The organism is Wolbachia endosymbiont of Cruorifilaria tuberocauda, assembly GCF_013365475.1.
Classification (GTDB): Bacteria; Pseudomonadota; Alphaproteobacteria; order Rickettsiales; family Anaplasmataceae; genus Wolbachia.
Genome location: NZ_CP046579.1, coordinates 576,715 through 634,385 on the forward strand (window position 1 = coordinate 576,715; position 57,671 = coordinate 634,385).

General features: G+C 32.5%; 48 protein-coding genes, 2 tRNA genes and 1 pseudogene (2 of these 51 only partly in view). 16 read left to right on the top strand and 35 right to left on the bottom strand.

Annotated elements, in window-relative coordinates:
• The 6 genes from rplI to GOY13_RS02280 form a co-directional block, all read right to left on the bottom strand.
• Positions 1–449, bottom strand: the 5' portion of a protein-coding gene (rplI, locus tag GOY13_RS02255; RefSeq protein ID WP_175814201.1) for a 50S ribosomal protein L9. Its footprint begins 112 nt before the window's first position; 449 of the gene's 561 nt are visible here — the first part of the coding sequence; the start codon lies at positions 447–449; the stop codon falls past the left edge of the window.
• Between the two features lie 7 nt (positions 450–456).
• Positions 457–732 carry a 30S ribosomal protein S18 gene (gene rpsR / locus GOY13_RS02260; protein ID WP_175814202.1) on the bottom strand — a complete coding sequence of 92 codons (276 nt, stop codon included), beginning with the start codon at positions 730–732 and terminating at the stop codon, positions 457–459.
• Positions 732–1,082 carry a 30S ribosomal protein S6 gene (gene rpsF, locus GOY13_RS03490; RefSeq protein WP_369800354.1) on the bottom strand — a complete coding sequence of 117 codons (351 nt, stop codon included), beginning with the start codon at positions 1,080–1,082 and terminating at the stop codon, positions 732–734. Before rpsF ends, rpsR begins: the two co-directional genes overlap by 1 nt.
• A gap of 474 nt (positions 1,083–1,556) precedes the next feature.
• Positions 1,557–4,892 (bottom strand): DNA polymerase III subunit alpha, encoded by a 3,336-nt coding sequence (dnaE, locus tag GOY13_RS02270; protein WP_175814204.1) that lies wholly within the window; start codon positions 4,890–4,892, stop codon positions 1,557–1,559.
• A gap of 365 nt (positions 4,893–5,257) precedes the next feature.
• Positions 5,258–6,070: an SDR family oxidoreductase gene (locus tag GOY13_RS02275; protein WP_175814205.1), complete on the bottom strand. Its 813-nt coding sequence runs from the start codon at positions 6,068–6,070 to the stop codon at positions 5,258–5,260.
• 3 nt (positions 6,071–6,073) lie between these two features.
• Positions 6,074–6,718 carry an alpha/beta hydrolase gene (locus tag GOY13_RS02280; RefSeq protein WP_175814432.1) on the bottom strand — a complete coding sequence of 215 codons (645 nt, stop codon included), beginning with the start codon at positions 6,716–6,718 and terminating at the stop codon, positions 6,074–6,076.
• 155 nt (positions 6,719–6,873) lie between these two features.
• On the opposite strand from GOY13_RS02280, the gene GOY13_RS02285 reads away from it, so the two are divergent.
• The 3 genes from GOY13_RS02285 (at position 6,874) to dapF (ending at position 11,745) form a co-directional block, all read left to right on the top strand.
• Positions 6,874–7,191 carry an NADH dehydrogenase ubiquinone Fe-S protein 4 gene (locus GOY13_RS02285; protein WP_175814206.1) on the top strand — a complete coding sequence of 106 codons (318 nt, stop codon included), beginning with the start codon at positions 6,874–6,876 and terminating at the stop codon, positions 7,189–7,191.
• Between the two features lie 2,347 nt (positions 7,192–9,538).
• The gene (locus GOY13_RS02290; RefSeq protein ID WP_175814207.1) at positions 9,539–10,102 is read left to right on the top strand and encodes a nitroreductase family protein; all 564 of its coding nucleotides are present in this window, start codon (positions 9,539–9,541) and stop codon (positions 10,100–10,102) included.
• Positions 10,103–10,947: 845 nt separating this feature from the next.
• Positions 10,948–11,745, top strand: coding sequence for a diaminopimelate epimerase (gene dapF / locus GOY13_RS02295; protein WP_175814208.1), 798 nt, complete (start codon positions 10,948–10,950; stop codon positions 11,743–11,745).
• A 6-nt stretch (positions 11,746–11,751) separates the two neighbouring features.
• On the opposite strand, the gene sucD is transcribed toward dapF, so the two are convergent.
• The 4 genes and pseudogenes from sucD to secB form a co-directional block, all read right to left on the bottom strand.
• The gene (gene sucD, locus GOY13_RS02300) at positions 11,752–12,630 is read right to left on the bottom strand and encodes a succinate--CoA ligase subunit alpha (protein WP_175814209.1); all 879 of its coding nucleotides are present in this window, start codon (positions 12,628–12,630) and stop codon (positions 11,752–11,754) included.
• Positions 12,618–13,793, bottom strand: coding sequence for an ADP-forming succinate--CoA ligase subunit beta (gene sucC, locus GOY13_RS02305; protein ID WP_175814210.1), 1,176 nt, complete (start codon positions 13,791–13,793; stop codon positions 12,618–12,620). Before sucC ends, sucD begins: the two co-directional genes overlap by 13 nt.
• 27 nt (positions 13,794–13,820) lie before the next feature.
• Positions 13,821–14,020, bottom strand: a pseudogene (locus GOY13_RS02310) (30S ribosomal protein S21).
• 195 nt (positions 14,021–14,215) lie between these two features.
• Entirely contained in the window at positions 14,216–14,716 is a 501-nt protein-coding gene (gene secB / locus GOY13_RS02315) for a protein-export chaperone SecB (RefSeq protein WP_175814211.1), read from the bottom strand.
• A gap of 163 nt (positions 14,717–14,879) precedes the next feature.
• Between secB and GOY13_RS02320 the strand changes: the two genes are divergently transcribed.
• From GOY13_RS02320 to GOY13_RS02330, 3 genes are read left to right on the top strand one after another with little or no spacing between them, the layout of a single operon-like run.
• The gene (locus GOY13_RS02320; RefSeq protein WP_175814212.1) at positions 14,880–15,539 is read left to right on the top strand and encodes a Tim44/TimA family putative adaptor protein; all 660 of its coding nucleotides are present in this window, start codon (positions 14,880–14,882) and stop codon (positions 15,537–15,539) included.
• An 18-nt stretch (positions 15,540–15,557) separates the two neighbouring features.
• Complete coding sequence (gene dnaQ, locus GOY13_RS02325; protein ID WP_175814213.1) at positions 15,558–16,265, top strand: DNA polymerase III subunit epsilon; 708 nt, start codon at positions 15,558–15,560, stop codon at positions 16,263–16,265.
• Between the two features lie 35 nt (positions 16,266–16,300).
• Entirely contained in the window at positions 16,301–16,918 is a 618-nt protein-coding gene (locus tag GOY13_RS02330) for an SCO family protein (RefSeq protein ID WP_175814214.1), read from the top strand.
• Here GOY13_RS02330 and GOY13_RS03495 read toward each other — a convergent pair.
• From GOY13_RS03495 to GOY13_RS02385, 12 genes are all read right to left on the bottom strand, one after another.
• Positions 16,867–17,187, bottom strand: a complete 321-nt coding sequence (locus GOY13_RS03495; protein ID WP_369800355.1) for a citrate/2-methylcitrate synthase — start codon at positions 17,185–17,187, stop codon at positions 16,867–16,869. The two genes, GOY13_RS02330 and GOY13_RS03495, sit on opposite strands and share 52 nt — an antisense overlap.
• A gap of 33 nt (positions 17,188–17,220) precedes the next feature.
• Complete coding sequence (locus GOY13_RS03500) at positions 17,221–17,364, bottom strand: hypothetical protein (RefSeq protein WP_246214286.1); 144 nt, start codon at positions 17,362–17,364, stop codon at positions 17,221–17,223.
• A gap of 84 nt (positions 17,365–17,448) precedes the next feature.
• Complete coding sequence (gene rpsT, locus GOY13_RS02340; RefSeq protein WP_175814215.1) at positions 17,449–17,718, bottom strand: 30S ribosomal protein S20; 270 nt, start codon at positions 17,716–17,718, stop codon at positions 17,449–17,451.
• A gap of 47 nt (positions 17,719–17,765) precedes the next feature.
• Positions 17,766–18,491, bottom strand: coding sequence for a lysophospholipid acyltransferase family protein (locus tag GOY13_RS02345; RefSeq protein ID WP_175814216.1), 726 nt, complete (start codon positions 18,489–18,491; stop codon positions 17,766–17,768).
• 54 nt (positions 18,492–18,545) lie between these two features.
• A complete protein-coding gene (locus GOY13_RS02350; protein ID WP_175814217.1) occupies positions 18,546–19,532 on the bottom strand; it encodes a tyrosine-type recombinase/integrase in 987 nt (328 codons plus the stop codon).
• The gene (locus GOY13_RS02355) at positions 19,522–19,686 is read right to left on the bottom strand and encodes a hypothetical protein (RefSeq protein ID WP_175814218.1); all 165 of its coding nucleotides are present in this window, start codon (positions 19,684–19,686) and stop codon (positions 19,522–19,524) included. The genes GOY13_RS02350 and GOY13_RS02355 overlap by 11 nt, the downstream gene beginning before the upstream one ends.
• 162 nt (positions 19,687–19,848) lie before the next feature.
• Positions 19,849–20,490: a DnaA ATPase domain-containing protein gene (locus GOY13_RS02360; protein WP_175814433.1), complete on the bottom strand. Its 642-nt coding sequence runs from the start codon at positions 20,488–20,490 to the stop codon at positions 19,849–19,851.
• 1,178 nt (positions 20,491–21,668) lie between these two features.
• Positions 21,669–24,128 carry an endopeptidase La gene (gene lon / locus GOY13_RS02365; RefSeq protein ID WP_175814219.1) on the bottom strand — a complete coding sequence of 820 codons (2,460 nt, stop codon included), beginning with the start codon at positions 24,126–24,128 and terminating at the stop codon, positions 21,669–21,671.
• A gap of 14 nt (positions 24,129–24,142) precedes the next feature.
• The gene (clpX, locus tag GOY13_RS02370) at positions 24,143–25,417 is read right to left on the bottom strand and encodes an ATP-dependent Clp protease ATP-binding subunit ClpX (protein WP_175814220.1); all 1,275 of its coding nucleotides are present in this window, start codon (positions 25,415–25,417) and stop codon (positions 24,143–24,145) included.
• Between the two features lie 11 nt (positions 25,418–25,428).
• Positions 25,429–26,028 carry an ATP-dependent Clp endopeptidase proteolytic subunit ClpP gene (gene clpP / locus GOY13_RS02375; RefSeq protein ID WP_175814221.1) on the bottom strand — a complete coding sequence of 200 codons (600 nt, stop codon included), beginning with the start codon at positions 26,026–26,028 and terminating at the stop codon, positions 25,429–25,431.
• A 9-nt stretch (positions 26,029–26,037) separates the two neighbouring features.
• Positions 26,038–27,378, bottom strand: coding sequence for a trigger factor (gene tig, locus GOY13_RS02380; RefSeq protein WP_175814222.1), 1,341 nt, complete (start codon positions 27,376–27,378; stop codon positions 26,038–26,040).
• Positions 27,379–27,524: 146 nt separating this feature from the next.
• Positions 27,525–27,608, bottom strand: a tRNA-Leu gene (locus GOY13_RS02385).
• Between the two features lie 247 nt (positions 27,609–27,855).
• Here GOY13_RS02385 and GOY13_RS02390 point away from each other — a divergent pair.
• Both GOY13_RS02390 and gshB read left to right on the top strand, forming a co-directional pair.
• Positions 27,856–28,449, top strand: coding sequence for a BON domain-containing protein (locus GOY13_RS02390; RefSeq protein WP_175814223.1), 594 nt, complete (start codon positions 27,856–27,858; stop codon positions 28,447–28,449).
• Between the two features lie 53 nt (positions 28,450–28,502).
• Positions 28,503–29,426 carry a glutathione synthase gene (gene gshB / locus GOY13_RS02395; RefSeq protein WP_175814224.1) on the top strand — a complete coding sequence of 308 codons (924 nt, stop codon included), beginning with the start codon at positions 28,503–28,505 and terminating at the stop codon, positions 29,424–29,426.
• 11 nt (positions 29,427–29,437) lie between these two features.
• Here the strand turns inward: gshB and GOY13_RS02400 are convergent, their stop codons facing one another.
• The 12 genes from GOY13_RS02400 to rpsD all read right to left on the bottom strand — a co-directional run bounded on the left by GOY13_RS02400 (position 29,438) and on the right by rpsD (position 44,786).
• Positions 29,438–30,463, bottom strand: a complete 1,026-nt coding sequence (locus tag GOY13_RS02400; protein ID WP_175814225.1) for a UDP-N-acetylglucosamine--N-acetylmuramyl-(pentapeptide) pyrophosphoryl-undecaprenol N-acetylglucosamine transferase — start codon at positions 30,461–30,463, stop codon at positions 29,438–29,440.
• A gap of 359 nt (positions 30,464–30,822) precedes the next feature.
• Positions 30,823–32,208 (bottom strand): dihydrolipoyl dehydrogenase, encoded by a 1,386-nt coding sequence (gene lpdA / locus GOY13_RS02405; RefSeq protein ID WP_175814226.1) that lies wholly within the window; start codon positions 32,206–32,208, stop codon positions 30,823–30,825.
• A gap of 355 nt (positions 32,209–32,563) precedes the next feature.
• A complete protein-coding gene (locus tag GOY13_RS02410; protein WP_175814227.1) occupies positions 32,564–33,943 on the bottom strand; it encodes a PleD family two-component system response regulator in 1,380 nt (459 codons plus the stop codon).
• A complete protein-coding gene (gene tatB / locus GOY13_RS02415) occupies positions 33,915–34,223 on the bottom strand; it encodes a Sec-independent protein translocase subunit TatB (protein WP_175814228.1) in 309 nt (102 codons plus the stop codon). The genes GOY13_RS02410 and tatB overlap by 29 nt, the downstream gene beginning before the upstream one ends.
• A gap of 5 nt (positions 34,224–34,228) precedes the next feature.
• A complete protein-coding gene (locus GOY13_RS02420; protein WP_175814229.1) occupies positions 34,229–38,962 on the bottom strand; it encodes an NAD-glutamate dehydrogenase in 4,734 nt (1,577 codons plus the stop codon).
• A 23-nt stretch (positions 38,963–38,985) separates the two neighbouring features.
• On the bottom strand, positions 38,986–41,547 hold the full coding sequence (clpB, locus tag GOY13_RS02425; protein ID WP_175814230.1) for an ATP-dependent chaperone ClpB: 2,562 nt from the start codon (positions 41,545–41,547) through the stop codon (positions 38,986–38,988).
• 207 nt (positions 41,548–41,754) lie between these two features.
• A complete protein-coding gene (gene lipA / locus GOY13_RS02430; protein ID WP_175814231.1) occupies positions 41,755–42,627 on the bottom strand; it encodes a lipoyl synthase in 873 nt (290 codons plus the stop codon).
• Positions 42,620–42,934: a 50S ribosomal protein L28 gene (gene rpmB / locus GOY13_RS02435; RefSeq protein ID WP_175814232.1), complete on the bottom strand. Its 315-nt coding sequence runs from the start codon at positions 42,932–42,934 to the stop codon at positions 42,620–42,622. Before rpmB ends, lipA begins: the two co-directional genes overlap by 8 nt.
• 22 nt (positions 42,935–42,956) lie before the next feature.
• Complete coding sequence (locus GOY13_RS02440; protein ID WP_175814233.1) at positions 42,957–43,313, bottom strand: DciA family protein; 357 nt, start codon at positions 43,311–43,313, stop codon at positions 42,957–42,959.
• 539 nt (positions 43,314–43,852) lie between these two features.
• Positions 43,853–44,047, bottom strand: coding sequence for a Fe-S cluster assembly protein IscX (iscX, locus tag GOY13_RS02445; protein ID WP_175814234.1), 195 nt, complete (start codon positions 44,045–44,047; stop codon positions 43,853–43,855).
• Between the two features lie 28 nt (positions 44,048–44,075).
• A tRNA-Leu gene (locus GOY13_RS02450) sits at positions 44,076–44,162 on the bottom strand.
• 9 nt (positions 44,163–44,171) lie between these two features.
• Positions 44,172–44,786, bottom strand: a complete 615-nt coding sequence (gene rpsD, locus GOY13_RS02455) for a 30S ribosomal protein S4 (protein WP_175814235.1) — start codon at positions 44,784–44,786, stop codon at positions 44,172–44,174.
• Positions 44,787–44,892: 106 nt separating this feature from the next.
• Between rpsD and tkt the strand changes: the two genes are divergently transcribed.
• Complete coding sequence (gene tkt, locus GOY13_RS02460) at positions 44,893–46,917, top strand: transketolase (protein ID WP_175814236.1); 2,025 nt, start codon at positions 44,893–44,895, stop codon at positions 46,915–46,917.
• 336 nt (positions 46,918–47,253) lie between these two features.
• Here tkt and prmC read toward each other — a convergent pair whose 3' ends face one another.
• On the bottom strand, positions 47,254–48,087 hold the full coding sequence (prmC, locus tag GOY13_RS02465) for a peptide chain release factor N(5)-glutamine methyltransferase (protein WP_175814237.1): 834 nt from the start codon (positions 48,085–48,087) through the stop codon (positions 47,254–47,256).
• A gap of 1,555 nt (positions 48,088–49,642) precedes the next feature.
• Between prmC and GOY13_RS02470 the strand changes: the two genes are divergently transcribed.
• The 7 genes from GOY13_RS02470 to GOY13_RS02500 all read left to right on the top strand — a co-directional run.
• Positions 49,643–51,634, top strand: a complete 1,992-nt coding sequence (locus GOY13_RS02470) for a heme lyase CcmF/NrfE family subunit (RefSeq protein WP_175814238.1) — start codon at positions 49,643–49,645, stop codon at positions 51,632–51,634.
• Between the two features lie 1,186 nt (positions 51,635–52,820).
• Entirely contained in the window at positions 52,821–53,708 is an 888-nt protein-coding gene (gene secF, locus GOY13_RS02475) for a protein translocase subunit SecF (protein WP_175814239.1), read from the top strand.
• 600 nt (positions 53,709–54,308) lie between these two features.
• Positions 54,309–56,027: a membrane protein insertase YidC gene (gene yidC / locus GOY13_RS02480; protein WP_175814240.1), complete on the top strand. Its 1,719-nt coding sequence runs from the start codon at positions 54,309–54,311 to the stop codon at positions 56,025–56,027.
• Positions 56,005–56,433 (top strand): 6,7-dimethyl-8-ribityllumazine synthase, encoded by a 429-nt coding sequence (locus GOY13_RS02485; RefSeq protein ID WP_175814241.1) that lies wholly within the window; start codon positions 56,005–56,007, stop codon positions 56,431–56,433. Before yidC ends, GOY13_RS02485 begins: the two co-directional genes overlap by 23 nt.
• Entirely contained in the window at positions 56,433–56,960 is a 528-nt protein-coding gene (gene nusB / locus GOY13_RS02490; RefSeq protein ID WP_175814242.1) for a transcription antitermination factor NusB, read from the top strand. The genes GOY13_RS02485 and nusB overlap by 1 nt, the downstream gene beginning before the upstream one ends.
• Positions 56,961–57,025: 65 nt before the next feature.
• Positions 57,026–57,289, top strand: a complete 264-nt coding sequence (gene infA, locus GOY13_RS02495) for a translation initiation factor IF-1 (RefSeq protein WP_175814243.1) — start codon at positions 57,026–57,028, stop codon at positions 57,287–57,289.
• Positions 57,267–57,671 carry the 5' portion of a Maf family nucleotide pyrophosphatase gene (locus tag GOY13_RS02500; protein ID WP_175814244.1) on the top strand. The gene runs 189 nt beyond the window's last position, so only the first 405 of its 594 coding nucleotides appear in the window; its start codon is at positions 57,267–57,269; the stop codon falls past the right edge of the window. The genes infA and GOY13_RS02500 overlap by 23 nt, the downstream gene beginning before the upstream one ends.

Below are 57,671 nucleotides of genomic sequence, written 5' to 3' on the forward strand. Positions count from 1 at the left end.
TCCATTTCTGACCTAACAACATACACAGTAATTGGTATAACTATCTTGCTATGAAGTTCTATATTAACTTGATATTCACCTAAATTTTTTACTTTTAGCCCATTAAAAGATATCTTGCGATGATCAATTTCATGAACTTTCAACAAAGACTTTGCAATTTCCTTAGTAGTTACAGATCCAAAAATCTTGCCATCTTCAGAAGCTTGCTTCACTAATACTACAAACTCATCTGCAAGAGACGCTGCTAGCTCTTTTGCTAAACTTAACTTTCTCATATTTTCACTTTCTAAAAAGGAACGTTGCTCTTCCAGTTTTGCTATGTTCTCCTTAGTAGCTCTGACTGCCTTCTTTTGTGGAAAAAGAAAATTACGTGCATAACCAGGCTTCACTTTCACAACCTCACCTAACTTACCTAGAGTTCTTATTTCTTCCTTTAAAATCACCAACATAAATCACCTAAATTTTTCTAGTACAATATGGAACAAGGGCTAAAAAACGTGCTCTTATAATTGCTAACCGCAATTTCCTTTGCTTTCTTGCAGACACATTTGTTAGCCTTCTAGGTAATATCCTACCATAGTCAGAGGTAAACTTAGATAACAAATCAGTATTCTTATAATCTATATCTTCATCCTTAGATGCAGCAAGAGGACAAATTTTAGGACGCCTAAACCCAGCTCTATTATTCGCAGGCACATAGGAATCGTTAAAATTATTCCGTTTCTTTACCATTAGAAACTTTGCTCCTCAATTTGCCTATTCATCATATAAGATTTACCTTCAAAAAATTTGTCAACTTGTATAGATAGGTGGCGAATAATATTCTCATTAAGCTTTACTCTACGTACAAATTCTTTCATAATACTTGAAGTAGAACCTATACACATCATACAGTAATGACCACTTTTCATTTTGTTTATTGGATATGCGAAGTCTAGTAACCCCCAATATTCATATTTTACCAACCCAGAAGCTTCAATATTTTCTAAAAGCACTTTCAACGTTTCATTCAACTGATCTAAGTTTACTATTTCATGATCCTTCAAAGTATCTTGAAAAATCTTTGCTAAACTATCTGAGATGTTTTTTTTTAAAACACTTACTACGTTATGAATGAATGAGCTCTTAGAAATTTGCTTATTACCCTCTAAAAGTTTTATAAAACCCTGTGTTGTCCCCAAACCTTTTAATTCACTTTTCAATTCCTTACCAATTCTCAATTTGATTTCTTTTAAATTTGAAAGATCTTCCTTCAGCTCAATCCATAAAATTTTTGAAAAATTTTCCAAGAAATTAGAATAATCAACTAAACTCTCTTGAACAGCTTTAGAGCTTACTTCTAGTTCTTGCTCCGCAAGCTTGTTTTTTTCCAGAAAGCCTTTGACTTTTTGAAAAATAATATCATTCTTAATACTCCTAAATAAGAGAGATAATTCTTGAACCATTTCTTCTACTTCTTGCTGTAATAAACTCTGCTGCACTATAAAAGTAAACTCGTAAAGACTCACTATATCTCCCCTAAGTACGGATTAAATATTTCATTATATAGAACCTTTTCATATAAGCAAGCTATTTGTGTTAATCTCCATGTCTTTAACCCAACTTAAATTAGATATCTCATAAATAACCTGAGGAGTAATTGAATACGTGTTCGGTAACAAAATACTTACCTTACTCTTCTCAAAAGAGAGCTCTAACATTACTTTCGCTATACCACCATCTTTTAATACTGAATTTAATTCTATAGCAACTTTTCGTGAATCTGCACTCCCAGTTAAGACTAACCCTTTAATTATAGAAGTAATTCTTTCTGTGAATTCATATATATCACTTCCCACCAATCTTGTCATATTTTCTGAAATTTCAAGATCAATTATAACAAACGTACCTGGTGAAAATAGATTCCTCTTCTTCTCTATTATTTCATTTTTGTAAAATGCTATTTCAGAAACATTATATGGATCAGAAAGTGTGAGTATGATAAATCTTCCGTGCTCTGAGGTTCTTATACGTACACTTAATACTACACCAGCAGTTTTCATTGCTCTACTCTCTCCAATAAACCCAATGTTTAATTTTTTTAAGAGAGTCTTAAATCTTTCAAGTGGATGATTGGTTAAGTAAAATCCTAATGAAAATAACTCGTATTCTAATCTCTTATCCTCACTAAAATCCTTCACATCTTCAAGTTTAGGCTTTAAAACATCAAGACTATCAAACAAAACAGTCTGGTTCGATTCCTTATCCTGCCTATTTTTATTCGCAAAGTAAATCAATTTGTCCATTGATTCATATAACTGTTTTCTGTTTTGATGTATATTATCAAACACTCCAGCCTTAATTAAACTCTCTAGTGCTCTTTTATTTATTAAACTCCTAGAATTTTTGATAAATTCCCATATATTTTGATAAGTATTTGAATTTCTGTTCACTATTCCCTCTGCTATAGAGAACCCAACATTACGCAAAGCAGCAATACCATAGCGTATATTTTTACCCTCTATCGAGAATAGAGCTTGAGATTTATTTATGTTAGGTGGAAGGACAACAATCCCACAAAGCTTTGCAGCATGGTAAAACAAATTTAATTTATTTCTGTCACTGATATTTAAATTCATCAATGCTGTAAAAAATTCTAATGGATAGTTAGCTTTAAGGTAAGCTGTTTGGTAAGATATTACAGCATACGCAGCTGCATGGGATTTATTAAATCCGTAACCAGCAAATTTTGCAACAAGGTCAAAAATATAACTTGCTCTATCATAATCAACACCATTTTTCGCTGCACCTTGAATAAAAAGCTGACGTTGCTTATCCATCTCTTCCTTGATTTTCTTACCCATAGCACGCCTTAGCAGATCTGCTTCAGCTAGGCTATATCCAGAAAGAACACGTGCTATTTCCATTACCTGTTCTTGATAGATTATCACTCCAAATGTTTCTTTTAATACTACTTCTAGTAACGGATGAATATAATCCGGGTTTTCAAGTCCATGTTTTCTTGCAATATAAGTTGAAATATTGTCCATAGGCCCTGGGCGATAAAGGGAGATCAAAGCAATGATATCCTCAATACAATCTGGCTTTAACTTAACTAAAGCCTCCCTCATCCCAGAACTTTCAAGCTGAAATACCCCAATTGCATCACCTCTCGAGAGCATTTCATAGGTTCTGTAATCATTTAAAGAAATTGAAGAAATATCAATTTTTTCCCCATTAATGCTAATTAAACGGCACACATGGTCTATTAGCGTTAGCGTACCAAGTCCAAGGAAATCAAATTTTATTAGCCCAGCTTTCTCCACATATTTCATACTATATTGAGTGATTGGCAAGGTAGAACTTGGATCATAATAAACAGGAACAAAATTTTCCAATTTTTGATCGCATATCACAATTCCTGCAGCATGAGTTGAAACGTGACGACATATTCCTTCAAGTTTAAGAGAGATATCAAGGAGTTTTGCAATCACTTTATCACTATCTCGTTCTTTTTGGAGATTTTGATCAAGCTCTATTGCTTGTGATAAAGTTACAGGATTTACAGGATTAAATGGAACCATCTTAGATATCTTATCTACTTGAGCATAAGGCATCTGTAATACCCTGCCAACATCACGTAGTACAGCTCTTGCTTGCAATTTTCCAAAGGTGATTATTTGGGCAACGTAACCATATTTTTTACGAACATAATCAATAACTAAGTCCCTCTTTTCTTGACAAAAATCAATATCGAAATCGGGCATTGATACACGATCAGGATTCAAAAATCTTTCAAAGATAAGGCCAAATTTCATCGGATCAAGTTCTGTAATCCGCAGTGCCCAGGCAACAATTGACCCAGCACCAGAACCTCTTCCTGGACCAACTGGAATGCCATTTGCTTTACTCCAGCGTACAAAATCAGAAACTATCAAAAAATATCCAGAATAATTCATCGAGGTTATCACGTTCAGTTCATAATTCAACCTGCTATAGTATTGATCAAGATCTATGTCTGTTTGATTTGCAATACGCAATTCTAACCCTGTAATCGCTTGCTCTCTTAGTTCTTCATTCTCAGTTCTATTCTCTTTACAAGAAAATTTAGGCAAAATAGGCTGTCTGCTCTTCGGCATGTAAGAGCATCGTCTAGCTACTACTGAAGTGTTATAAATTGCCTCAGGAATATCACTAAATAACTCCTCCATTTCTATTACAGACTTAAAATAATGTTCAACGGTTGGTTTTTTTCTATTATCACCTAGAATATAATCAGCATCTGATATGCAAGTTAATATTTCGTAAGCTTCATAGTCAGACCTATTCAGAAAAAATACATCATTCGTTGCAATGAGTGGTATATTGTGCTGGTAAGCAAATCCTATCAAGATTTCTTCAAGTTCTAAATTCTTATTAAGACCATGACGCTGTAATTCAATATACAAATGTTCATTGAACGCTGATAATAGTCTTTTTACTGTTTCTTCATCTTTCTTCAATAAGAGTTGAGCTAGTATTCCGTCATATCCACCAGTTAAAGCTACTAGACCTGAACTTAAATTTAATAATTCAGTAAAATCAACATGAGAAATACTGTTGCTGTTCTTGCGCTTTCTAAAAGATTCACTTACTAAAGTGACTAAATTTGTATACCCCTTCTCATTTTTTGCGAGTAACAATATAGGTAAATTTTGCTCTGAGTGACGAACTATAATATTGCATCCCACTATTAACTGTATCCCGCTACTTGCTGCATATTCTGCAAATTCAAGCGAGCCAAACAAGTTACCTGAATCAGTGACTGCAACTGCTGGCATTCTATACTGTAAGCAAAGTCTGATTAATTCCTCAATTTTAACTGAACTCTCAAGCAATGAATAAATACTGTGAACACGCAAATGTATGAACATAAAAAAACTTTAAATCAGTAATATAAAGAATACCATTAATCTACCTGCAGTGATACAATTCCATATCACTGAAATAGAAGCTTACACAAGATATAAAAAAAGATTCTTTGTAATCTATCTACTACACCTTATTTCAAAATGAAAGGTGCTTAATTTTCTACCATGATATCATGTTACAACTTTACTGCCTTCCTCTATAAGAGATTTTTACCTATCTAAAAGCCTTAGAATATTTTTATAAAGTGCTAAAAGCAATACACAAACAGTTACAGGTTAAGTAAAACTGTTTCATACAAAATAATGTTTCACTAAAAATCCAGCAGTACCTTACTTTGATAATACATCCTCAGGATAGTATATCTACTTCATTGGGAGTAATTCGTTTCCTCAAAATGTAACTTTTTCAGCCCTATTTTGTAGCTAGGATAGATCAGAGAGATATTAAGATCTTTTTTAATTTTGAAGTTACTTACTTTTTTTGATCCTAAGTAAAAACTTTGTACATAGTTTGGCAAAGAGGAAATTTCTACTAGTTTCGGAACACTGATGTTTAGTAGTCTAGCTGCATACGCTACTACTTCTGATTGTGTAGCAGGTAGATCATCTGCACAGTTATATATTTCTCCAGGTTTTTTATTTTGCATGGAAGAAAATAGAATATTAGATACATCACTAACATGGATACGAGAAAAAAGATGACCCTTCTTTCGTACATTTCTTGCTTTATTAAATTTCAAATCAATTAACACATTTCTGCTAGGACCGTATATCCCAGATAAACGGAAAATATGTACAGGTAGTTTGCTATCCAGCCATTTTTTTTCAGCTTTGAGACGATTTTTTCCTCTGCTTTCCACAGGCCGTGTTTCAGACTCTTCTGTAACCCAATTACCAGCATGATCACCATAAACATTAGTTGCAGACAAATATCCAAGCCATTTGATATCTTGAAAATAATGACCATATCTTTCTAGTACATCATCGCCACCTGGAGGAATAGAAACTAAAATATGTGTTACACCATGAAAAGCACTTTTATCTACATTATCGTAATTAAAGAGATTAATGTCTTGCATGTTTTTATCCCTTGAAGTACCACCAATTTTCCAATTTAAATCTAGCAAATTTTTTGATAAAAATTTAGCTACATACCCATAACCAAAGCAAAATAAGTACATAAATTAGCTCTTAAAATTTCTCTTGATAAACTCTACACCTAACTTTATTCCCTCTTCATTGATAATATGCCCTAATCCATGCATTGGATATCCCTCAACACTTACATCATTTTCTTCTAGAGCTTTAACTGCTAAACCAAGAGAAGAAAAAGGTACTACATTGTCAGCATCTCCATGAATAACACAAACATTAGGTTTTGATTTGATTTTTGGTGCAACTTTTAAAGGGGAAAGGAATCTACCGGAGTACATAACAACCGATGCACAAGATTGAGAGCGAGTAAGAGCTGTGTTTATTGCAAGCATCGCTCCTTGGGAAAATCCAACTAAAGAGAGTTGTGCATCTTTTAAGGAAAACTTTTTTAATTCTGTATCAATAAAGTGATTTATTATTAATGTAGCATTTTCTACTCCATTGTATAATGCTTCTTCACTGCGATTCTCTAAACTAAACCACTGATAACCGTTACCTACTTCTCTTTTAAACGGAGCATCCGGTACTATAAAACATGAACTAGGTAAAGATTTGCTCATAATCTTAGCAAGATGAATAAAATTACTACCGCTCGATCCCCACCCATGTAAACAAACAATCAAATTTTCTCTATCTCTATTTCCACAAATCTCCATACTTTTTAGCTTAATCATTTTTCCCTTTTTTTTATTTATATCTTTATCTAACATTAATTTAAAGTTCTGTAAAAGCTATATTCAATGCTATATTGTATTAATACAAGGTGAAAGAAACTAAGTTTTCACAAAGGATTATTTAGATATATATTTTAGTTTATTTAAAAGAAACTATGAATACTGATGAAATAGTTTTAAAGATTTATAAACCAACAAAAACTGTAACACAATCTGGCTTAGGTAATACACGCTTCTGGTATCTAAAAACTACTAATCCAGATTCTTACTATATTGAACCACTGATGGGATGGGTTGGTTCAAAAAATACAAAAAAACAAATTATATTAAAGTTTGATTCCCTTGAACAGGCAATATCTTACGCAAAAAGACGCAACGTTAAGTATAAAGTTGAAATGCCAAGGAGCATCAAGAGGTTACCTAAATCTTATACAAGTAACTTTACATCAAAGTCTCAGGTAACTTTAATATAAATAAAGTTTGCTATTCTGATAGAAGAATGATACTGTCCTGCTAACAAACTGACTAATTTGAGTAGAGAAAAATAATTGCAGCTCTCTCAGAAAATTTTCATTTGTAGAAATGAATACTTTTAAAAACTTCTCTAAGAGAAATTGTTTCTCTTTAAGAGAACAAAGGGGAAGCACTAAGAAAAACATAGCATTATCATTTCCTTGTCATATATAGTAATTCTATTAATAAATCATATAAAACTGTTTTTATATTATTTTGCAATAAAAGCAATGAAATATTAATACCTAGCAAAATTCTGCAATAAGTTAGAGTTATTTTTATCATTTCCATTATTAACCTCATTAAAGATGAAAATCTAAAACTTGAAGTTTGTAATGCAAATAGCTAGAAGTATTGAATGCATACAATACAATTGCACTTTGCATACTTTCCCTTCTAAGAAAGCAAAACAGATTATGTATGTAACATAAAGTTCCTTAAAGGATAAAGAAAATATCATTAGTGATATATTACATCAAGTGTATTTACTAAATTCCTTATAAGGAATCTCATAAAAATAGCTAGAACTTTTGCTAATACTATATCTATACAGCAATAAGCAGCCACAGATGTAAAAAATACTCAATAAACAACTAGCTTCCAGCCTTGCAACATTGACATTGTTAATACTAAATACAGACCTTAGCTTAAGAATTAAATGAAAAAACTGAAAATTATTGTTTTTATCTCTACATAGAAACCAACTCTTAACTCTAGAGATAATTGGAATTAACCCAGATAAAAATGCCATACCTAACTTAAAAAGTAGACTAGTCCAAAACACTTAAATACTCTTCACTAAAGAACTATTTATTAAATTTAAGCATTAGTTCCAACTCTTAAGAGAGACAAACTAAGAGATTCATTTGATAATTTTAATCATAACAAACTAAAAATAATATTTATCCAACTAACTAACAAAATTATGCTATACTATGATTAATTCATTAATTGATAAAAGTTAAAATTTCTCAGTATCTGAATAGATAATTTGAAAACTCTTAAATAATTTAGGCACAAGAGAGCTTAATGACATTATTTACAATTTGCCATAATATAAGAAGACTAAATTGCCGATTGATAACCTTGGCAATCAAGATAATCCAAAGTTATTACGAAGTATTGTAAAAAGAAGTTTAGGACATAAAGTAAAAAATCAAAGGAGGAAATCCTTAATAAAGTTGATAGGCTGTACCCTTTGGAGAAAAGAAAAAGGTTTTTGAAAGTGTATATGATGCTCTTATTAAGGTTCCAATAACCTATAGAAGTAATAACATCACTCAATACTGATATAATTATTTTCCACTAATGTCTATAGATCATAGAGAAGGTAGCGTAGGAGTAAGGATAAGTTTAAAAAAATTTAATAATACTTTAGAGTAATTTATATGTATAGTAATTCGTAAAATAAATTTTAAACCTTGAAAAAGCAGAGAGTAACAAATGATGTTCAAAAAGTTAGCAAAAACTAGAATACAATACAAATAAAAATCACAATGATTAAGCACTAAATTACAAACAGTAAATCTCAAGGAATAATATCAGTAATAGAGACTTAGCAATTTAGAGTAATAAGCAGTTAACTAACGCTAGAAGAGATACTACCAATTGTCTGTGAAGAATTATAATTAGTAAGATATTTACTTGCTTATTCAGTGTAAGTACACTCTCAAAAATAGAGCTTTTCTGAACATTCGATTAACGTACTGAATAGAAGATAAAAAGGCTTTCTTGGACATTTCTGCATGCCTTCAGTTGATTCTTCATATGCGTAGTTAAACTTCTTTAAAAACACTTTCCCTCTAATTTCCTTTACTTACAATCTAGGTCGATTCTTTTCTTTAAAACTTTACCTTGTATGATATATTGACCTTTTTAGGTTAATTTCGACTTTTATTAAAATATCATCAAAATGATCAGATATTTTAATTCAAGTATTCAGAATATTCACTGGTGGTTCAAAAGAAGAAGTGGAACTAATGCCAGAATTCACAAAAATTTTGGATTATACTACAACTAAGTAATTATGTTCAAGAGCATAGAATAGAATGCTGTTTTGCTGATAAATTTAAGACTAGCAAGTACTACTATAAATTTTAGTCAGTTACAAGGCTGAAGAGGTATACGTCCAATGAAAATGGGACATGTCTTAAGAAAAAATTTCAACTGATGTTGATTTGCTGTTTGATTATGTTGAAATATGCATTTTAAAGTGAAGTATATTTATTAATTGTATTTATGAAACCCTGAAACTTAAACTTTACTTATATTTCGTTATAATAAATTAATTTATACACCTAAATAAAAATGATAAACACACAAGATCTATTGGCATTGATGAGAATAAGACACAGCGGGTGTTTATATGATCCAAACAAAGTAGTGAATCAGGAAAAGATCAATTTGCTGATAGAGGCAGCTCGTCTCTCTCCTTCATGTTTTGGTGATGAACCTTGGAGGTATATAATATGTAATAAGCAAAGCAATCAAAATTCATGGGTAAAATTACTAAATTGCCTTGATGAGTCGAACCAGAAATGGGCGAAAAATGCACAAGTATTAATTATATCATTAAGTGCTAAAAATTTTCGCAAGCTAGATAAGGGGAAAAACTTTTGGGCTAAGCATGATACTGGTGCAGCAAATTATGCACTTATTCTACAGGCAGCATCTGCAAACTTAATGGGACATCAAGTGGGTGGTTTTGATGGAAACAAGATAGCAAAAAAATTCAATATACCTAGTGATTTTAATATAACATCAGTGATAGCTGTTGGCTATGAAGAAGAAGGCACTAAAGTTAATGAAAAGAAAAGAAGACCAGTAGAAGAAATATTCTTTTACGATGAGTGGCCAAGTGAGCTAATTTGAATATTCCTTTCTTAATATCATAAAACAGGTTGCTTGAAAAATAGTTTTTCGTTTACTCTTTCTTAAATTTTTATTAATTTTTCAAAAAACTTTTAAAACTTAATAACCTATATCATTATCACAAATCTTCATGAAAGCCATAATAAAAAGACTGAATATACCAATCATCCCCCATGGCTAATTTTAAATTAGCATAAACAGAAGTGTTTTGCATAGAATAAATAACATATTAGACATCAATTGCTTTTAGCTTACTAAAAGCACCGGTATTAGCATAACTTCCAATCAAAATCAGAGATACACCTTAGTCAATTCTATAAATGCTTCTATAAAAAGAGAACAGAAGATTCTGGACTTCATCTTGTATACACTCAATAAATACTAAAGTAAGTATAAAACGTTTTTAGATATAATTTACTTAAGGTACACTACCTAACAGTAATAGATGATTTTTAAGTTTTAATACTTTGCTAAAATTTAGCCCTACTTTCAAAGATCTCAATCATGTATAATAAATCATCTTTATCATTATTATTTTTCTTTATTACATAAACCTGACTAAATGAGTATTACAGGTGCTACTGGTATTCCTTAAATGCTGCTATGGCTATATTATATAATTTTTAAACTTATTGAGAGGGAGATGAACAAAGCATATACATTTTATTATTTTAATTAGACCATTGATAATCTCTTACTAGAAGTTCTCCCTTATTCTACTCAAGTTAGTTAAAAGAAAACCTTATTATTGCATAATATTAACTTAATACCTATGATATAAAAATGTATCATAGTAATTAGAAAAGAAAACTCTATTTTATATATGTAGCCTTACTATTACTATAATGAAAAGTAGTATAATAAGCAAAATTCCCTATGTAATAAAGATGCATGGTACTGGCAATAACTTTATTATCATAGACTCACGGTTAACAGATAGTTTAGAATGGAGATACAGAGAAATCGCCAATCAGAACAGCTGTGATCAAATAATAGTTATAACTAACTCCAGTATAGCTGATTGCTTCATGCATATTTATAATGCTGACGGAAGCAAAGTTGAGACATGTGGGAATGCAGCCCATTGTGTTGGGTACTTAATAATGTCGGAAAAAAGTACTGAGTACGCTACCATTGAGCTAGTGAATAAGCGTATCTTAGAGTGCTTTAAGATTGGAAACAAATTTATAAAGGTAAATATGGGCAAACCTTTTCTTAGGTGGCATGAAATTCCTCTATCCATCGAGTGTGACACTCTTCACTTGCCTATAAAACTTGAGATGCTTAAAGAACCAGCCGCAGTAAACATTGGCAACCCACATATGGTCTTTTTTGTTGATAATATAGACAAAATACCATTGCTAAGCTTGGGACCAAAATTAGAAAATCATATTCTCTTCCCAAAGAAAACCAATGTTAGCATTGTTCAGATTGAAAAATCTGGAGAAATAGCTTTAAGAGTATGGGAAAGAGGTACAGGTATCACCGCTTCATGTAGTAGCGCAGCTTGTGCAGCATTTATTGCAGCTGTACTTCGTAGGTACCTAGTCACCAGGCAAACCTCAGTAAACTCACCAGGAGGGAAATTACTAGTTGAATGGGCAAATGATGTATTTGTAACTGGTAACATAGGGTTTTTATAACAAATCTTAAACCTGATACATCACTTCTAAAACTTTTCTACCAATTGCTGCTGGAGTATCTGCAATCGCAATTCCAACACTTCTCATAACCTCTAACTTTGCAGCAGCACTTCCACTACTAGAGGAGATAATAGCTCCAGCGTGCCCCATACGCCTTCCTGGAGGTGCTGTCTGACCAGCTACAAATCCAATAACTGGCTTTTTAGTTTTCTCTGCCTCTACAAAGTTTGACACATCCTCTTCTTCACTCCCACCTATCTCACCAATAATTACAATACCGTGAGTACTATCGTCTTTTAAGAATAGTTCCATACAATCGACAAACGTCATTCCGTGAATAGGATCACCTCCAATCCCGACACATGTTGACTGACCAAGACCAACAGCAGTTGTCTGCGCTACCGCTTCATAGGTTAAAGTTCCAGAACGAGACATAATCCCTATATGCCCACGCTTGTGAATATAACCAGGCATAATTCCTATTTTACATTCTTCGGGAGTAATAATTCCTGGACAATTTGGGCCAATTAACCTACTTTTTGAACCTACAAGGGTACATTTGACTTTCACCATATCAAGTATTGGGATACCTTCTGTAATACAAATTATTAGCTCTATCTCTGCATCTATTGCCTCAAGTATTGCATCAGCAGCAAACTTAGCAGGTACATATATTACTGTAGCATTTGCACCAGTTTTTTCTTTAGCTTCTATCACAGTATTAAAGACTGGCAAGTCAAGATGAGTATTTCCACCCTTACCAGGGGTCACCCCACCAACTACCTTCGTTCCATAACTAATCGCTTGTACTGAGTGGAATGTACCCTGTACACCAGTAAAACCCTGGCATATTAATCTTGTATCTTTATTTACTAAAATAGACATGCTTTATTTACCTCTTTCACTATTCCCTGTGCAGCTTCATCTAGTTCATCTGTAGCAATAACACTCAACTCTGAATTCTCTAAGATTTTTCTACCATCTTCAAAATTAGTACCTGATAATCTAACCACCAGAGGAACTCTGATACTCATTCCTTTTGCAGCTTCAACAATTCCACTTGCAACAACATCACAACGCATTATCCCACCAAATATATTAACTAAAATTCCTTTTACATTTCTATCAGATAAGATAATCCTAAATGCTCTAGTGACAGTTTCCTCACTTGCTCCACCTCCAATATCCAAAAAATTTGCAGGTTCTCCTCCGTAGTATTTTATTATATCCATTGTTGCCATAGCAAGACCTGCACCATTCACCATGCAACCAATATTACCACCCATTTTTATATAACTAAAACCATGCTTTGCAGCTTCTATCTCTTCCTTTACTTCTTCATCATAATCGCGGAGCTCCATAATTTCTGGATGGCGGTATAGAGCATTGTCATCAAAATTAATTTTTGCATCAAGAGCAACAAAATTCCCTGAATCTGTTTCAGCTAATGGATTAATCTCTATTTGGCTTGCATCAGTCGCAATAAATGCATTATATATGCTCTTTGCGATGTTTGTTATTTTTTCTATTTGCTTTTGATTAAAGTTAAAAGCACTGTTTAATTTTCTACTGTCAAAACTTGCAAAACCAGAAGCAGGATCAATATTAAGCTTTACAATTTTTGTAGGGAATTTTTTTGCAACTTTTTCAATGTCAATACCACCTTCTGAAGAAAATATAAACACTGGCTTACTTAATTTCAGATCAATTGCTAAACTTAAATAATACTCTTTCTTAATACTTAAACTTTCTTCAATGTACACTTTTTTTACTTTCTGGCCATCTGAGCCTGTTTGATAAGTTACCAAGGTCTTGCCAAGCATATCCTTTACAAGCTGTTGAGCTTCCTCAGCTGACTTTGCTAGCTTTATACCACCAGCTTTACCCCTTCCACCCGCATGAATCTGAGCCTTAACCACAAACACGTTAGACTTTAGATGACTCATTCGAGTCTCTACTTCTTCTGCAGATGTAGTGACAAAACCCCTCAATACTGGAACATTGAACTTACGTAAAACCTTTTTTGCTTGATATTCATGAATATTCATAAAAGAACCAATATAAATTATTATAAATTACCAACTATAACGTTGTCTTCTACTCTCTTGCTGACGCCTTTTTTTTTAACTTCAGCTTTCTTTTTAGCTCTTATTTCTGATTTCTTTTCATGATACTGCTTCTTTATTTTTACTCCTCTTCCTTCTTTTTGAATTGTTTTTTTCAATATTGGGAAAGCTCTATTTACATCACCATAATGAACTGATACTTCAATCAAACTTCTACCCCCACTTCTATAACTATCTCAAAAACCTACTTATAAATTAGAAAATTAACGTTGTCAATTATTTTATAAACTAAGCATTAAGTTGCAATATAACTGAAACGCAAAACTCTTCTTACTAAGATACTAAAGTACTCTAATTTGCAATATATAAGACTATTTCACATAGGTAAGTAAAGATAAGCCATATTAGTTAAAGTTCTCACTACTCAGGTTACTCCTTTGCCGTTGACTCTGCTCATACATAGATTCAAAATCTATGGGATCTAATATAAGAGAAGGAAATCCAGCACTGCTCGTAACCCTTGCAATTATTTCCCTCGCAAAAGGAAAAAGAAAAGTAGATCCACCAATAAACAATGCTTGCCTTACCCCTTCTGCACTCAGCTTTGCAGAGTTTCCTATTGAAAAAACACCACAATATTTTGTTTCACAAATAAAAGCAATACCATCCTTTACGTTTTCACCTTCTACCATAGCTTTTGCTTCTATATGTAAGGTAACTTCATGGAAAGACTTTTCTCTATCGTTTCTTCTTTCACATTCAGCTCTTTCCAATTTCACTGAATTAACATTAACCATCACGTTAATACTTGGAGCTTCCTTTGAAAAAAGGAATGGTGAATTTGGATTCTCGAACGATAGATCTTTAATATATTGGCCATGAATTTTCATTTCGCGTTGCAACATTTCTTACATCTCCATAATTTAAGTTGAAGTATTTAACATTTTCTTCTACAATATATTCATCTGAAATGAATAGCAAATTTAAATCTCAGATTGACGTGAAATAAACACGTTCTTAATAATTAATAATATTTAAGTACTTTATATACTAAGGAGTTGGGTTGCTATGGTAGAGCTTGTAATATATGCTTTATTAGCTGCATTCATTTTTTCAAGATTATACAGTTCTTTAGGAAAGTTAACAAACCCAAACTTAAGGAAATTGACTAGTGTGCTAGATATCAGCCAAAGTAACGAAGATGTATCACCAGAAAACATTGAAGACTACATTAGTAGCAACAACAAAAATTTAATAAAAGCTGCCTACGAACAAATATTACAAAAAGACAAGAATTTCTCTATCTCACATTTTATGGAGGGTGCAAGCATGGCTTTTGAATTAATAATAAAGTATTTTAATCAGGGAAATCTGTCTAAATTAAAACCTCTTTTAGATAAAGGCTTATATAGTGACTTTACAGAAAAAATCAAACAACGCAAGGAAACATACGAATCAATAATTGTTTCTATCACTTCACAAAAGATTTTAGAAATAAAGCTAATAAAAAATGTGGTGTTTATTGCAGTATATTTCCTCTCAGAGCAAATTAATTTTGTTAAAGACAACAATGGAAATATCATATCAGGTAGCACATCTACAATTAATAGAGTTGAAGATATGTGGGAATTCAAAAAAAATATTAATTCATCAGATCCAAGCTGGCTGCTTATTTCTATTAACTATAATAATGATAAGTGTCAAATAATAAATGATAAGGAAGACTAGCATTATTTGAAATTGATTATGGAAAGTAAATTACGAGAAATAGTACTTGATACTGAAACTACTGGTCTTGACATCGAATTTGGTCATAGGATCATTGAAATAGGATGTATAGAATTGATCAATCGCATCCCAACAGGTAAAGTATTCCATCATTATCTTAATCCAGAAAGAGATATACCTTACCACTCATTTAAGATTCATGGCATTAGTGAAAAATTTCTGGAGAATAAACCATTATTTTCAGATGTCGCGTTTGAATTTCTCGACTTCATATCTAGCGATATTTTAGTAATTCATAATGCTGAGTTTGATATAAAATTTCTTAACATGGAGCTTAGTAAATTGAATAACGAGTTAATCTCTTCGGAGAGAGTATTAGATACATTGCTACTTGCAAGGAAAAAGTTTGCAGGGTCACCAGCATCCTTAAGCGCATTATGTAAGCGTTTTAATATCTCGCTAGATGAAAGAGAATTACACGGAGCACTAATTGACGCTCAGTTACTTGCAAAAGTCTACGTTGAGCTTACAGGAGGATTACAAACTTTCTTGTTTGATGATATCAAATACAGACAAGATAACAATCAAATAGTGACTTACCATAAAGTAGGTAACCTAGCTTGCAGGGAACATTCACCAAGCGATGAAGAAGTTAATGAACATAAAAAATTGTTAGATAAAATCAACAATCCACTTTGGAAGGAATATATTGAACAAATTAATTAATAAGATATAATTTTATTTTATCAAAAGATATTTTAATGATAGGATTTATAAGATTATTATCTATCATACTAATAGTATTAGCAGCTACTTTCCTCAGTTATTGTTTTTTTACTAAAAAAGGTATATTCTCCTTAACAGGAGGGATTAACAATGCAGAAGTTAAAATAGGAAGTGAGTTCGCTCTGATTAACCAAGATAATCAAATCATACGTAGTAAAGATTTTAAGGATAAGTACATGATGATCTTCTTTGGATTTTCCTCATGTAAAAAGGTTTGTCCTATGAATCTTGGAATAATTTCAGAAATACTTGCAAAGCTAGATGAGAAAACTAATGAGAAGCTACAAACATTTTTCATAACAATTGACCCTGAGCGTGATAACATAGAAAAACTTAAAGAATTTCATCAACAATTTGATCATAGAATACAAATGTTAACTGGTGAAAGAGAAAAAATAGATGAAGTAATTGCAGGCTATAAAGTATATACCAGCAAAGGTGTGGGAGAAGGGGAAATTAACCATTCTTCGGTAATATACCTTATTGGTCCTGGGGGGAAATATATTGCACACTTTGTAGCTGATTTAAACTCAAATGAAAGTCAATCTGATAAGATTGCAACTAAGATAAGAAAGTACATAGATGAACTGTAGGCCTTCTTGCTTAGAAGCAGCACATTAATACGTGCACGTGGATTATAATTTTTATAAATACGATACCCAAATCCTACCAATCTAAACTTTTCTTTATTGTCCCTTACTTTTTTAATAAATTTATCTACATCACCACTTTGCCTTATCTCCTCTAACATACTTGTAGCTGCTCTATTAGCTGCTTCACCATGAGCTGTCCCCATAAGGTAGCAACTCCCTGCAGATAGACTAGCTAATAAATTGAGGGACCACAGGGTAGATCCACTAATCTTACAGCTGTTGTAGAAGCACTTTGCTCATGGTCAGCGTGAAGAGTAAATATTCTTATCTAAAGCTTTTATAAAAAGAGTGCTCTTGTCTTTGTCAAGAGGTCCCATTGTTGCACTCAATATTGGTAATTCAACCTTCAGTCCATTTTCTAATTCTAATAAAGCTTTTTTGCTCATGACCTCACCACTACTAAAGTTTTATACAAGTAGAGATATACTAATAAAGTATACATAACCTAGTTAACTATAAATTAATCATGCTTAAACAGTCATCAATGCCTTTACTTTTGCATTCAAGCGACTTATTTTACGTGCAGCAGTATTCTTATGAAGAAGGCCTTTATTTACACACTTATGCAAATGAGATTCAGCATTTCGAAATGCTAAAATGATATTTTCTTTATCACCAGATTTGATTATGTCAACCAACTTTCTAATAGCAGTGCGAGTTTTATTTTTGCGCATTTTATTTATTAAAGTACGTTTTGCTACTACTTTTATCATTTTTTTAGCGCTCTTATGATTTACCATATATATACATAAAACAATGTATTTCCTTTATATTATGGGATTTTCCACTAGTTTACAATACAAGTTTTTTTTGCGATTAATTTGCTACTTTCTCCTTCAATAGTTTTTTGTAAATTTTTTAAAAATTTTCCTTTGCTTAATCCAGGATATATTGGAGATAATATTTTTATTATCGCCTTCCCAGGATTCTTCCTTATGGAGAAGATGCTTTTTGGCCAAAAAAAACCAGTATTTAAAGCAACTGGCAATACAGGAATAGATAATATACTATATAAAGCAGCTACACCTGAACGATATTTCACCTTTTGCCCTACAATAGTTCTTGTACCTTCAGGAAATATGATTATGCTCCTATTTTCTTTTATACGTATCCTAGCTAACTTAATAATATTCTGTATGGAACCGATACTATCCAAGCGGTTGATAAAAATCATATCAAGTGCCATGAGATACAAACCAACAAATGGGATCCATCTTAGTTCACGTTTTAAAATAAAAACTGCATTCTTAAATAAGAGCATAAAAATAAATGTCTCGAACGGAGACTGATGCTTAGAAGCTACTATAAAAGGCTGCTTTGGAATATTTTCCATCCCTCTAATTTCATACTTAATACCACATAATAAGCGAAGCATGTATAATATAACTTTTATTGAAAAAGCAAGGGAAATAGCTACTATATGTGTAGGGAAAAGGAGTATAGGAATGGTAGCTAAAGTATAAATTACTTCCCACAATATAAGAAAAAAACTAAATAAAAGACTTGAGATCATAAGTTAAAACAAATTTATTTAAGTTTATCTTACTACAAGCTTAAAACAACAAATTTAACTATTGATCACCTTAGTAATAGGGTGTGAATCGGCTAATTTAGCTTTCAGTTTTTTATCAGTAACGTGAGTATATATTTGTGTTGTAGAAAGATTAGTATGACCAAGAATTTTCTGTATTAGCACAATATCTGCTCCACTATCTAGTAAGTGAGTAGCAAAAGAATGTCTAACTACATGTGGGGAGATTTTGCTTTCATCAATATTGCATTTTCTCGCTAATTCCTTAATCAATTGACCAATTCTTTGCCTTGTAATCGGCTTATTGGGTCTATTACCTGGAAACAACCAATCAGACTCTTTACCTCTTGGTGTCAGATTATGACGAACTAACAAATAATTTTTAAGGCTTTTTAGTGCCTGCTCATTAAAAATGATTTGCCTTTCTTTACCACCTTTCCCCTTTATAATTATAAAACATTCTTTATGATTACTACTTATCAAATGTAACACCTCACATAATTTTATATTAATCAGCTCAGTGATACGCATACCAGAAGAATAAAGAATGTCTAAAATAGCACACAGCCTTTTGTTACTTATCTCTTTGTTTGATCCTATCACTGATTTTCTAACTGAATCCATTAATAAAAACATTTTCCTAACACTTAAATGCTTTGGCAAAGGACGTGGAACTTTTGGACTTTTTAACTCATCATCACTAGCAGGAGCAGGATTAAAAACTACTATCCCATCATTAAATAGGCACTTATAGAAATTTTTCACAGTAGATATTTTCCTTGATATAGAGCTACTTTTATATTTCTTTTGCGTGTTTAAAAAACTTACATAATCTTTAATGTTGGTTTTGCTTGCACTAACCAAAGTAATACCACTTTTTAATAAAAAATCTTCAAGCTGCAATAAATCTGAACGATAACTTTCTAAAGTGTTTTGCGTAATAAACCTCTCTGACACAAGAGCATCTATGTAGTATGTTATATAAAGATTTTCTTTTTTATTCTGTAACTTCCTACTTTGCATCACTAGTTCTTATATTTATTTCCTTGACTACAGCTTGACCTGAAATATCACTTGCACCTCTTATAAAAAGAAATAAGAGAAATGAAGCGTTAACTAATATTATAATAAGTAAAAAAAACTTTCGTCTTAATTTTTTCTTTAAATTTGATCTCATTCTTACCATACCTAAGTTATAGCATCAAATTTACAGAAATTATCTTACAAACTACTAATATGCTATCTCTTTTCTTCATTGTATCTATAATAATAGATTAGTTTTATAGCACTAGCGTAATAAAATGGTAGTATATAGTGTTATAAACATCAATAATAAATTTTAATTTATATAACAATCATTATTCTTTAGCAAAGCATTAATAAATGGGATAGTAATATTTGATCCCATAGATTCATCTATTTTTTCCATAATCTTGTTAACACTATGAAAAGAACGCTCTACTCTTGCTAGAATATAGTCGATTACTTTCAAATCAACTCTTAGCTGTTTATCTGAAAATCTTTTTATCAACATAATTCTCAATAACTCCCAACTTGCAGGTGGGATTTTCACACTGATAGTTGATAACATACGGGAACTCAAATCTTTTAACTTTAAGTTAAGCCCTTTTGGTGAAGCTGAAGAAGTAATAAGCAACCTTTTGTTGTTCTCTTTCATGTAATTAAAGCAATGTAACATCATTACTTGATCTTGAATATTTTGTATATCTTCCAAAATAAAAGCATTACTATATCTCATCTCACTCAGAAAATTATTCTCACTAACAAAGACCGCATTATTTACCGATTGCCAAATATGAGCAAGATGAGTCTTGCCAGAACCTCTAGGTCCAAAGAGAATCAGACACTTCCAAGATATGTCATCAATTACTAAATTGTATACATGCTTATTTTCACATAAAATGATAAAATTTTGCTGACTATAATCAGTTTGATTGTTACTAAATAGATTTAGTTGCATATTGAACATCTTATTCCTCTTATATACATCATAGTATTTTTTAGCCATCTTCCATTATAAGAAACTTATTATACAAAAAATCTATTAGATACAATCAAATTACTTTGAAGACATACATAGAATGTATCTCATTGATACATCAAGAATCACCATTACTGGGTAAAAATGTACCTCTCAACCCAAAATATGTACATATATTCATTCAAGGATACTGATAGTTTAAGCATATACATTCTCCAATTTTCCATATCACCTACTCTCTCGAGTAATTATATCCGATGAACTAATCTAAAGCTTGAGTTCAATATCTGACAACAAGACTACTGAAACACAAGGTATTTATAAAAAATGACCAATAACCACACTAATCTTCCTAGATTTCTGGGTAAGTAAAATAAATCATTTATTACTTCACATCAAGAGGGGGAGTAAAGAATTTAATACATAGTAATTTGAACATTATAATAGATAAAACGAATGTAATAACTAATATAGGGAAGTAGTGGTAAGTATTATAAAAATTATAGAATATAGTGCATATTTTGTACTTTTTAAGTTCCACTACTAGTGGATTAAATGAACATATAATAGTGAAAGATATAAAACTAAGAAAACCTAGGTATACTAGGAGTAACATGCAAATTATAAGATGACAAGACAAATAATTGCTTAATTACTGCTTTTAGCAGTAAATTTAAATATATAGTCTGTTTTACTCACCTTAAAAGGGTTTTATAGAACTACTCCAGAAAGTCCCTAACAGATAGAATAACATAACTATCATATCATTTCACTTTCTTCTCATATAATATAACCTACACACTTTAATTATATTCTTGCTGATTTTGCTACACAGCAAGAAAGTAGCAGATAGTCTAGTTCATCCTCCTATTCTGGAACTAGCATTTTTTGCTATTTTAAGTGCTTTCTAATCAAGTTCCAAATTTATACAGAAAAAGCTTAGAAATGCTGTAACCCATAAATGTACATGTAGTATAAAAATTGAATATACGATACTAATTAGACATAATTTTTATTATTTTATCGTCAAGACTAAAGATAATCAAATGATTTTCTTTTTATGGTAAGAAAGATCAATCAACTTATTAAATAGTTCTTACTTCTATTTTATAACTACTTTAAACTTATCATCGTACTATTAAAGTTGCATAATAGGTCTAATGCTTCAGTGTTTCTAACTCAGAAAAGCTATCGTCTCTATTTTTTATAGAAGAGAATGATGCACTGTTGTCAGTATCGTCTCCTATTGGGATAGTAGATCTTGTCAAAGCAGCCTTTATCACCTCATCAATATTCTTAACAAGAACTATATTAACCTTTTCCTTAATATTTGATGGAATTTCCTGTATATCCTTTTCGTTCTCGCTAGGTATAACCACAGTCTTGATTGCTCCCCTAAGGGCTGCAAGTAACTTTTCTCTCAAGCCACCAATAGCTAAAACTCTACCACGTAATGTTACCTCACCGGTCATAGCAACACCCTTATCAACTGGTATACCTGTCATAAGAGAAACAATAGACGTACATACCGCACTACCAGCAGAAGGTCCATCCTTTGGTACAGCACCTTCAGGTATATGCAAATGTATATCATTACTTTGAAATTTTTCAGGTTCTATTCCAAAAGATAAACAACTTGATCTAATATAACTATACGCAGCCTTTATAGATTCTTGCATTACCTCCCCAAGCTTTCCTGTATATTTTATTTCACCTTTACCAGGAATCATAACTGACTCTATCATTAAAATATCACCACCTGTTTCAGTGTAAGCAAGACCAGTTACTACTCCTACTAGATTCTTATTTTCTGCAATACCAAAAGTATATTTACGCACCCCCAAATAATCTTGTAGGTTATCAACTCCTATAGATATTTTCTCACTTTTATCAGTTAATATTTTTTTGACTGCTTTTCTCATAAGCTTTGCAAGCTCTCTTTCCATACTACGAACACCACTCTCACGTGTATATAAGCGTATTAACCCATACAGTGCTTCATCAGTTATACACCACTCCTTTTGACGCAAACCATGCTCTTTCCTTAATTTAGGAATCAGATAATACCTAGCGATATTAACCTTTTCATCTTCAGTATAACCAGACAATTGTATAATTTCCATCCTATCACGTAAAGGATATGGCAAGCTTAAGCTATTTGCCGTAGCTACAAACATTACACTTGAAAGATCAAACTCAACTTCTAGATAATGGTCCATAAAGTGCTTATTGTGTTCTGTATCTAGAACCTCAAGCAATGCAGACGCAGGATCATCACGCGAATCAGAACCCATCTTATCTATCTCATCAAGTAAAAAAAGAGGATTGCACGAATTAGCTTTTTTCATGTGTTGAATGATTTTACCAGGCATTGACCCAATATAAGTTTTTCTATGGCCACGTATTTCAGATTCATCACGTACACCCCCAAGAGCAATACGGACGAAATTCCTCCCCACTGCTCTTGCTATAGATTTTGCTAAAGAAGTTTTTCCAACACCAGGGGGACCAACTAAGCAAAGTACAGGACCTTTTATCTCTCTTACTCTCTTTAATACCGCTAAAAATTCTACTATCCTGTCTTTTACCTTCTCTATGCCATAATGATTTTCATCTAATATCTTCTTAGCTATATTTAAGTTAATTTTTGCATCCCTATATTTCCCCCACGGTAGATCAAGTAACCAATATAGATAATTCGATATAACTGTAGCTTCAGGAGAGACTGGATTCATTTTCCTATATCTTTTTAATTCAGCTAGAGCTTTCTCCTTTGCCTCCTGAGAAAGCTTTGTTTCATCTATCTTTTTCTCAAATTCATTTACTGAATTTCCTTCTTCTCCATTCTCAAATTCACCCAATTCTTTTTGAATCGCCTTCAATTGTTCATTAAGATAGTAGGCTTTCTGAGTGCTCTCAACTTGAGACTTGATCGTTTTACACAAACGGTTTTGCGCATCCAGGATGCTTATTTCTCTTTCAATAAAAGTGAAAGTTTTTCTTAAACGCTCTATTGGACCGTAAGTTTCAAGTATGCTTTGCTTATCGGATGCTTTTACACTCAAACACGAAACTATTGTATCTACAAGCTGATCAAGCTTTTTGATTTGTTCAATAGGGTTAACAACAACTTCAGGGTGGTTTTTCTTATTTAGCTTACACCAACTATCAAATGCGCTTATAACAGATCGCCTTAAAGCCTCTAGATCAACATTATCCTCACCTTCCTCACACTCATAATAACTACCTAACTCTACCTTAGCCTGTAATAAAGTATGGGAGCTAATATACTCTAAAACTCTCCCTCTGTTTACTCCTTGAACTACAACCTTTACTGCATTATCGGGTAGTTTTATTAACGATTGTACAATATTTGCTAGTACACCTACCTCATAAAGGTCTTGTGGTTCGGGGTTGTCAATAGAACCATCTCGTTGTGTTACAAGAAAAATCTCATTTTGACGATTACTATTATCAATTGCACACTCTAATGCATTGATAGATTTTTCCCTACCTATAAATAAAGGAACAACCATGCTTGGAAAAATTACTACATCCCTTAAAGGTAACACTGGTAACGTAACAAAACTAGAATCCATAGCACACTCAACGCTCATACATATGCTCCAAATTAATCATTAACTGTTATAACAGTACCTTTCTCACTGCGATTAATCACTACTTTTCCCAGTTCTACCATTTCCTTAGTGACAACTATTGTACTACCTTCAAGACCTCCATTTCCAGCTGTATACATAACATCTAGCAAAAGTGACTCTAAAATAGCACGTAACATTCTTGCACCTGTTTTATAACTCATAGCTTTTTCAGCAATAGCTGATATCGCTTCATCTGTAAACTCAAGGTTCACCTTGCTGAACGCAAGCAATGCCTTATATTGTTTTATTAGTGCGTTTCTTGGCTCTATTAATACATGCACTAGATCCTCATGATCTAACTCATCTAAAACAGCAGTTACCTGAACTCGACCTACAAACTCTGGTATTAAACCAAATTTGATTAAATCTTCGGGCTGAACATCATGTAAAACATTCTTTTTTCTTTGCTCTCTAGACTGACTTATGTCAGCTCCAAAGCCAACTGATGTTCCTCTTTTTCTTGCTTCAATGATCTTATCTAGACCCTCAAAAGCTCCCCCGCAGATAAATAATATATTATTAGTATCTACTTGTATAAGTTCTTGTTGTGGATGTTTACGTCCACCATGCGGTGGCACATAAGCAACCGTGCCCTCCATAATTTTAAGAAGTGCCTGCTGCACCCCTTCACCAGAAACATCTCGCGTTATTGAAGTGCTCTCAGACTTTCTAGTGATCTTATCTATTTCATCTATAAACACTATACCACGCTGTGCTTTTGCAACATCATAATTTGCAGCTTGCAATAAACGTGACAACACGCTTTCCACATCATCACCTACATAACCTGCTTCTGTTAAAGTTGTCGCATCAGCCATAGCAAATGGCACATCTGAAACTTTAGCAAGTGTTTTAGCTAGCAAGGTTTTACCAGAACCAGTAGGACCAATAAGCATTACATTAGACTTTTCAATCTCAACTTCACTTATAGAGTGAATCTGCGCCATAGATTGACAATGGTTATACATAGCCACAGATAAAACATGTTGCGCATGTTCTTGACCCACAACATGTTTGCTGAGAAAATTCTTTATGTCTTCAGGCTTTTTTAATAATAACTTCACATCTGATATATAATCTGAGTTAAAAGGTCCACTTTTCTTTTGATTTATTGCCCTATGGGATAACTCTATACATTCATTGCAAATAAACACTTTTAACCCATCTGAAGAATTAGTTATTAATTTATCCACTTCATTTTGGGCTTTATTGCAGAAAGAACAACGGTGTCCATCATTGTTATTCATTAATTCACCTTCTACTTAACCTTAACATCTTCACGCTCAGCCATTACTCTATCAACCAAGCCGATTTTCTTAGCTTCTTCAGAGTCCATGAACTTATCCCTCTCCATCATTTTTTCAATCTTCTTCAGTGAATTTCCCGTATGTTTCTCATAGATCTGATTTAGCTTTTTCTTAACTCGCAAAATTTCATTAGCATGTATCTCTATATCAGTTGCCTGACCTTGATAACCGCCAGATGGCTGATGTATCATGATTCTTGAATGAGGTAAAGAATAACGTTTACCTTTTGTTCCAGCTGCAAGTAGTAAAGAACCCATGGATGCAGCTTGTCCTATACATAGAGTTGAAACATCTGGCTTTATATATTGCATTGTATCATAGATAGAAAGACCAGCAGTTACAATACCACCTGGTGAATTTATATACATATAAATATCCTTATCAGGATTCTCTGATTCAAGAAATAAAAGCTGTGCTACTACTACACTAGCCATGCTATCTTCAATAGGACCAGTCACGAAAATTATTCTTTCCTTTACTAACCTCGAATATATATCATAAGCACGTTCACCACGACTAGTTTGCTCAATTACAATTGGTATAAGAGTCATCTCTTCTCGCTAAATATCATCAAATAACTTCTTTAACTCCTTCACAGAGACAATTTGCTCTTTCTTATTAACTTTCTTTAGTATATAATCTGTAACTTTATGCTCAAGAGCTTGTCCCTCAACTAACTTTTGAAACTGCTTACTTGACTTAAAATACCTCACTACCTTATCAAATGGCATATTTTTTTTGACATACTGGTTTATAACACTTAAAATGTCATCTTGAGTTAATGATATTTTATTTTCTGTACTAAATTTTATAAATAATACTGCAAGTTTCACACGCCTTTCAGCTTCTTTATAAGAGTTACCTTTATAATTTAATTCCATTGCTACTCTTTGCTGTTCCTGTTTTACTATGTCCATAGGTAAATCAAAATTATAACTAGTATCCAAGTAATCAAACAGTTCCTTCTTAATCAATAGACCTCCCATTTCTTCACACTGATCACCGACTATTTTTTTAGCATAATTTCTTAGCAATGAATAATCTTCAAATCCCATTTTTTTAGCTATTTCATCATCACTTCTAAAACCTTGTACAACTTGAATATCATTAACTAGAACAGAAAAATCAGCTTCCTGTCCTGCAAGTGAAATTGCTTGGTAATCTTCAGGAAATTTCAACTTAAAGCTCTTTGCCTCTCCTTTTTTCATACCAATTAATTGATCATCGAAACCATTAATAAATGTCCCAGAGCCTAAAGTAACTTTAAAATTTTTATTACTTCCACCTCGAAAAAGCTTATTTCTAATCCGACCTTTAAAATCAATCGTTAGTTTATCTCCACTTTTTGCTTGATAAGAAGCATCATCAACAGAGATGAAATCAGGAAATTTTATTCTTATAGATTCAATAAAATCTTTTATATCTTCCTCTTCGATTTTTGTTTCTATCTTCTTCAAGTTTATTTTGCCAAGATCTATTACTGGGACTTCTGACATTAACTCGAAAGATAGCCTATATACAAAATTACCTTCTTCATACTTTTTACTCAGATTTGGTAATGATACAATATCGATTTTGGGACAAACATGAGATTTAACCCCAATTTTTTTCATTAAATCGACAGAGCAATAGTCAATCATATTATTTACTACATACTCCAAAGCCTCGCTTTTATAATTCGTAACGACAAGACTATATGGCATCTTTCCAGATCGGAATCCAGGCAATTTTGCATTTTTCGCTATTTCTTGTAACCTAGAACCTATCTTCTGCTTTATATAATCACTACTAACTGAAATTTCATACCTGTGCTCAAGCTTATCCACACCAAGTTCTTTATATGTATATATACTACTTGACCCACCTATTTTAACAATGCTTTGAGGTATATCACCAGACATTATAATTCATTATAAGTATTCTAATACGTATCTTAATAAAGTTATTTTACCAGAATTTAAGCTAAATACAATCATTAAGAACAGTTTTTTAACAAACAAAGTGTATTCGTGACTAAAGATTTTTCTATGAACTTAAGCTATATTAGTACGGATAGGGGGACTCGAACCCCCATGAACAAGAGCTCACCAGGACCTAAACCTGGCACGTTTACCAATTCCGTCATATCCGTAAATTTTTAGGATTAGAAAATGAACTACCACTGTTACTTAAATAATAGAAATCAACTTAGTTAGAGTGAAGCAATTAATTTAACACTAGTACCACACTTATTAACCTGCTTAAGCAAGCCTAGATTGTCATTATAAGTATTACATTGAAATACTCAAGACCTAAAGCTGCACTATTTACAGTATTTACACAATCAAAAAAGCTTATTAATATCTTTTAACGAAAGCCCTAAACCCTGGAAATCAATAATGAAACTAATAGTAAATTTTTTACTTGCAGCTTTTTTGATAACCCAGAGCGGGTGTACAACTCTTATAATAAGTGGTGTAGTTGCTACAACAGCAACAGCAGTAGCAATGCAAGATAGATCATTGGGGAATATTGTTGACGATACAACTATGATAATAAGAATCAATAAAAGTCTCTTAAAACACGGATTATTCCCATCCATAAAAGTCAAAGTAAGCGAAGGGAGAGTATTACTCATTGGAAATGTTGACACACCAGAAAAACAACTCACAGCAGAAAAAATAGCTTGGCAGGAAAAAGAAGTTAAAGAGGTAATAAACGAAATAAGGGTAATACCAATTCAAACAATTTCCATGCTAGACTCTATTATAGATAGTATGATAACAGCAGAAATAAGAACAAGGCTTTTAGGGAAAAGGAATATCAAATCAATTAATTACAGCATTAATACAGCTGATGGAGCTGTCTATTTGATGGGTATAGCTCAAAATAAAGCAGAACTAAAAGCTGTAATAGCAATCGCAAGAAAAGTTAAGGGAGTAAAGCAAGTTGTAAGTTATGTACGTCATAGACATAGCAAGTTACGACGATAATAGAAATTTAGTTCTAAAACAGTAATTTTGTTTTAAATGTGGATATAATATAAATGAGAGTTGCTTTTCAAATGGATGAAAACATAAATTTTGAAACTGATACTACATTTGTGTTAATAAAAGAAGCCCAAAGAAGGAAGCACGAGATTTTTATCTATTTTCCTAACAATTTAGCACTAAAATCAAATCAACCAATTGCTCTTGCCCAGAAAGTTAACACTGATGATCATGGCTTTATTTCTAAAATAGATACAACAATTAACTTGAATGAAGTAGAAATTATATTTATTAGACAAGATCCACCTTTTAATATGCGTTACATTACAACTACCTATATCTTAGAAAAGACTAGTGCCTTAGTAATAAACAATCCAACAGAGATAAGAAATTGTCCTGAAAAATTAGCTACTTCATTATTTCCAGAGCTAACTTTACCTACTTTAATTACTGAAAATATATCGATGATTATGGATTTTTATCATGACCATGATAGAAGTATTATCCTGAAGCCATTGTATAGCTATGGAGGAAATGACGTAATAAGAGTAAGGGATGGAAGCAACATTCAAGTAGTAGCAGAACTATTAATTTCAAAGTATGAATGTCCTATAGTTGCACAAGCATTTTGCAAAAATATAGATAAAGACAAAAGGACATTATTACTAGATGGTCAACCAGTCGGAGCAATGAAACGAGTTCCAAGAGTTAGTGAAGAAATCAGAACAAATCTTCGGCTCGGAGCAAGTTTTGTGCCTATTGAAATGAGTAACAGAGATAACGAAATTTGTAGTAAAATTGGTCCTGAACTAAAAAAAAGAGGGCTAATATTTGTAGGCATAGATATCATAGACAATTTTCTCATTGAAATCAACACAACCTCACCTACAGGTGTATCTCACATTAATAAGCTATACAATACATCATTAGAAAAAAAACTATGGGATACCTTTGAAGAAAGGGTAGCTAGTCGTACTTGATGGTCAAACTTTTAGACTATTATCTTAATAAATTCATCAATTCCACTTTTTATCATCGTTTTTTTAGTATTATTAGCCATATCACCCAATTTTTGGGGATTTTCTAATAAGTCAATCAGTGACTTTTTAAGGTTTCTTTTCGTTTCATTATTTTGCTCAACTATTACAGCTGCCCCAAAACTCTCAATGTGTTTTGCGTTGTAAAATTGATGACCATCTTTTGAGTGAGGATAAGGAATATATATGGCAGGACGCTCAGCAAGAGTTATTTCTGCTATTGAGGTTGCACCTGCTCTGCTAATTACTAAATGAGCATTTGACAACCTACTTTCTATATCATCAAAAAACTCACTCAATTCACTACTGAACTTTTCACTTTTATACAGATTTCTAACATTATCGATATTTTTTCTTCTGCATTGCTGTGTTATTCTAAGCTTTTCTTTTATTTTAATAGGAAGATCACAGATTACATCACTTACTACATCATCAAAAAAACCTGAACCCTGACTAGCTGCTATTATCAATACATTCAAATTCCCTTTAGGGAGAATGCAAGAATAGCTCTTTGCCTTCATATAAATAAAACTTCCAGCAAAAATACATTTATCACTTTCTACGTATTTAGTTTCCGGGAAGCTAATTGCAATCAACTTTGCGCTGTTGAGAAAAAATCTATTTGCTCTACCCAAAACTGCATTTTGTTCATGTAAAATTATTGGTATAGAAAGAATTCTTGCTGCAAGAAGAGTTGGAAAAGAAGCATAACCACCAAAACCAACAACTAGCCTTGGCTTCAATTTTTTCATTTGATATGTTGTTAATATAAAGCTGTATATTAACAAAAGAAAAAATTTAAACTTATTGTTGCTTGGTTTACATAATGGAATAGTATAGCTATTTACACCAATATTTTTACTTACTTCACCATTAGTGAATAGTATACAACTATACCCTTTAGATTTTATCGCTTTTGCTAATGTTATAGCTGGGAAAATATGCCCACCTGTTCCTCCTGTTGCTAAGATAATAGTCATGTATAATAACTTGATACTAGATTGTTGATTATTATTTAATAATTTGCATTCAAAATTTTATGAACCCTCTAGCTTAGAGTCAAGAGCATCTTACAATAACGTAAAAACTTAACAAGAAAAATAATCTTTAAGATAAACATGAATGAGATGAAGTAGATCCACAGAATTATCAAAAACTTAATGAAATCTTCAATCCTAGTCAGATCTATCTGAGTAAGAGAAACGAAATAAAATGGGAAGCTCAAAAAGTCTTAATCCAAAAAAGCTTGATTGAAAGTAGCAGTTGAAAATTGAAGAAAAGTGGTAAGAGCACAACACTAGTACTCAAAAGTTAGCTGGGAACAATGAGAAACGTTAGCTCAATTATTTAACGATTCATTATCTGCAGCAAGTACTGAGTCATATATCATCTCTGAAATAGTTGGGTGAGGGAAGACTGTAGACTTTATATCAATATCCGTTGCCTCTATCTGCTTTGCAAGAACAAAATTGCTAATTAACTCTGTTACTTCCGCTCCTAAGAGGTGAGCACCAAGAAGTTCGCCTGTTTTTTTATCTATCACCGTTTTCACTAACCCTTCAGTCTCACCAAGAGCAATAGACTTGCCATTAAAATTGGAATGAAATTTTCCTATTTTCACATCATATCCATTTTTGACTGCTTGTTCTTCAGTCAGACCAACACTAGCTATTTGCGGGTGAGAGTAAGTGCAATTCGGTATGCACTCTCTCTTCAAGAGATGAACGTTTTTACCAGCAATCTTTTCGATACAAATCACAGCTTCATGGCTTGCTTTATGTGCTAAACATGGCGGACCAGCTACATCACCTATTGCATATATATTTGGTTCACACGTTTCATAACATTCATTTGTTTTAATAAAGCCAGAAGAACTTAATTTAATTTTTGTATTTTCCAAACCTATATTTCTAGTATTTGCTTGAATGCCAATTGCAACAATCACTCTATCAAATTCTTTATCTTCACCACTACTTAGTTGCACTTTAACATAGCCTTTACTCTTAGTTATAGTCCTTACACTACTATTCGTATATATCTTTATCCCCTGTCTTATGAATACTTTTTGTGCTAAACTTGAAATATCCTTATCTTCCAAAGGCAAAATAGTGTCTCTTATCTCTATAATTGAAACATTAACTCCTAAGGTATTATAAAAGCTTGCAAATTCTATTCCAATTGCGCCGGATCCTATGATTAATAATGATTCTGGTAATTTATCTGGAGATATAGCATGCTGTGCACTCCATATTAAGTCCCCATCTATTTCTATTCCAGGCAAAGTTCGTGCTCTTACACCTGTTGCTAAGACAATATGCTTAGAAGAAATTTCTTGCTCTTCCTCTCCACTAGAAACTTTTATAGTGAGATTACCTGCAAGTTTACCAAAACCACGATAAACTTTGATATTCTTTTTCCTTATTAAGGAAGCAACACTATTTGACAATTTATCAACAATACTTTCTGAATGTTTCACTATTGATTGTATGTCAAAACTCACATCTTCTACTTTTATGCCAAACTCTTTCGATCTTTTTATGAGTTTATATACTTCAGACACCCTAAGTAGAGATTTTGTAGGTATACACCCATAATTTAAGCATATCCCACCTAACTTCTTTTCTTTTTCAACAATTGCAGTTTTAAAACCAAGCTGTACTGCTCTGATTGCTGCTATGTAGCCTCCAGGTCCAGCACCTATGACTGCAATATCATATTCATTCATTACTTTTATATTTAAAAGATTATATATAACAGATGGAATTTATGTAATCAATGACATCAATTCTTACTATACAAGTAGATATATAGGCATTCAGATTTCTTCAGCCACAAAAATATAGATTAAAAACCACTTAATGAGTTTTATTAACTTCTTTATTAGGACAACAATAGAAAATTGATTTGATTATAAAAAAATCCTAAAAAGTTAGACTGTATCCTTAACACTAGAATAGCAGGAAGAAGAGGTACTAAAGTGATAGAACGGGCTGCTCAGTGACATTGGTATTAGCAGACTAAAACTGCAATAGTGACACTACCTATAGCCCATGCTGCTCTAGTCATAGTTAATTTAGTAATTAATCAGTAATCACTCTATTTCTGCCACTATTTTTTGCTTTGTATAAATGGCTATCAGCACGTGTTATAAATTTTTTAACATTATCAAAGTCAGATTTCTGCATTTCTGTAACTCCAATACTCACAGTTACATTATGAGTTATATTTTCATCTAAAAGCAGAAAAGGTTTTGTAGCAATAGCTTTACGTATCTCCTCTGCAATAACATATGCATCCGATACATCAGCACCAGGCATTACAACAACAAATTCCTCACCACCAAACCTAGCTAAAAAATCTGCTATTCTAATGTTTTTAGAAATTCTTTTCTGTATTTGTTTCAAAAGCTCATCACCAGCACTATGCCCAAAATCGTCATTCACTGCCTTAAAATAGTCTATATCAAGCATCATAAGAGATAGTCTTTTGCCATTCTCTAAAGAGCTCTTAACAATGTTCTTTAAGAGAGTATCAAAATATCTTCTGTTATAGCAGTTAGTTAGTGGGTCCTTTACAGACATTTCTACATTATTGAATAAACTCATTCTCAAATCATCTTGGTACCTCTTGCGCTTTACTTGTAAGTCAACTCTTGCTATTAGCTCATTTTCATCCAATGGTATTGTTAAGTAATCATTAGCACCAACATCCAAGGCTTTCACTAAATTGTTTTTATTATAATGCTTGGAAAAAATCATAATAGGTGTATAACGAGTTTTCACCTTACTACGAAACTCAGAGCATAAACGTAGACCATCAGTTTCTGAGAACTGCATGTCTGAAATAATTAGATCGTAATTATCTTCAATACCAACCTTCAATGCTTCAGTTGGGTTATTTGATACTTTAATCAATCTAAAGCGTTGTTTAAGTACATTATACACATGCCCCACCTGAAAAGTATCCTCATCTACAATAAGTATGCTAGCGTCAAAAATTTGATTAGAATAACCAATAATATTGGTCCTAGCTATCTCACCAATCCCAGCATTGACCTTCTCTCCTAAAAAACGCAATTCATCTATTATCATCTTTAATCGTGTAAGAGACTTAATTCTTGCAGACAGTGCGGTTTCGTCTACTGGCTTAGTCAAAAAATCATCTGCACCTGCGTTAATACCTTGCACTTTATCATAAGCATCATGTAGCGTAGTCACAATAATTATTGGAATATGAGTTGTTAAAGGATCACTTTTTAGACTCTTACAAACCTCAAAGCCATTTATTCCAGGTATCTGGATATCAAGTAATATAATATCAGGCTGTTGTTTCTCTACTAAGTCTATAACTTCCTTACCATCATGAGCTACAATAACTACATAGTACTCTGCCTTTAGTCTAGCTTCTAAAAACTTAACATTAGACAGTACATCATCCACTACCAGTATCTTTGCTGTCATTATCTTTAGGTATATTATCAGGTATATTATCTATATTATAACTAGGATAAAATTTACCATCCTTACCGACTATATAACTTACCTTCTCAACATCACGCTCTTTACATAAGTCCTCAACCCCAGTATTTTTTAATAAATCTCTGGTTTTTGACTTTATAACTATAAGATACCTATATATATCAACAATAAAATTAATAAATGCAGGTATTTGCTTTTTATCAAAAGCAATTATACTCACTAGAGCTATAGCTAGAATTTCTGGGAGACCTATACTAAACATTTTTCTTATGAGGCAAGTACTTCAATTCTTTTAATTATAAATATTAATTTACTTAAATCAAGTTTAGAAGCAACCATCTCATTTAAGAAGCTATTATAACGCTCTATATAATCTACATCATTGCAAGCCCAAGTTTGAACTTTATTTTTACAATTATCATTAGACTTTATAATCTTGACAGTCAGCTTATAATGATAATTGCTTAAATCATCTAACAAATCGTTAATTAAGCTACGGTTCCAATAAGAAGCATGATCCTTCATCTCAATGGCAATTGTTCTAATTAGATCAAACCTTAATAGTGATTTTAACTCAAAATATATTTTTCCAGTACTAAGAACAGATAAATGTGTCTGCTCAGAAATAGATACAATGTCCAATGCATAGGCCAAAACACATAAGTCAGTGACTTTTTTTGCTAAGTCCCTATCTATATTAAGTTTTACTAAAGAAGCAGACTTGTGATAATGAATCTTTAATAAATGTTCATCTAGAATATCAGTCAAGTTTTGTCCTAAAGTTTCAATTGCCTTCTTAAATCTTGTAATATCACTTAAATCTATAAAGCTAAGTTTGCCTAGGTTTTTTACTAACCAAAATGATACTCTACCAGTAAACTTTTGGACGCTTCTTACTACCTGTAAGTAAGAATGCACATCAATCTTCCCATCTAATTCATCAATTTCTCGCCATAAATTATTTAAACTATATAAGTGAGTAACAACAATATACAAATTAACTGCTTCATATATCTTAATTCCAGTTTTTTCAACTAGGTTATTAATAAATATACATCCCATCCTATTTACCACATCATTTGCAATGCAAGTGGAGATAATTTCTCTACGTAGTCTATGTTTCAATATAAAATTTCTAAACTCTGTTACCATTTTGTATGGAAAGTAATTTAGCAAGTAGTCTCTACATAAAGAGCCCCTTTCAGGTAAGTCAGAGTGTATAACTTCATTTTTTATTGCTGTTCTAACATAAGACATTAGAACAGCAAGTTGAGGAGAGCTAAAACCATCCACTTCAGTCAACATGCTTGCTATCTCCTCATCAGATGGAAGAAATTCCACATTTCTATCCAACAACCCAGATTTTTCCAAACTGAGCAATAACCTATGGTGTTGTTCTAACCTTTTTTTGGCATGTAAGCACTCAAGAAGCAACGCTTTTGTTTCAATTTTATTATGGTCTTCAAGAACTTTAGATGCAACTTCATCTACCATGCTAGCCAATATCTCATTCCTCTTCTTCAAAGAAAGACTGCCTTCTTTCATAGCTGAAACGAATGCAATTTTAATATTAACTTCAAGATCAGAACATATTACTCCTGCTGAGTTATCAATAAAATCTGCGTTGATATATCCACCTTTTTTAGCATACTCTACCCTTCCAAGTTGCGTGCAACCAAGATTGCCGCCTTCTATGAACATAGAAGCTCTAACGTCTCTACCATTCACCCTTAATTCATCGTTTACTTTATCATTAACTACATCATGACTCTCACTTTTTGCTTTAACAAATGTGCCAATTCCTCCATTCCATATCAAATCTACTCTTGCTTTTAATAAATATTGTATTAAGCTACCTGGCGATAATATATCTTCTGTTATGTCAAAGCATTTTTTCATTTCTTGAGAAACTCTTATTTGTTTACTGCTACGATCAAATACTCCTCCTCCTTGAGAAATTAAATCCTTGTTATAATCTGCCCAAGTTGAAAATGGTAACTCAAAAAGACGCTTACGTTCCGCAAAACTACTCACTAGATCAGGGTTTGGGTCAATGAAAATGTGTATATGATTAAATGCACCAATCAAATGTATACTACTTGAAAGGAGCATGCCATTCCCAAATAGATCACCAGACATATCCCCAACTCCAATAACAGACACACCCTGACGAATGTTTTTATTCATCTTCCAAAAATGCCTTTGTGCTGAAATCCATGCACCTCTAGCTGTAATGCCCATCTTTTTATGATCATAACCATCTGACCCACCGGATGCGAATGCATCACCAAGCCAAAAATTATATTCAGATGCTATTTGGTTAGCATAATCAGAAAATGAAGCAGTGCCTTTATCTGCAGCAACCACCAAATATGGATCGTCTTCATCATATCTAATAACATTTTTAGGTGGGATTATTTCACCATCAACTATATTATCAGTAATATCAAGCATTCCCCTGATAAAACTCCTATAGCACTCAATACCTTTATCCCTTAAAATGCTTTTATCTTTATAGGCCTTCTTTATTACAAACCCACCTTTTGCACCAACTGGAACAATAACTGCATTTTTAGTCATCTGAGTTTTTACAAGACCTAAAACTTCAGTACGCAAGTCCTCTGTTCTATCTGACCATCTTAACCCACCACGTGCTAATTTCCCTCCTCTTAAATGGATCCCCTCAAAAAGGGTTGAATAAACATATAACTCACGATATGGGCGTGGATTGGGTAAATTATTTATTTTGCTTGAGTCAAACTTTATAGACAAGTAAGATTTATCATCTTGATAATAACTTGTTCTCAAAATAGACATTATCAAGTTAAATATGGAACGTAAAACATAATCATGTGAAATATTACTGACACCTTTTAAAAGGTCCTCAATTCTTTCTCTGAAGATGTTAGTAGTTTCTACTCTATCAATATCTATATTAGGATCAAACCTCACATGAAATAGCTGTATCAAATACTTTACTACCTTTGGATACTCTGAAACCACTCTTTGGATGTAACCTGGGTTGTAGTTAAATGATATTTGCTTTAGGTAAGCGCCTAGCACTCTAATCAGAAGTACTTCTTTCCACTCTAGTCCAGCAATAATGATTAAGCTGTTAAAATAGTCGTTTTTAATTTCCCCACTAAACACTTTTGCAAGCGTCATCTCAAACTGTTCTTTTAGAGTGATATTGTTTATCAACTCATCAACCTTTGACAACACAAAATGATGTATCCATATACCACCATTAATCTCTATATAATAACTATTATGAGATAGAATCTTCGCCCCTAAATTTTTAGTAATTTCTAATATTTTCGATAATTCAAGCCCTCCATTGCTTGGGGTATAAACCTTTAATTGATAATTAAGATTATCTCCAGTAAGCTTCAGATCAACTTCACTCACTCCTTTTCTTCTTACTATCTCCAACTTTTTCATATCATAGTATGCACTATGAGGCTCAAAGCTTTCTTGATAACTTATTGGAAATGCTTTACAGTAACGAATGAATATATCCTCAACAGTACTGAAAGTGCTATATAGATTATCCATAAAACGATCTTCCCACTTCTCTGTAATGTTCCTTAAAATACTTTCGACACGAAAAACTTTGTCATCAAGAACATTAGTACTTTCAGTCTTTAGAACTACATGCAGTTTCATTAAATCATATTCATTGATAATATGATTATTGCAAATATCTGAACTATCTGCATTCATCTCATTTTTTAATATGTCACGTATTTTAAACATTAACTTAGCACTAGCATAACGCATCGGTATTAGCATTATACAACTAATAAAATTACCTATCCTCTTTAAGAAGAGCTTAACCCTTGGCCTAATCGCAAGAGACATGATCGAAGTACAAATTTTAAATAACTCATCTTCATTTGATTGAAATAATTCATCACAAGAAAATGTTTGTAAAATAGAGACTAAAGCCTTATTATTATGGCTACCAGGTACAAATCCTGTTTTCCTTTCTATTATTTTAACTTTATTTTTTACTATTGGAATAGTACGAATATCCTGAACTTCTGCTACAGAAGTGAATAACCCAAAAAAATGCCGCTCCTTTACTAGATTACCTTGATTATTGAATTCTTTTACCCCTATACAATTCATATATGCACGACGATGAACTATCGAGATCAGATCAGACCTTATTATGTACAAGTTTAAACTCTCAGAAAAAATCAAAGAACTCCGATATTCCTTACCTGCTCTCATTAAACCAAGATTTTTTTCGTCACTCAAAATGAGTTTTCCATCTTCATCAGAAATACATTCTTGATAACCTAAAAATACAAAATTATTATTTTGTAACCAATTTAAAAAATCTATAACCTCATCAGGAGTGTATGAAGATTTACCATGGATTTCAACACCTACTGCTTGAGTGATAGAATAAAGTTTACCTCTCACCTCATCCAGCTCTTGTAGCATTAGGCGCCAATCCCTTACAACACAATTAACTGCTTTCAGTGTCTTTTGTAAAGATTCTCTTAAAGTATTAACAAAATTATCACTTATTCCCTTAATAATTACATATATTACTGACTCCTTTACAGCATTATCTTCTTCTAAACCGTAAATCCCATCAATCAGATCATTTTTCCTTTTTATATTGATTATACTATTACTGTAATAGTATATAGTCAAATTATGTGATCTAATAGTAGCAACGATTGAGTCAACCAAAAAAGGCATATCATCATTCATTATCTTAACTACATTAAAATTACCTTTTATACCTGGTATATCACTTACATTACTTACCTTTAATTTGCTTTTCCCTCTTTCCTTCTTAAAAAGGAAGTTGTATGCATCCCTTGCAATATACAGAAAGAACTCATTGTTGACTTTTAAATCACTATTATAAACAAAACTATAGAAATATTTTATAAACTCTTTTATTTTTCCTCTTTCCTCTTGGTTTTCCTGACTAAGGAGATTGAATAAAGATTCAGTGTCAACATTATTATCTACACACATTTTTTCATACAACAAAAGTAACTTTAAACCCTTCTAACTAAGATTTCATTATTGATGGCATATACTACTAGTTTACTACCTTCTGCTACTTTTTCTGATAAAATTAACTTAGCTAAATTGTTTTGAATACATTCTTGTATTACTCTCTTTAGTGGTCTTGCTCCATATTCAGGATCATAGCCAGTTTTTGCTATTAATTCTTTAGCTTCCTGTGACAAACTTATACTTAGCTTAAGCTTAGCAAGTGACTTTTGTAAGTGAGAAAATTGAATATCTATTATTTTATAAATGTCATCCTTGGTTAAACTATGAAATATAATGATATCATCCAGCCTATTTAAAAATTCTGGACGAAATGCTAACTTAACTATTTTCATCACTTCACTTTTCATAGAGTCAGCGACTTCTTTTAGCATTATTTCAGCACCAAGATTAGAAGTTAAAATCAGTATAGTATTACGAAAATCAACCAACTTACCATGGCTATCAGTTAGCCTACCCTCATCCAAAATCTGTAATAATAGATTAAATATATCTTGATTTGCCTTCTCTATCTCATCAAATAAAATTACCTGATATGGCCTTCTTCTTACCGCTTCTGTCAACCTTCCACCTTGTTCATAGCCAACATACCCTGGAGGTGCACCAATCAATTTTGAAACAGAGTGTTTTTCCATATACTCAGACATATCAAAACGTAGAAGTGCCCCCTGAGCATCAAACAAGAACTCAGTAAGAACTTTTGCTAGCTCAGTTTTTCCAACTCCAGTTGGACCTAAAAATAAGAACGATCCAAAAGGACGATTAGTATCTTGTACTCCAGAACGAGATCTCCTAACTGCATTGCTTATTGCTTCTATAGCATCCTTCTGTCCTATCACTCTTTTCCCTATCTCATTTTCCATGTTAAGAAGTTTCTCCTTTTCGCTGTGCATCATGCTATCAACTGGAATACCTGTCCATTTTGAAACAATATTTGCAATATCATTCTCAGCAACTTCTTTCTTTAGGAAACTGTCAGTAATCTTCTCTTGATTTTTTAATTCATTTTCAAGCTGAGGAATCACACCATACATTAGCTCACCTGCTCTTCCTAAGTTCCCATTGCGCTGAGCTAGCTCTAGCTCTTTTCTAGCATTATCTAATTTACCAGCTGTTTCTTGTATTCTAGCTATCTTATTTTTCTCCACTTGCCATTTGTTATTTAAATTAGAAAATTTACTATCTAAGTCTCGAATTTCTTCATTTATCCTTTTCAAACGCTGCTTAGAATTTTCATCATGTTCCCTTTTGAGGGCTTCCGACTCTATTTTGAGTTGAATTATCTTCCTTTCAAGCTCGTCAATGACTTCAGGTTTACTATCCATTTCGATTCTCACTCTACTTGCTGCTTCGTCAATTAAGTCAATTGCTTTATCAGGCAAAAACCTATCTGTTATATATCTATTAGATAACGTTGCAGCAGCAACTATTGCACCATCTGTAATTCTTATACCATGATGCACTTCATACTTTTCTTTCAAACCTCTGAGTATTGAAATAGTATTAGCTTCAGTTGGCTGAGAAATAAACACAGGCTGAAAACGCCTAGCAAGTGCAGGATCTTTTTCTATATGTTCACGGTACTCATCCAATGTCGTGGCTCCTATGCATCGAATTTCTCCACGTGCAAGAGCAGGTTTCAAAAGATTGGAGGCATCCATTGCACCACTTGTTGCTCCTGCCCCAGCTAAAGTATGAAGCTCATCTATAAATAGAATAACCTTCTCTTCTATTTTTGAAAGTTCATTAATGACAGCTTTTAGCCTCTCTTCAAACTCGCCTCTAAACTTTGTTCCAGCAATCAATGCACCAAGATCTAAGGCTAGGACCTTTGCACCACGTAAACCAAGTGGTACATCATTTGTAACAATTCTATTTGCTAGTCCTTCAACTATTGCAGTTTTCCCAACGCCAGGCTCACCTATTAACACTGGATTATTCTTTGTTCGCCTAAGTGATACCTGTATAGTTCTTCTAATCTCATCATCACGACCAATCACAGGATCAAGCTTACCTTGCATAGCAAGCTCTGTAATATCCTTTGTATACTTCTTTACCATAGTCAATCTCCCACTTCTTGCTGGAGAGACTGTGTTATTACCTCTCGTTATTTCTGTAATAACTGAGTTTAACTTCTGTTGTGTAATACCATTCTCTGCTAAAATTTTACCTACAGTATCACCACTCTGTGCAGCTAGGCTTTGCAGTAATTGTTCAACAGTAACAAATGTATCTTTATTCCTTCTGGCAATATTCACTGAATCATCAAAGACTCTTGCCATTTCTCTTGAAAGTTGAAGACCACCACTTCCTGGACCTTCAACTACTGGAAATTTTTTTAGCGAACTATCTACAGCATAAGAAATATTTTTTACATTCCCACCACAAGCAACTATCAAATCATGGACTAAACTTGATTCATCTTCAAGCATTGCCTTTAGCAAATGTTCAGGCATAAAAACTTGATGTCCAGATCCCAATGCTTTCATCTGAGAACTCTGGATCAGGCCTTTTGCTTCTTCAGTAAATTTACTTAAATCCATAATATAATCTAATTCATACTAAGTATACATCATAGTAACTATTTTCTCAATTTTAAACTAAAAGCTGTTCATCTTAGATAAAAATTATCTAATACATTGAATCTATACTCATATGCAATAACATCATCAAATTCGTAAAAAAAAATATTCAAATTCAAGCATGGCACTATGCAACATAACTAAGAATCATAAGGAACGTCAAGTGTTTTATACCGAAAAACGATAAGCTTTAAGCTTACTAAAATCTTCTCCAGCATGATATGATGACCTAGTTAGTGGGCTTGATGCAACCATTAAGAATCCTTTAGAATAAGCAATATATTTATATTTTTCAAATTCTTCTGGAGTAATATACTTGTCAACTTTTGCATGTTTTGGGGTTGGCTGTAAGTATTGACCTATTGTTATGAAATCAACTTCAGCATTTCGTAAATCATCCATAACCTGAAGTACCTCTTCTTTTGTTTCTCCAAGACCAAGCATAAGTCCTGACTTTACAAAAAGTTTAGGATTAATCTGCCTTACCATTTTCAGCAAATATAATGAATGAAAATAACGAGCTCTTGGTCTTATCCTTGTATATAATCTTGGCACCGTTTCAATGTTGTGATTATAGACATCAGGTGATGCAGAAGCAACTGCTTCAAATGCACCTCTCTTATTTAAAAAATCAGGAGTCAAAACTTCTATTGTTGTTTCTGGAGCAATCTTTCTCACTTCTTCTATACATTTTACAAACTGATTTGCACCACCATCTGGTAAATCATCACGGTCAACAGATGTAATAACAACGTGTTTTAAGTTTAATTTTTTTACTACCCTCGCCAAATTTTCTGGTTCATGAGGATCTAATTTATCGGGCATACCAGTTGCAACGTTGCAAAATGCACAAGCACGAGTGCAAACAGAACCAAGAATCATCACAGTAGCACAACGTTTATTCCAGCATTCACCAATATTTGGACAAGCAGCCTCCTCGCAAACTGTACGCAAGTTATGCAGCTTGACGGTGTTTAGGGTTTCATTGAATATTTCACCAGTTGGAGCCTTTGTTCTGAGCCACGAAGGCTTACTACACATCTGAAACAGATAATTTTACCTCTTGCTTTGCTAAAACTTTTTTTAGCCTTCTCTTTATTTTCTGTGCTTTCTCACTTAGCTTTACTGTCTTAGTGCTGAGTAAAAAAGCATCAAGGTTACCTTTATAGTCTATAGTCCTTAAAGTCCTTGCTGCTATGCGAAACTTAAATTTTTCATTCAACATATCACTTACCAACGTAACACCATGTAAATTTAAGAGAAATGTGCGCTTTACTTTACGATTTGAATGTGATACCTTACTACCAAAAGTTTTTTTTCTATTCGTTAATTCACAAACTCTACTCATCCTGCATATCAATTTACTCTATTTACTTAGACTGCCCTAGCACGCTTAAATAGTCAACACTTTCTTGCTTAATTTTTATAGCATATACTGCTTTATAGCCAAAAAATATCGTGATTCTCTCTATTATCAGAGAAACCATATGCTGAATCTCTAGCGCCTTACTACCATTTGTTACTATCAGATGTAACACACCAGTATTTATGTTTTGTGCATACGAAACCTTTCTCGGCTTCGTACATTCTGATATTTCTGCTCCAACTATATCTTTCCAGTTTAAGATAAGACATATTTCATTTTTGCTCATCTTACTCTTCATACATTTTAATACATAACTTTCTACTATAGATTTTAATCTTCTTGGACCACTGTGTTTGAGCATCTTTTTAATTTAAAAAATTTCCATATTTACTACGTAGGTGACAGACACGTTTGTAGTCCTTAAACTACGTTAATAACAAAACTAATCAACTACAGTAAGTTTACTGAAATAATCTCACTGAACAACTAATACTTCACGTAAGATAGTGATAGTACAATTTATTTAAGATAAAATCACATATAGCAATTAACCTTCTCTTTATACAAGGATCCAACTCTACAATACGCTATTCAAATTACTTGATGAAATCAAAAAAATGTTACAAGTACCCAGCAGGTAAGTTAGTTATTAGTAACATTAGCAATGGATATCTTTAATACAAAAGCCACACAAACGTGTACCTACAGCATTTATTAGATACACTATAATCACTTTATAAAACTTTGTGCTAATTTATATTTTATAATTGATTAACTATCCAATTTTAATCGGAATTAGTTTCCCCATCTCATTGCTATGAGAGTATTTAAAATAGAACTTAAGAACCTTCTTACTCAAATAAAAGCAGTAGCCTAAACTGTTCAATAGAGAACATCTTTTCAAGATCTCTCCTCAATCCAAGCTGTTTGAATAGCTTCAAGTACTTTTTCATTGCAACCATTCCTATCATCGTCAAATTTTTCTAATCCTAAGATCTTCTTTTTAAGCTCAGTAAACCTGATGTTAATTATATCCTCATCTGGAAATTTTTCTTCTAAAGCTTCAGCAATGCTTTTTATACTAATCCATTTCATATCTCTTGCATCCTTTCATAAACTAAACTGGTGCCCATGGGGAGACTTGAACCCCCAAGGTCATAAGACCCACGGATTTTAAGTCCGTTGCGTCTACCAATTCCGCCACACGGGCTTTTCTATTTTACCTAGAATAGAATTCCACTACCAGATTAACTTCCATGTCTGTCGAGTAAGGAACTTCTGAATACTGAGGTACTCTTAAATATTTAACTGAATGTTCCTTACTATTCGTCTCCAAATAACTAGGAGCTTTGCGCTCTTGTTTTTCTATAGCCCCTATTACTACAGGAATTTTCACTGCTCTCTCTCTTATTTTTACTGTATCACCAGGTTTTACACGATAACTCGATATATTAACTACTCTATCATTGACTGTAACATGCCTATGAGATATCAGCTGCTTTGCTGAATAAATTGTTGGTACAAGACCAGAGTGATATAAAACAGCACTTAACCTTGACTCCAAGATACCAATAAAATTATCAGCTGTATAACCTTTTCTGTTATAAGCATCTAAAAATATGCACCTGAGTTGCTTACTTGAAATTGCATAGTAAAACTTAAATTTCTTATGTGCAGCAAACTGCTTACCAAAATCAGATAACCTTTTAAACCCAAGAACACCATGCTGGCCTGGAGGGTATTTTCTTTTATTAACTGGATCTTTTACCCTGCCCCACAAATTAACGCCAAGCCTACGGCTGACCCTATATTTTCTACTGATAATAGTTGTCATATCAAAACTCTTACAATTTAACTCTAGAGGATTTTAGCATTAAATGTCAACTTGTTTTTGCTGATGTAATACATTACACTTCACTTTTAAAGTTTCCTATCAACATATGAATCACATACCTTTAAAATCTATGGCAAATGCTATCCGCTTTTTGTCAGTTGATGCAGTAAAAAAAGCAAATTCTGGACACTTAGGTATGCCACTTGGTATGGCAGACATTGCAACAGTTCTGTTTGCTAAATATTTCAACCATAATCCTGACGATTATGAATGGTTCAATAGAGACCGTTTCATCTTATCAAACGGGCACGGTTCAATATTGCTATACTCTATATTATACCTGACTGGCTATATTAATATAGATGAATTAAAAAACTTTAGGCAATTTGCGTCTAAAACTCCAGGTCATCCAGAGTTTGGTCTAACTCCTGGTGTGGAGGCAACAACAGGTCCATTAGGGCAAGGATTAGCTATTTCAGTTGGCATGGCACTTGCTGAATTGCTTCTCGAAAAGCAGCTCGGAATCAATCATTACACTTATGTAGTCCTAGGAGATGGCTGCCTGATGGAGGGAATAAGCCACGAAGCAGCATCACTTGCTGGACACCTTAAACTAAATAAGTTGATAGCATTTTTTGATGACAATGACACAACAATAGACGGTGCTACCAGCCTCTCTTGCTCTGATGATGTAGAGAAGCGGTTTTTATCATATAGATGGAATGTTGAAAAAATTGATGGACATGATTTTGATTCCATATCACTTGCAATTGAGCGAGCACAAAAGTCTGATGAACCTACGCTAATCTGCTGCAAAACTATTATCGGGAAATTTTCAAAATATGCAGGTACGGCTTCTATTCATAGTGGTGCTCTTACAGAAGAAGATATAGAACAGATGAGAGAAAAATTGAATTGGAGATACGAACCGTTTTACGTACCAGAAGATATAAAAGATGCCTGGATGAAGACAGTTAAGAGAGCAAAACAAAATTACAATTCAGTGTCATTCCAGCATAGGACTGGCAAAAAAGAAGAACGGATTTCAGTACCCATCAACCTGACAACAGAAGCAGAATATAACATAGAACTTAAAAGACGGCTAGATAAACGTTTACCAGATAATATTGAAAATGATCTAATAAACTTAAAGAAGCAAATACATAAAATAATGCCAAGTGAATCTACACGATCCTCTTTTGGTAAGGTAATGGAACTTTTAACTGGATCCATGCCAGAATTAGTTGGCGGTTCTTCCGACCTTACAGGGTCAAACTATACTAAATACAAGCATATGAAGATAATAGATAGAGACCATTATAATGGTTCTTATCTCCACTATGGAGTGAGGGAGCACGCTATGGCAGCTTGTATGAATGGTATGGCTCTTCACGGTGGTATTATACCTTATGGTGGTACTTTTTTAGTATTTTCTGACTACTGCCGTCCCGCTATACGCCTTTCAGCTCTGATGAAACAGCAGGTTATATATGTAATGACTCACGATTCAATTGGAGTAGGAGAGGACGGACCTACTCATCAACCAATAGAACATCTATCTTCTCTTAGAGCCGTGCCAAATCTATATGTCTTTAGGCCAGCGGACGCAGTTGAAACTCTAGAATGCATTAGTATCGCATTGAAAAAAAAAGAGTCACCTGCATTGTTTGCGCTTTCAAGGCAAAACGTAAATTACATGCGCAAATTTCACTTTGATACTGATCAATCAAACAACCTATCAAACTTTGGTGCATATATTTTGTGTGAATACTTAAAAAAATTAGAAGTGACTATATTTGCTACTGGATCTGAAGTTGAAACTGCAGTTGAAGCAAGGAAAAAATTACAGGGGAAAGGCATAGACGCAAGAGTTGTTTCTATGCCATGCTGTAGGCTTTTTGATGAACAAAGTAGTGATTATAAAAAGGCAATATTAGATAATGACAGCATTAAAGTTGCAATTGAAGCTGGAAGTGAAATGGGCTGGCACAAATATATAGGTTCAAATGGTATATTTATTGGCATGAAAAGCTTTGGAGAATCAGCACCTTATAAAGTACTTTATAGATATTTCAATATTAATGCAGATTATGTAGTAAAGTGTGTCTGCAAGAGTATGGATTTCAAGTAAATTTCTTAATTCGCTTATATTAAGTATTATACATCTTACCGCTTCAGCACATAAAGCTGCATTTTATGGATATAATAACCTATAAATAATTATGATGCTAAAACTACTAACAAATTTTTTACCATGCCTCTTATAGTTCAGCTAAGAGCATCAAGGAAGCTTATTTTTAGATTAAATAGCAAAACTTAGCATATTTAGTCACATGTACACCATATGTTTCATACAATTTCTATTTTGAAGATATCAACAAAGGTTTAAATCCTCTCGTAAAGTATCAAGGCACAAAAAGACCAACATCTTGATTATGTGCCCTTTTCCAGTTATATAAGGGATTCATTACCTAATAATAATGCATCTTTTCATTCCCATGAAATCATACACGTACTCCTGAAAAGATAATCCATATGAAGGAATTATTTTATCAATATCACATTGATCTTCACCTATTTCCAATATCACAAATCCGTTTTTTCTAAGGCATTTTCTCAATACTGGAAAGATGCTTAAGTAACATCTTAAGCCATCAATACCACCATCAAGGGCAATTTTTGGTTCTTTTTGCACTTCAGCTTGTAGGGTTTTTAACTTGCTTCTTTTGATATACGGAGGATTACTTACTATAAGGTCAAATGAACCTTTGCATTTTGTCCATGAATTTGGAAGTATTTTAGCCCTACCAAATAAATTATGTTCCTTTACGTTTCGGTAGGCAACTTTATATGCTTTTAAACTCTTCTCAAAACCAACACCAATTGCATACTCATACTCACTAAGCAAAGATATCAACAAGCAACCTGTACCTGTACCAAAATCTGCAATCTTTAACCTTTGCTTTCTATTTGGGTAACACTTTAATGCTGTCAAAATTATTGTTTCACTATCCGGTCTTGGATCTAAAACATGACGATTAACTATAAAATTTTTACTCCAGAATTCACGCTTACCTATTATTTGTGATACTGGATGCCTTTCTGCTCTTTTTCTTATCAACTTCCAAAACAGGTGTTCCTTTTCGATTGGCACTTTATCAGCACGCTTTGTAATCAAAAATGATCTTTCTACATTAAGAACATGCTGCATAATAATCTCACAATCCAAACATGGTGATTCAATTTTATGTGATAATAATAGTTTCGACCCTTCTTGAATCAAGGTACTGATTGTTTTCATTGTTCTTAAGACTGTACTTTTTAATCATACTCAAACTACAATTTGGACATTCCAAAAAAACATCCCTCACATTATCCAAGTTGCTGATACTAAAATCTAATATCTGCATTAAGATTAATTCTACCAAAGACAACACTCCTACTTATTATTAAGTCACTCAACTCAGTAAGTATAGCTAACTTAGTAACACAAGGTGTATGTAAATACAAAACCTAAACTTAGTAACTGTGCTAAATTACACTATCAAATATTTACAACTTATTTACCTCACTTTGTTAACATGTATAACCCCCTCCTAGGTTCTGTTCAAGGATTCTCTATTCTCTTAGCTTGATATTTAATTTGCTCTGTCTTCTTAACAAGACTTAATAAAATTCTCATTAATCTACCTTGCTACATGTGTAGACTTCTTGTTTCTCGCTAATAATTTCCCTAATACACATTCAACAGTCTTTCGTAAAGAACTCTTTCTAAGAGAGATACATCAGGTAAGTTAGTAGTTAGTATAGTAATTATGATAAGTGTAGGTGGATAATCTTCAATGTAAAAATTTAAGGTTCTTGCGTGAGAGGAAAGTGATTTCTCAAGTTTCTTCTGTGCCTTCTTCCACTGTATCTCGGACTTACTTATTCAATCTACCAGTTATAAGGTTGTCATGCTTCTATAAGATTAATTATCTACAATACTTCTTCTCCGACACTAAGCATTGTGAAAACTCTTAACTCATGCTTGATAATACTACTAAGTAGTAGCTTTATTTTACCGCATTTTAGAGTATATTCCATTAAATAGACTGGTATATAGCTTAACAAGAAACTTAGGAACTTAAACAAGTCCTCATTTATTACACAGATAACCTAATGTTCCAACATATTTTAGCACTTCTATAATACAAAAATTCTCAATTTCTTCTATGTCAACTACGCATTATCAGTGAATTTCTTTAATCAATCCATTCCTTTTGATTTTTTCTTGAGTTTCTCATTTTTTGGTTCTGAGAAATTTTGGTTTATTCTCACTAAGACTTTACAAAAAGCCTTCCATGTACTTGTTTTTTCAACGTTAATGCCTCTTGAATCATTTTTCTCTTTAATTACTAGTCTTCATTCAGCACTAGATGCTTTAATTTTTGTAAAAGCATTACTGCAAGTACTTCAGTAGGATTGCAAAATGCATTACAACACATTTAGTTGATTATCAACATATCCCATTACAAAATAATTGACAAGCAGTCACAAATTACGTTTTAATAAATTTGCTTATTCTTATACTCTAAATGCTAGAATAGTATAGGGTTTTTAATCACCAGCTGCTTACGCTATTCTGTTATTTTATTATTTCTATAATAGAATGGCCTTCTAATTTTGATTATGTATATAATATCAATTCGATACCATCATACATAACAAAAGTGTAAAACTTAGCACTTAACTTTCACTTACTAGTTACTATAAGTTAGTATGTGGAAATATGTAAATACCATATTAGTTTTTCTGTATTAAAACTTTAACTCTCAGCTCATCATCAGTAATATTGCTATATAAATAACTACATCATGTCTGAATTCGGGAATATATCACTATTAGTAGCCTGCCTATTATCCTTAACATATCTATTTCTACCAATTAGTTCCTATAGATCTATCACCATTACTTTGTTTTTCTGTGTATCAACATCAATGGTTATTTTGATTTACTGCCATATTATAAATGACTTTTCTCTTGAAAACGTATACTATCACTCCCATACAACAAAGCCTTTAATTTACAAAATCTGTGGTGTTTGGGGAAATAAGGAAGGTTCTATGTTGCTTTGGACTTTAGTGCTTACCTTTTACCTGTTACTTATGGACATTTTCATCGATAACAGCAGTAAATTAAAGAAGATATCTTTAATCGTTCAAAGCTTGATTTGCTTCTGCTTTTTATTGTTTACTCTATTTGAATCTAATCCATTTATTAAAATGCTAAATATCAAAATAGACGGACTTGGGTTTAATCCGATACTGCAAGATATAGGTCTTGCAATTCACCCACCAATATTATACTTAGGGTATCTTGGGTTTAGTGTTCCTTTCTCGGTTTCTATAGCTGGATTAATTATAAATACTGAAGGAAGTGTTTGGGCTGTAATTATCAGGCCTTGGGTGCTTATTTCTTGGTCGTTACTCACTCTTGGCATTAGCCTTGGTAGTTGGTGGGCATACCGTGAACTCGGTTGGGGTGGATTTTGGTTCTGGGATCCAGTAGAAAATGTTTCCTTGATGCCTTGGTTGATTGGAATAGCACTGATACATCTGTTGTCCGTAGTACGAAATTTCAACGTCTTAAGGAATTTCGCTATTTCGCTAGCACTAACAACTTTTATACTAAGCATAGTAGGAACATTTCTAATTCGCTCAGGAATACTAACCTCAGTACATACGTTTGCAAATGATCCGAGGCATGGTCTCTATATACTATCCTTACTTGGCGTAATTGCAACCAGCAGTTTAGTAATATTTACAGTGTGTACAAGAAAAACTTATATATCTCCATTATCATCCAAATACTTGACGCTGAAATCCATAGAAAAAGGAAACATGAAACATGGTAGTCAAGCTAATCAAGCACTGAAGTATAGAAGACTTTTTTCACGCTTTACAATGATATTGATAAACAACTTATTGTTCATCACTGCATTTTTCACAGTATTTGTTGGCACCTTATACCCTGCAATACTTGAATATTTGACTGGTGAACTCATTTCAGTTGGGGCACCATACTACAACTTTTTATTTAACCCTATCATGCTGGCTGTTTTAGTGTTTACTATGATAGGTCAATACTGCAGTTGGAATGGAAACAGTCTATTACCAATGCTTCATGAATATAAATTCTCATTCTGTAGCGCTGCAGCTATTTTACCATTTATCTTCCATATGAAACCAATGATTGTACTATCAATTACCATTTCTACATCATTGCTAGTTTTTATTTTAGAAGCATATAGTAAAAAAATCAGCCTATTTAAGGTTAGGCTGAGCAAATCAATTTTACTAGCAAAAAAAATTCCTAGGGCCCATTATGCAATGATGATAGCTCATGCTGGAGTAGCAATTTTAGTACTTGGTATATCCTACTCAGTCGGTTGGCAAGAAAGAAAAGAAAACTACTTAAAAATAGGCGATAGTATAACAGTCAATAAATTCAGAATCACTTTACGAAATATTGAGCTAATAAAGGAGAAAAATTTCCAAGCAGTAAGAGGTACAATAGATATTAAGAATCTAATGAATAACAAAATGTTAGGTAAAGTAACTCCTGAATACAGGTTCTACCTTGTAGAAGGTAAAAAAAATGTTGAAAGCAGTATTTATCACAATTTATTTTATGATATTTACGTTATAATTGGTAAAATCAATAAGAACAAGATCGCTACTAAAGTATACTATAAACCTGGGATGTCTATAATCTGGCTTGGATCTCTCCTCATCGTTTTTGGCTCGCTTCTTGCTGCTACTTCTCTTGGTAAACAGGCAAATTGCCTAGCCTCAGCCCATGTCTAGCATGATTATGCTAAGAAAGTTTATATAAATTTAATCAAGAAAGTGAGGATAATAAGCATCCAAATGATCAGAACAAAAATCTCATATAGCCACAACTGTAGTATATAACTATCCTAGGATAGGAAGATGTAAAAATTAATATAATATGAAAAGTATTATGGTAAAATACAGTGATTCATATAGATATGAGCAGCTTTAATGATAGCAATAGTAAAAAAAGCATACTGATGCTATAAAAAATAGAGAAATATATCATAAAAATGAAATACTGAATGTTAATATAAAATATGTTCATGTTTAGATAGAACTTGAAAAATAAAACTGAAATACTAAACCTACAAGAGGGAGATAAAATTTAACATAACCTCTATCTCAATAAAAGTTATTAATTGATATTGAAAATCCACTTCTTGTACAGAAGCATAAAAAGAAAATTGCTTTTTAATGGTTCAACACAAGAAAAACATCTAAAAAATAAGGCCTGATCATCACAGGTTAGTTCTTAAATTAAGAGAATATGTTCTAGATAATGAAAGAAGTAATACAAGAAGTGACAAAAAAATAACAGAAGAGGATTAACCGAAGCAGAATTTACCAGTAACATTATTTGCCAAACACAAGATGCTAGCTGATAAATATGATAATAAAGGTAAAAGCGTATGTATGTTACACACCTTAAGCTACAGGAAAAAGATAAGATCTGGAGAATAATGGGATATATTCGAGAAAACTTAGTAAGGTTAAAACATCACAATAATAGACACAAAAATATAAAAATTGGCTAGTTTTCTTTAAGTTAACATACTAGATGTTATGTAAAGGAAACACTAATAGTTAGGATTCTAACATTTAATAATTTAGAAAGAAATTGTCATAAAGATAATGATTCTGGAAAAGAGAAAGGTCATCAAGGCTAATTAAGATGGTATTAAAATTAGTAGCTAAGATTCACAGATAAATCAGATATATTGGTAGACCTTTTACTAAAAAGGCAGTCTTAAAAAGAGAAAATCTTAATTATTTTTTTTATATTAAGTATTCCTTAACACTATTTCTTGAGCAATAAACCATATGACCAGGAACTGAACTGCTTGATTATAAAAAGGCAAGATTTAACACATTTTACTATAAAATAAGCTAGCAGGTCTTTTAAAAAGTATATAAAATTCAAATTTAAATAAAGAACGTGGCGATTAGATTCATTTCAAGCAACTTCAATATTAAATTTTATAAATACAGGAAACTTACTACGCTAGTTAGTAGCATTCTAACCATTTTTTCAATATTCACTGTCATATTACGTGGAGTGAATTTAGGTATAGATTTTACTGGAGGAATTTTAATGGAAATAAAGTCTTCAAATGAGGATCATGTCATTCTTAATATATTAAAAGAAAACAGCTTTACAGTACAGAGCTCAAAAGCAGGTAACAATTTAATCATGTATCTAAAAGATGAAGGAAGTGAAGATAAAATAAAAAAAATAAAAAACATACTAGAAAAAAAACTAGGTAGTTCAATAAGTTACCGTAAAGTAGACTATGTTGGTCCACAAATGGGCTCGTCACAGGTATTTGAAGGGATATTATCCATATTAATTGCGCTTATTGGAATATTCTGCTACGTTTGGTTTAGGTTTAATTGGCAATGTGGATTTGGTGGTGTAATAGCACTGATCCATGACACGATTTTAACTATTGGTTTTATTAGTTTAACTGGCATTGAGTTTAATACTTCATCAGTTGCAGCTCTTCTTACTGTAATTGGTTATTCGATCAATAATTCAGTAGTCATGTATGACAGAATTCGAGAATTTCAGAAAAACAGTAAAGAGAAAAATATAAGTGAGATAGTAGATGCAAGCATTAATGCTACACTATTCCGTACTGTTTTGACCTCAGCTACAACCTTAATTGCTGTTCTTCCTTTGACATTAATTTGTACAGGGACAGTCAGAGACTTTAGTTTAGTTACATTTTTTGGCATTTTCATTGGCACTTGCTCTGCAATATTTATCTCTGCTCCTATACTGACCTGTAGAACTTTAATAAAAAGGCTTACAGTGCAGTATTAGCTTATTATCACTCATAGTTAGTGAAATGAGCGACTACAATTCATCTCAAATAGTAAGTGAAGAAAATCGATTAATGCTTGCATATCATCAACTAAAAATTCCTTATTTTAGCTTAGGTATTTGAACTACTCTAATTTTTACTAGATCCTTTACAGTTTCACATATTTCAAATTTTGAATATTTTCATAAGGCTCAATCTAATATAAATGTATTTTTTTGTAATAGAAAAACTTTACTGCAATGCTGATAAGCAAAAGCATTGTACTTATATAACAACTACCTCTAGCTTAGCTATTAAAGCATCCATACTACATGATTCTGTGAATTTAGTGCCATTCATTACTTTAAACCTTTTCTTTAAAATTTGGAGGGTATTTTGAAAAATCTACTTTCGGTATACCATAACCGACAAGCACTACAGTAATAACCAAGCAAGATAAATAGGCCTTTATTGCGTTCATATTTGTAAAATACGAAATTATTACAATAAATTATAAAGATCTCATTAATAGAGAGTCATCATTAAATAATGAGTATGTCTTATTGTTTTAGTATAATATTTAATATAGACTCTAAGAAAGTGCATTTAGCTTAAATTTTATGTCAGAAGCAAAAAATCTAATTCTAGCAGCTATCTTTTCCGTATTGATCATAGTATCTTGGCGTATTATTTATGAAAATTTCCTCAATATAGAACAAAATCACCTATCAACTAAAAGTACCGAATACATAGAATCTCTCAACGACCTTGCTCCTATAATACACCAAAAGCGTTCAGAAATTATTAATTCTACTCAAAAGCAAAGGGTTAACTTAATTAATAATATGGTCAAAGGGTCACTTTCTTTAAAAGGTGCCAGGTTTGATGATCTAATCCTAACCAATTATCACATGGAGCTAAACTCTTCCTCTCCACAAGTAGCACTCCTATCACCTGCAGAATCAAAAGATGCATATTTTGCAGAGTTTGGATGGCTTGATCCAAGCGGTAAAATCAAAATTCCAGATTCTAAAACAGTTTGGCAAACTGATGACACTGAACTAACTAACCAAAAAGAGGTTAATTTATCTTGGGATAATAAAAATGGCATCTTATTTAAAACAAAAGTTAGCCTTGATAACAGTTACATGTTTAAAATTGAACAAGTTGTCGAAAACAATACAAATGATAACATAATCTTGGTTCCTTACGGTAAAATTAACCGAAAACGCGATAATATTAACGAATCTTATTGGATATCGCATGAAGGAGTATTAGGAACATTTGATAATAAACTAGAGGAGTGGACGTATAAGGATATTGCTAAGAAGCGTTTTATAAGGGCAAGCACAAGTAAAAAGAATTGGTTTGGTTTTGCTGATAAATATTGGCTTACAGCCATTATAACTGAGAAGCCTGACAAAATAAATGTCAGCATCAAACATACAAATATTAATGATATTGACAAATTTCAAGCAGATTTTATCAAGTCTTATAAGAGTATTCTTCCTGGAACAAGCATCTCTAATGTCAATTACTTTTTTGCTGGAGCAAAAAAATTAAGTCTACTTGATTATTACAAGAGCGTCCTCAATATATCTTTGTTTGACAAAGCTGTGGATTTTGGCATCCTTTACTTTGTAACTAAGCCAGTATTTTTGCTGCTTGAATATTTCAATATTGTCTTTAAGAATTTTGGCTTAGCAATATTAGCACTAACCTTGGTAATAAAACTATTGATGCTTCCATTATCTAATAAGTCATATGTTTCAATGTTTAAAATAAAAAATCTACAACCTGAAATAACTCGCATAAAGGAATTATACAAAAACAATAGTTTAAAACAGCATAAAGAAATAGTTGCACTGTTTAAGAAAAATAATGTAAACCCAATGTCAAGTATCCTACCTATAACAGTACAATTGCCTGTATTTTTTGCCCTATATAAAGTATTATTTGTTACCATAGAGATGAGGCATGCACCTTTTTACTTATGGATCAAAGACCTCTCAGCTCCAGACCCAACAAATATTCTTACATTGTTTGGGTTATTTAACTACAACTTTCCTACTTCTGTAGGAATCTTACCTGCAATTTTAGGTGTTACTATGGTAATTCAGCAAAGGGTCAGTGAAAAAGACCAAAACAGTAAAGATGACATTCAAATAAACATCATGAAATTTTTACCTTATATTTCCATCTTTATTTTTTCTTCTTTTCCTGCAGGTCTAGTGATATATTGGATATTTAGTAATATTATAACTTTAATTCAACAATCTTTGATAAAATTTTTCTTAACAAGAAAAGCAGGAATAAATGTCGAAAATATTAATAGTTAATTCAGTTTATTATACTGAAATAGCAGATCTTTTGCTCAAGGGTGCAACTGATAAGCTAAAAGATAGTAATACTAGTTATGATGTAGTTGAAGTTCCTGGTGTATTTGAAATACCAGCTGCAATTCTCTTTACGTTTAAAAATAAACATGTTACCTATGAAGGTTATTTGGCTCTTGGATGCGTAATTCGTGGAGAAACTGATCACTATCAATACGTTTGTAAAGGAGTAATAGAAGGCTTAAACGAAGTTATTATGCGTTATACAGTACCTCTTGGCATGGGAGTAATTACTGCTGACAGTAAAGACAAAGCTTTAGCAAGAGCTGACAAAAATAAAAAGGATATAGGTGGTCATGCAGCCTCAGCTGTTTTATACATGATAGAATTATACAAAAAGTTAAGCTAATGGAGGAAGAACCTGCAAAAAAAAAATGGTATATGAAAAGAAGTACAGCGAGATTTCTTACTGTACAAGTTGCTTATTCAAATATTTTTATATGCTACGATAAAGTTAACTTCAAGTTAGAAAATTGTGAGCTTAGAAGCCATATAAGTAAGTTAATAGATATATTTGAATGTAAAGAGTTTGATTATCAATTCCTAGAAGAGTTAACGTATAAAGTTATAAGAGATAGTCAGAAATATGATAAAATAATAGAACTGCATTTACACCCAAGTTGGTCTCTTGCACGATTGAACTTGATAAGCTTATCTATTTTGCGTGTTGCAGTATGTGAGTTAGTTAATTATAATACGCCTGTCCCAGTCGTTATTAATGAATATACTAATATTGCATCTAATTTGCTTAGTAAATCAAGCGAAATTGGTTTCATTAATGGATTATTAGATAAAGCAAAAGATGCAGCTAAGCTAAATAGCGTTCTTAATGATTCTCTTCACAATCAAGCATTGAGTAATAAAAGAAAACAGTAAAAAGGTCTTTTATCCTCTTTAAGATTTATGTTAGACTGACAAGAACTATTAATATAGTATAGCAAATGGTAAAAGATGAAAAGTTGAAATCAATCTTTGAAGTAGAAGGCACAGTAACTGCCTTACTACCTGCAGCAGAATTTAGAGTGGAATTAGATAATGAACATGAAATTATCTGTCATGTATCAGGAAAAGTGAGAAGAAGTAAAATACGCATCATTATCGGAGATAGAGTACTAATTGAGATGAGCATTTACGATAGAAATGCAAGAAAAGGTCGAATAACTAGAAGGCTGAAGGCTACAAGTGAAAGAAATATTACTAAGTAGTCTTATTCTTGCTTCATCTTCAGAAAAGCGTATAGCTCTACTAAAACAGATAAATATTAAACCAGGTTTAACTATGTCAGCTGATATAGATCAAACACCTCTAAAGAAGGAACTTCCAAAAGATTATTCAATTCGTATTGCAAAAAGCAAAGCAGAAAAGATACAAATTTCACATCCAAATTACTTTGTGCTTGGTGTCGATACAGTTATTGCATGCGGCAGAAGGATATTGCTTAAGGCAGAAACCGTCGAGCAAGCAGGAAAATATATACGCTTGTTGTCTGGAAGAAGACATAGAGTATACACCAGTGTGTGTTTACTAACTCCCAATAGATTAAAGCAACATATTAGAACTGTAGTTACAATAGTAAAATTTAAACAT

Bases quoted from the DNA above. Each gene is read 5' to 3' on its own strand.
- dnaQ (WP_175814213.1), top strand. From the start codon at position 15,558: ATGGAAAGTAAATTACGAGAAATAGTACTTGATACTGAAACTACTGGT.
- yidC (WP_175814240.1), top strand. From the start codon at position 54,309: ATGTCAGAAGCAAAAAATCTAATTCTAGCAGCTATCTTTTCCGTATTG.
- GOY13_RS02360 (WP_175814433.1), bottom strand. From the start codon at position 20,490: ATGCAACTAAATCTATTTAGTAACAATCAAACTGATTATAGTCAGCAA.
- lpdA (WP_175814226.1), bottom strand. From the start codon at position 32,208: ATGAATGAATATGATATTGCAGTCATAGGTGCTGGACCTGGAGGCTAC.
- lipA (WP_175814231.1), bottom strand. From the start codon at position 42,627: ATGTGTAGTAAGCCTTCGTGGCTCAGAACAAAGGCTCCAACTGGTGAA.
- dnaE (WP_175814204.1), bottom strand. From the start codon at position 4,892: ATGTTCATACATTTGCGTGTTCACAGTATTTATTCATTGCTTGAGAGT.
- GOY13_RS02280 (WP_175814432.1), bottom strand. From the start codon at position 6,718: ATGATTAAGCTAAAAAGTATGGAGATTTGTGGAAATAGAGATAGAGAA.
- GOY13_RS02470 (WP_175814238.1), top strand. From the start codon at position 49,643: ATGTCTGAATTCGGGAATATATCACTATTAGTAGCCTGCCTATTATCC.
- infA (WP_175814243.1), top strand. From the start codon at position 57,026: ATGGTAAAAGATGAAAAGTTGAAATCAATCTTTGAAGTAGAAGGCACA.
- lon (WP_175814219.1), bottom strand. From the start codon at position 24,128: ATGAGCGTTGAGTGTGCTATGGATTCTAGTTTTGTTACGTTACCAGTG.
- nusB (WP_175814242.1), top strand. From the start codon at position 56,433: ATGGAGGAAGAACCTGCAAAAAAAAAATGGTATATGAAAAGAAGTACA.
- sucD (WP_175814209.1), bottom strand. From the start codon at position 12,630: ATGTCTATTTTAGTAAATAAAGATACAAGATTAATATGCCAGGGTTTT.
- GOY13_RS02485 (WP_175814241.1), top strand. From the start codon at position 56,005: ATGTCGAAAATATTAATAGTTAATTCAGTTTATTATACTGAAATAGCA.
- GOY13_RS02420 (WP_175814229.1), bottom strand. From the start codon at position 38,962: ATGTGTGTAGATAATAATGTTGACACTGAATCTTTATTCAATCTCCTT.
- clpX (WP_175814220.1), bottom strand. From the start codon at position 25,417: ATGAATAACAATGATGGACACCGTTGTTCTTTCTGCAATAAAGCCCAA.
- GOY13_RS03500 (WP_246214286.1), bottom strand. From the start codon at position 17,364: ATGAGCAAAAAAGCTTTATTAGAATTAGAAAATGGACTGAAGGTTGAA.
- GOY13_RS02345 (WP_175814216.1), bottom strand. From the start codon at position 18,491: ATGATCTCAAGTCTTTTATTTAGTTTTTTTCTTATATTGTGGGAAGTA.
- iscX (WP_175814234.1), bottom strand. From the start codon at position 44,047: ATGAAATGGATTAGTATAAAAAGCATTGCTGAAGCTTTAGAAGAAAAA.
- rpsD (WP_175814235.1), bottom strand. From the start codon at position 44,786: ATGACAACTATTATCAGTAGAAAATATAGGGTCAGCCGTAGGCTTGGC.
- tig (WP_175814222.1), bottom strand. From the start codon at position 27,378: ATGTCTGGTGATATACCTCAAAGCATTGTTAAAATAGGTGGGTCAAGT.
- GOY13_RS02410 (WP_175814227.1), bottom strand. From the start codon at position 33,943: ATGACAGCAAAGATACTGGTAGTGGATGATGTACTGTCTAATGTTAAG.
- gshB (WP_175814224.1), top strand. From the start codon at position 28,503: ATGAGAGTTGCTTTTCAAATGGATGAAAACATAAATTTTGAAACTGAT.
- GOY13_RS02400 (WP_175814225.1), bottom strand. From the start codon at position 30,463: ATGACTATTATCTTAGCAACAGGAGGAACAGGTGGGCATATTTTCCCA.
- rpsT (WP_175814215.1), bottom strand. From the start codon at position 17,718: ATGGTAAATCATAAGAGCGCTAAAAAAATGATAAAAGTAGTAGCAAAA.
- tatB (WP_175814228.1), bottom strand. From the start codon at position 34,223: ATGTTTAGTATAGGTCTCCCAGAAATTCTAGCTATAGCTCTAGTGAGT.
- GOY13_RS02275 (WP_175814205.1), bottom strand. From the start codon at position 6,070: ATGTACTTATTTTGCTTTGGTTATGGGTATGTAGCTAAATTTTTATCA.
- secB (WP_175814211.1), bottom strand. From the start codon at position 14,716: ATGTTGCAACGCGAAATGAAAATTCATGGCCAATATATTAAAGATCTA.
- rpmB (WP_175814232.1), bottom strand. From the start codon at position 42,934: ATGAGTAGAGTTTGTGAATTAACGAATAGAAAAAAAACTTTTGGTAGT.
- dapF (WP_175814208.1), top strand. From the start codon at position 10,948: ATGAAAAGTAGTATAATAAGCAAAATTCCCTATGTAATAAAGATGCAT.
- rpsR (WP_175814202.1), bottom strand. From the start codon at position 732: ATGGTAAAGAAACGGAATAATTTTAACGATTCCTATGTGCCTGCGAAT.
- sucC (WP_175814210.1), bottom strand. From the start codon at position 13,793: ATGAATATTCATGAATATCAAGCAAAAAAGGTTTTACGTAAGTTCAAT.
- GOY13_RS02290 (WP_175814207.1), top strand. From the start codon at position 9,539: ATGATAAACACACAAGATCTATTGGCATTGATGAGAATAAGACACAGC.
- GOY13_RS02440 (WP_175814233.1), bottom strand. From the start codon at position 43,313: ATGCTCAAACACAGTGGTCCAAGAAGATTAAAATCTATAGTAGAAAGT.
- GOY13_RS02320 (WP_175814212.1), top strand. From the start codon at position 14,880: ATGGTAGAGCTTGTAATATATGCTTTATTAGCTGCATTCATTTTTTCA.
- GOY13_RS02285 (WP_175814206.1), top strand. From the start codon at position 6,874: ATGAATACTGATGAAATAGTTTTAAAGATTTATAAACCAACAAAAACT.
- clpP (WP_175814221.1), bottom strand. From the start codon at position 26,028: ATGACTCTTATACCAATTGTAATTGAGCAAACTAGTCGTGGTGAACGT.
- prmC (WP_175814237.1), bottom strand. From the start codon at position 48,087: ATGAAAACAATCAGTACCTTGATTCAAGAAGGGTCGAAACTATTATTA.
- GOY13_RS02355 (WP_175814218.1), bottom strand. From the start codon at position 19,686: ATGAGATCAAATTTAAAGAAAAAATTAAGACGAAAGTTTTTTTTACTT.
- GOY13_RS02330 (WP_175814214.1), top strand. From the start codon at position 16,301: ATGATAGGATTTATAAGATTATTATCTATCATACTAATAGTATTAGCA.
- tkt (WP_175814236.1), top strand. From the start codon at position 44,893: ATGAATCACATACCTTTAAAATCTATGGCAAATGCTATCCGCTTTTTG.
- GOY13_RS02350 (WP_175814217.1), bottom strand. From the start codon at position 19,532: ATGCAAAGTAGGAAGTTACAGAATAAAAAAGAAAATCTTTATATAACA.
- clpB (WP_175814230.1), bottom strand. From the start codon at position 41,547: ATGGATTTAAGTAAATTTACTGAAGAAGCAAAAGGCCTGATCCAGAGT.
- GOY13_RS02390 (WP_175814223.1), top strand. From the start codon at position 27,856: ATGAAACTAATAGTAAATTTTTTACTTGCAGCTTTTTTGATAACCCAG.